This is a genomic window from Methanothermobacter marburgensis str. Marburg, from assembly GCF_000145295.1.
Taxonomy (GTDB): Archaea; Methanobacteriota; Methanobacteria; order Methanobacteriales; family Methanothermobacteraceae; genus Methanothermobacter; species Methanothermobacter marburgensis.
The window spans coordinates 327,501-383,210 of the sequence record NC_014408.1; the positions used below are offsets into that span (position 1 = coordinate 327,501).

The 55,710-nt window shown below is 48.4% G+C and carries 60 protein-coding genes and 3 pseudogenes (2 of these 63 running past the window's edge); 24 read left to right on the forward strand and 39 right to left on the reverse strand.

Annotation, left to right across the window (positions count from 1 at the left end):
* The 8 genes and pseudogenes from MTBMA_RS01650 to MTBMA_RS01685 all read right to left on the reverse strand — a co-directional run.
* Positions 1-487, reverse strand: partial view of a phosphohexomutase domain-containing protein gene (locus MTBMA_RS01650; RefSeq protein ID WP_238523387.1) — the beginning only. It extends 815 nt beyond the left edge of the window; only the first 487 of its 1,302 coding nucleotides appear in the window; it begins with the start codon at positions 485-487; its stop codon lies beyond the left edge, outside the window.
* Positions 488-492: 5 nt separating this feature from the next.
* Positions 493-882: a GlgC family sugar phosphate nucleotidyltransferase gene (locus tag MTBMA_RS09330; RefSeq protein ID WP_394295882.1), complete on the reverse strand. Its 390-nt coding sequence runs from the start codon at positions 880-882 to the stop codon at positions 493-495.
* A gap of 132 nt (positions 883-1,014) precedes the next feature.
* Positions 1,015-1,646: pseudogene (locus MTBMA_RS01660) on the reverse strand (nucleotidyltransferase family protein); the annotation flags it as partial.
* A 92-nt stretch (positions 1,647-1,738) separates the two neighbouring features.
* On the reverse strand, positions 1,739-2,533 hold the full coding sequence (otsB, locus tag MTBMA_RS01665; protein ID WP_013295165.1) for a trehalose-phosphatase: 795 nt from the start codon (positions 2,531-2,533) through the stop codon (positions 1,739-1,741).
* Complete coding sequence (locus tag MTBMA_RS01670) at positions 2,526-3,593, reverse strand: hypothetical protein (protein ID WP_013295166.1); 1,068 nt, start codon at positions 3,591-3,593, stop codon at positions 2,526-2,528. The genes otsB and MTBMA_RS01670 overlap by 8 nt, the downstream gene beginning before the upstream one ends.
* 24 nt (positions 3,594-3,617) lie before the next feature.
* Positions 3,618-5,546 carry an endonuclease MutS2 gene (locus MTBMA_RS01675; protein WP_013295167.1) on the reverse strand — a complete coding sequence of 643 codons (1,929 nt, stop codon included), beginning with the start codon at positions 5,544-5,546 and terminating at the stop codon, positions 3,618-3,620.
* An 84-nt stretch (positions 5,547-5,630) separates the two neighbouring features.
* Entirely contained in the window at positions 5,631-8,027 is a 2,397-nt protein-coding gene (locus MTBMA_RS01680; protein WP_013295168.1) for a U32 family peptidase, read from the reverse strand.
* 29 nt (positions 8,028-8,056) lie between these two features.
* Positions 8,057-9,382, reverse strand: coding sequence for a GAF domain-containing protein (locus MTBMA_RS01685; RefSeq protein ID WP_013295169.1), 1,326 nt, complete (start codon positions 9,380-9,382; stop codon positions 8,057-8,059).
* A gap of 129 nt (positions 9,383-9,511) precedes the next feature.
* On the opposite strand from MTBMA_RS01685, the gene tmk reads away from it, so the two are divergent.
* Entirely contained in the window at positions 9,512-10,096 is a 585-nt protein-coding gene (tmk, locus tag MTBMA_RS01690; protein ID WP_013295170.1) for a dTMP kinase, read from the forward strand.
* 16 nt (positions 10,097-10,112) lie between these two features.
* Here tmk and MTBMA_RS01695 read toward each other — a convergent pair whose 3' ends face one another.
* From MTBMA_RS01695 to mcm, 5 genes are read right to left on the reverse strand one after another with little or no spacing between them, the layout of a single operon-like run.
* Entirely contained in the window at positions 10,113-10,322 is a 210-nt protein-coding gene (locus MTBMA_RS01695) for a hypothetical protein (RefSeq protein WP_013295171.1), read from the reverse strand.
* On the reverse strand, positions 10,323-11,282 hold the full coding sequence (locus MTBMA_RS01700) for a tyrosine--tRNA ligase (RefSeq protein WP_013295172.1): 960 nt from the start codon (positions 11,280-11,282) through the stop codon (positions 10,323-10,325).
* Positions 11,283-11,286: 4 nt separating this feature from the next.
* Positions 11,287-12,342 carry a 60S ribosomal export protein NMD3 gene (locus MTBMA_RS01705; protein WP_013295173.1) on the reverse strand — a complete coding sequence of 352 codons (1,056 nt, stop codon included), beginning with the start codon at positions 12,340-12,342 and terminating at the stop codon, positions 11,287-11,289.
* A gap of 26 nt (positions 12,343-12,368) precedes the next feature.
* The gene (locus tag MTBMA_RS01710) at positions 12,369-12,776 is read right to left on the reverse strand and encodes a translation initiation factor IF-2 subunit beta (protein WP_013295174.1); all 408 of its coding nucleotides are present in this window, start codon (positions 12,774-12,776) and stop codon (positions 12,369-12,371) included.
* A 37-nt stretch (positions 12,777-12,813) separates the two neighbouring features.
* On the reverse strand, positions 12,814-14,811 hold the full coding sequence (gene mcm, locus MTBMA_RS01715) for a minichromosome maintenance protein MCM (RefSeq protein WP_048901264.1): 1,998 nt from the start codon (positions 14,809-14,811) through the stop codon (positions 12,814-12,816).
* Positions 14,812-14,922: 111 nt separating this feature from the next.
* Between mcm and MTBMA_RS01720 the strand changes: the two genes are divergently transcribed.
* Positions 14,923-15,357: a hypothetical protein gene (locus MTBMA_RS01720; RefSeq protein ID WP_013295176.1), complete on the forward strand. Its 435-nt coding sequence runs from the start codon at positions 14,923-14,925 to the stop codon at positions 15,355-15,357.
* Positions 15,358-15,402: 45 nt separating this feature from the next.
* Here the strand turns inward: MTBMA_RS01720 and MTBMA_RS01725 are convergent, their stop codons facing one another.
* The 3 genes from MTBMA_RS01725 to MTBMA_RS01740 form a co-directional block, all read right to left on the reverse strand.
* Entirely contained in the window at positions 15,403-16,038 is a 636-nt protein-coding gene (locus MTBMA_RS01725) for an RlmE family RNA methyltransferase (RefSeq protein WP_013295177.1), read from the reverse strand.
* 4 nt (positions 16,039-16,042) lie between these two features.
* Positions 16,043-16,561, reverse strand: coding sequence for a metallophosphoesterase (locus MTBMA_RS01730; protein ID WP_013295178.1), 519 nt, complete (start codon positions 16,559-16,561; stop codon positions 16,043-16,045).
* A gap of 306 nt (positions 16,562-16,867) precedes the next feature.
* Positions 16,868-17,224 (reverse strand): DUF5518 domain-containing protein, encoded by a 357-nt coding sequence (locus tag MTBMA_RS01740; protein ID WP_013295179.1) that lies wholly within the window; start codon positions 17,222-17,224, stop codon positions 16,868-16,870.
* A gap of 95 nt (positions 17,225-17,319) precedes the next feature.
* Here MTBMA_RS01740 and MTBMA_RS01745 point away from each other — a divergent pair, with 95 nt between their 5' ends.
* Positions 17,320-18,765 (forward strand): cryptochrome/photolyase family protein, encoded by a 1,446-nt coding sequence (locus MTBMA_RS01745; protein ID WP_013295180.1) that lies wholly within the window; start codon positions 17,320-17,322, stop codon positions 18,763-18,765.
* 4 nt (positions 18,766-18,769) lie between these two features.
* Here the strand turns inward: MTBMA_RS01745 and MTBMA_RS01750 are convergent, their stop codons facing one another.
* Together MTBMA_RS01750 and MTBMA_RS01755 are read right to left on the reverse strand one after the other, a co-directional pair.
* Entirely contained in the window at positions 18,770-19,465 is a 696-nt protein-coding gene (locus MTBMA_RS01750) for a hypothetical protein (protein WP_013295181.1), read from the reverse strand.
* Positions 19,466-19,559: 94 nt separating this feature from the next.
* Positions 19,560-20,285, reverse strand: a complete 726-nt coding sequence (locus MTBMA_RS01755; protein ID WP_013295182.1) for an ion transporter — start codon at positions 20,283-20,285, stop codon at positions 19,560-19,562.
* A 432-nt stretch (positions 20,286-20,717) separates the two neighbouring features.
* Here MTBMA_RS01755 and MTBMA_RS01760 point away from each other — a divergent pair, with 432 nt between their 5' ends.
* Complete coding sequence (locus MTBMA_RS01760) at positions 20,718-21,275, forward strand: YIP1 family protein (RefSeq protein WP_013295183.1); 558 nt, start codon at positions 20,718-20,720, stop codon at positions 21,273-21,275.
* Complete coding sequence (locus MTBMA_RS01765; protein WP_013295184.1) at positions 21,275-22,105, forward strand: hypothetical protein; 831 nt, start codon at positions 21,275-21,277, stop codon at positions 22,103-22,105. The genes MTBMA_RS01760 and MTBMA_RS01765 overlap by 1 nt, the downstream gene beginning before the upstream one ends.
* Position 22,106: 1 nt before the next feature.
* Here MTBMA_RS01765 and MTBMA_RS01770 read toward each other — a convergent pair whose 3' ends face one another.
* The 3 genes from MTBMA_RS01770 to MTBMA_RS01780 form a co-directional block, all read right to left on the reverse strand.
* Positions 22,107-23,501 carry a B12-binding domain-containing radical SAM protein gene (locus MTBMA_RS01770; protein ID WP_013295185.1) on the reverse strand — a complete coding sequence of 465 codons (1,395 nt, stop codon included), beginning with the start codon at positions 23,499-23,501 and terminating at the stop codon, positions 22,107-22,109.
* The gene (locus MTBMA_RS01775; protein ID WP_083772480.1) at positions 23,502-24,866 is read right to left on the reverse strand and encodes a radical SAM/SPASM domain-containing protein; all 1,365 of its coding nucleotides are present in this window, start codon (positions 24,864-24,866) and stop codon (positions 23,502-23,504) included. It lies immediately after the preceding gene.
* Positions 24,867-24,948: 82 nt separating this feature from the next.
* Positions 24,949-25,563 carry a TetR/AcrR family transcriptional regulator gene (locus MTBMA_RS01780; protein WP_013295187.1) on the reverse strand — a complete coding sequence of 205 codons (615 nt, stop codon included), beginning with the start codon at positions 25,561-25,563 and terminating at the stop codon, positions 24,949-24,951.
* Between the two features lie 44 nt (positions 25,564-25,607).
* Here MTBMA_RS01780 and MTBMA_RS01785 point away from each other — a divergent pair, with 44 nt between their 5' ends.
* The gene (locus tag MTBMA_RS01785; protein ID WP_013295188.1) at positions 25,608-25,949 is read left to right on the forward strand and encodes a hypothetical protein; all 342 of its coding nucleotides are present in this window, start codon (positions 25,608-25,610) and stop codon (positions 25,947-25,949) included.
* On the opposite strand, the gene rfbB is transcribed toward MTBMA_RS01785, so the two are convergent.
* The 6 genes from rfbB to MTBMA_RS01815 are packed head-to-tail and all read right to left on the reverse strand — an operon-like array spanning position 25,946 to position 30,171.
* Complete coding sequence (gene rfbB / locus MTBMA_RS01790; protein WP_013295189.1) at positions 25,946-26,956, reverse strand: dTDP-glucose 4,6-dehydratase; 1,011 nt, start codon at positions 26,954-26,956, stop codon at positions 25,946-25,948. The two genes, MTBMA_RS01785 and rfbB, sit on opposite strands and share 4 nt — an antisense overlap.
* Before the next feature lie 10 nt (positions 26,957-26,966).
* Positions 26,967-27,524, reverse strand: a complete 558-nt coding sequence (rfbC, locus tag MTBMA_RS01795) for a dTDP-4-dehydrorhamnose 3,5-epimerase (RefSeq protein WP_013295190.1) — start codon at positions 27,522-27,524, stop codon at positions 26,967-26,969.
* A complete protein-coding gene (gene rfbA / locus MTBMA_RS01800; protein ID WP_013295191.1) occupies positions 27,517-28,395 on the reverse strand; it encodes a glucose-1-phosphate thymidylyltransferase RfbA in 879 nt (292 codons plus the stop codon). Before rfbA ends, rfbC begins: the two co-directional genes overlap by 8 nt.
* Positions 28,392-29,246 carry a dTDP-4-dehydrorhamnose reductase gene (gene rfbD / locus MTBMA_RS01805; RefSeq protein WP_013295192.1) on the reverse strand — a complete coding sequence of 285 codons (855 nt, stop codon included), beginning with the start codon at positions 29,244-29,246 and terminating at the stop codon, positions 28,392-28,394. The genes rfbA and rfbD overlap by 4 nt, the downstream gene beginning before the upstream one ends.
* The gene (locus MTBMA_RS01810) at positions 29,247-29,963 is read right to left on the reverse strand and encodes an HAD family hydrolase (protein ID WP_238523388.1); all 717 of its coding nucleotides are present in this window, start codon (positions 29,961-29,963) and stop codon (positions 29,247-29,249) included.
* A complete protein-coding gene (locus MTBMA_RS01815; protein ID WP_013295194.1) occupies positions 29,947-30,171 on the reverse strand; it encodes a hypothetical protein in 225 nt (74 codons plus the stop codon). Before MTBMA_RS01815 ends, MTBMA_RS01810 begins: the two co-directional genes overlap by 17 nt.
* An 81-nt stretch (positions 30,172-30,252) precedes the next feature.
* Here MTBMA_RS01815 and MTBMA_RS01820 point away from each other — a divergent pair, with 81 nt between their 5' ends.
* Genes MTBMA_RS01820 through tsaA form a run of 3 tightly spaced genes read left to right on the forward strand, consistent with a single transcriptional unit; the run spans position 30,253 to position 31,700 of the window.
* Entirely contained in the window at positions 30,253-30,600 is a 348-nt protein-coding gene (locus tag MTBMA_RS01820; protein ID WP_013295195.1) for an ArsR/SmtB family transcription factor, read from the forward strand.
* A gap of 15 nt (positions 30,601-30,615) precedes the next feature.
* Complete coding sequence (locus tag MTBMA_RS01825; RefSeq protein ID WP_013295196.1) at positions 30,616-31,269, forward strand: cyclase family protein; 654 nt, start codon at positions 30,616-30,618, stop codon at positions 31,267-31,269.
* A 26-nt stretch (positions 31,270-31,295) separates the two neighbouring features.
* Complete coding sequence (gene tsaA / locus MTBMA_RS01830) at positions 31,296-31,700, forward strand: tRNA (N6-threonylcarbamoyladenosine(37)-N6)-methyltransferase TrmO (RefSeq protein ID WP_013295197.1); 405 nt, start codon at positions 31,296-31,298, stop codon at positions 31,698-31,700.
* A 65-nt stretch (positions 31,701-31,765) separates the two neighbouring features.
* On the opposite strand, the gene MTBMA_RS01835 is transcribed toward tsaA, so the two are convergent.
* Positions 31,766-32,254 (reverse strand): flavodoxin family protein, encoded by a 489-nt coding sequence (locus MTBMA_RS01835; RefSeq protein WP_052292714.1) that lies wholly within the window; start codon positions 32,252-32,254, stop codon positions 31,766-31,768.
* A 472-nt stretch (positions 32,255-32,726) separates the two neighbouring features.
* On the opposite strand from MTBMA_RS01835, the gene MTBMA_RS01840 reads away from it, so the two are divergent.
* Entirely contained in the window at positions 32,727-33,401 is a 675-nt protein-coding gene (locus MTBMA_RS01840) for a class I SAM-dependent methyltransferase (RefSeq protein WP_013295199.1), read from the forward strand.
* A 200-nt stretch (positions 33,402-33,601) separates the two neighbouring features.
* Here MTBMA_RS01840 and MTBMA_RS01845 read toward each other — a convergent pair.
* From MTBMA_RS01845 to MTBMA_RS01855, 3 genes and pseudogenes are all read right to left on the reverse strand, one after another.
* Positions 33,602-36,188 (reverse strand): annotated as a pseudogene (locus MTBMA_RS01845) (ATP-dependent helicase).
* A 5-nt stretch (positions 36,189-36,193) separates the two neighbouring features.
* A complete protein-coding gene (locus MTBMA_RS01850; protein WP_013295202.1) occupies positions 36,194-36,940 on the reverse strand; it encodes a metallophosphoesterase in 747 nt (248 codons plus the stop codon).
* Entirely contained in the window at positions 36,937-37,881 is a 945-nt protein-coding gene (locus tag MTBMA_RS01855; protein ID WP_013295203.1) for a prenyltransferase, read from the reverse strand. The genes MTBMA_RS01850 and MTBMA_RS01855 overlap by 4 nt, the downstream gene beginning before the upstream one ends.
* Before the next feature lie 121 nt (positions 37,882-38,002).
* On the opposite strand from MTBMA_RS01855, the gene MTBMA_RS01860 reads away from it, so the two are divergent.
* From MTBMA_RS01860 to MTBMA_RS01875, 4 genes are all read left to right on the forward strand, one after another.
* Positions 38,003-38,551: a HEAT repeat domain-containing protein gene (locus tag MTBMA_RS01860; RefSeq protein WP_013295204.1), complete on the forward strand. Its 549-nt coding sequence runs from the start codon at positions 38,003-38,005 to the stop codon at positions 38,549-38,551.
* 134 nt (positions 38,552-38,685) lie between these two features.
* A complete protein-coding gene (locus MTBMA_RS01865) occupies positions 38,686-40,161 on the forward strand; it encodes a phytoene desaturase family protein (protein WP_013295205.1) in 1,476 nt (491 codons plus the stop codon).
* 53 nt (positions 40,162-40,214) lie between these two features.
* Positions 40,215-41,075, forward strand: a complete 861-nt coding sequence (locus MTBMA_RS01870) for a phytoene/squalene synthase family protein (protein ID WP_013295206.1) — start codon at positions 40,215-40,217, stop codon at positions 41,073-41,075.
* A 20-nt stretch (positions 41,076-41,095) separates the two neighbouring features.
* Positions 41,096-41,980 carry a prenyltransferase gene (locus MTBMA_RS01875; protein ID WP_148215526.1) on the forward strand — a complete coding sequence of 295 codons (885 nt, stop codon included), beginning with the start codon at positions 41,096-41,098 and terminating at the stop codon, positions 41,978-41,980.
* 48 nt (positions 41,981-42,028) lie between these two features.
* On the opposite strand, the gene cruF is transcribed toward MTBMA_RS01875, so the two are convergent.
* From cruF to MTBMA_RS01890, 3 genes and pseudogenes are all read right to left on the reverse strand, one after another.
* Positions 42,029-42,763, reverse strand: a complete 735-nt coding sequence (gene cruF, locus MTBMA_RS01880; protein ID WP_013295208.1) for a bisanhydrobacterioruberin hydratase CruF — start codon at positions 42,761-42,763, stop codon at positions 42,029-42,031.
* Positions 42,756-43,597, reverse strand: a pseudogene (locus tag MTBMA_RS01885) (carbon-nitrogen hydrolase family protein). The gene cruF and the pseudogene MTBMA_RS01885 overlap by 8 nt, the downstream one beginning before the upstream one ends.
* Positions 43,598-43,617: 20 nt before the next feature.
* Positions 43,618-44,169, reverse strand: coding sequence for a manganese efflux pump MntP (locus MTBMA_RS01890; protein ID WP_013295210.1), 552 nt, complete (start codon positions 44,167-44,169; stop codon positions 43,618-43,620).
* A gap of 247 nt (positions 44,170-44,416) precedes the next feature.
* Here MTBMA_RS01890 and MTBMA_RS01895 point away from each other — a divergent pair, with 247 nt between their 5' ends.
* The 3 genes from MTBMA_RS01895 to MTBMA_RS01905 are packed head-to-tail and all read left to right on the forward strand — an operon-like array spanning position 44,417 to position 47,383.
* A complete protein-coding gene (locus tag MTBMA_RS01895) occupies positions 44,417-45,334 on the forward strand; it encodes a S1C family serine protease (protein WP_238523390.1) in 918 nt (305 codons plus the stop codon).
* Between the two features lie 53 nt (positions 45,335-45,387).
* Positions 45,388-46,245 carry an AAA family ATPase gene (locus tag MTBMA_RS01900; RefSeq protein WP_013295212.1) on the forward strand — a complete coding sequence of 286 codons (858 nt, stop codon included), beginning with the start codon at positions 45,388-45,390 and terminating at the stop codon, positions 46,243-46,245.
* Positions 46,246-46,273: 28 nt separating this feature from the next.
* Entirely contained in the window at positions 46,274-47,383 is a 1,110-nt protein-coding gene (locus tag MTBMA_RS01905) for a vWA domain-containing protein (protein ID WP_013295213.1), read from the forward strand.
* A 108-nt stretch (positions 47,384-47,491) separates the two neighbouring features.
* Here MTBMA_RS01905 and MTBMA_RS01910 read toward each other — a convergent pair whose 3' ends face one another.
* The gene (locus tag MTBMA_RS01910) at positions 47,492-47,773 is read right to left on the reverse strand and encodes a hypothetical protein (protein WP_148215528.1); all 282 of its coding nucleotides are present in this window, start codon (positions 47,771-47,773) and stop codon (positions 47,492-47,494) included.
* Between the two features lie 223 nt (positions 47,774-47,996).
* Positions 47,997-48,749 carry an endonuclease NucS gene (nucS, locus tag MTBMA_RS01915; RefSeq protein ID WP_013295215.1) on the reverse strand — a complete coding sequence of 251 codons (753 nt, stop codon included), beginning with the start codon at positions 48,747-48,749 and terminating at the stop codon, positions 47,997-47,999.
* A gap of 144 nt (positions 48,750-48,893) precedes the next feature.
* Here nucS and MTBMA_RS01920 point away from each other — a divergent pair, with 144 nt between their 5' ends.
* Positions 48,894-50,288, forward strand: coding sequence for a M48 family metallopeptidase (locus MTBMA_RS01920; RefSeq protein WP_013295216.1), 1,395 nt, complete (start codon positions 48,894-48,896; stop codon positions 50,286-50,288).
* 38 nt (positions 50,289-50,326) lie between these two features.
* On the opposite strand, the gene MTBMA_RS01925 is transcribed toward MTBMA_RS01920, so the two are convergent.
* The gene (locus tag MTBMA_RS01925) at positions 50,327-50,698 is read right to left on the reverse strand and encodes a hypothetical protein (protein ID WP_238523392.1); all 372 of its coding nucleotides are present in this window, start codon (positions 50,696-50,698) and stop codon (positions 50,327-50,329) included.
* Between the two features lie 63 nt (positions 50,699-50,761).
* Between MTBMA_RS01925 and MTBMA_RS01930 the strand changes: the two genes are divergently transcribed.
* The 5 genes from MTBMA_RS01930 (at position 50,762) to MTBMA_RS01950 (ending at position 53,041) form a co-directional block, all read left to right on the forward strand.
* On the forward strand, positions 50,762-50,992 hold the full coding sequence (locus MTBMA_RS01930; RefSeq protein WP_013295218.1) for a ferredoxin: 231 nt from the start codon (positions 50,762-50,764) through the stop codon (positions 50,990-50,992).
* Positions 50,993-51,017: 25 nt separating this feature from the next.
* Positions 51,018-51,980, forward strand: a complete 963-nt coding sequence (locus MTBMA_RS01935) for an alpha/beta fold hydrolase (RefSeq protein ID WP_013295219.1) — start codon at positions 51,018-51,020, stop codon at positions 51,978-51,980.
* A 22-nt stretch (positions 51,981-52,002) separates the two neighbouring features.
* Complete coding sequence (locus tag MTBMA_RS01940) at positions 52,003-52,275, forward strand: DUF5750 family protein (RefSeq protein ID WP_238523411.1); 273 nt, start codon at positions 52,003-52,005, stop codon at positions 52,273-52,275.
* Positions 52,276-52,341: 66 nt separating this feature from the next.
* The gene (locus MTBMA_RS01945; protein WP_148215530.1) at positions 52,342-52,611 is read left to right on the forward strand and encodes a hypothetical protein; all 270 of its coding nucleotides are present in this window, start codon (positions 52,342-52,344) and stop codon (positions 52,609-52,611) included.
* Positions 52,601-53,041 carry an HIT family protein gene (locus MTBMA_RS01950; protein WP_148215531.1) on the forward strand — a complete coding sequence of 147 codons (441 nt, stop codon included), beginning with the start codon at positions 52,601-52,603 and terminating at the stop codon, positions 53,039-53,041. Before MTBMA_RS01945 ends, MTBMA_RS01950 begins: the two co-directional genes overlap by 11 nt.
* Before the next feature lie 131 nt (positions 53,042-53,172).
* Here MTBMA_RS01950 and MTBMA_RS01955 read toward each other — a convergent pair whose 3' ends face one another.
* Entirely contained in the window at positions 53,173-53,580 is a 408-nt protein-coding gene (locus MTBMA_RS01955) for a ferritin-like domain-containing protein (RefSeq protein WP_013295223.1), read from the reverse strand.
* Between the two features lie 106 nt (positions 53,581-53,686).
* Here MTBMA_RS01955 and MTBMA_RS01960 point away from each other — a divergent pair, with 106 nt between their 5' ends.
* Positions 53,687-54,787 (forward strand): DUF362 domain-containing protein, encoded by a 1,101-nt coding sequence (locus tag MTBMA_RS01960; protein WP_013295224.1) that lies wholly within the window; start codon positions 53,687-53,689, stop codon positions 54,785-54,787.
* 44 nt (positions 54,788-54,831) lie between these two features.
* On the opposite strand, the gene nadA is transcribed toward MTBMA_RS01960, so the two are convergent.
* Positions 54,832-55,710 carry the 3' portion of a quinolinate synthase gene (gene nadA, locus MTBMA_RS01965; RefSeq protein WP_013295225.1) on the reverse strand. It continues 39 nt past the right edge of the window, so only the last 879 of its 918 coding nucleotides appear in the window; its start codon lies beyond the right edge, outside the window — the gene reads right to left on this strand; the stop codon is at positions 54,832-54,834.

The window sequence follows — 55,710 nt, forward strand, 5'->3', positions numbered from 1 at the left end:
CGTAACCCAGGACCACCATAAATTCACGGTTTCCTACAGATGGCGATATGGACTCAACTATTGATTTGATATAGGAATCGAGGTAATTATTAACATACTGGAGCTTTCCGAGCTGATTCCAGTCTGCATAAACTGTGGGACGTTGTTCAAGCGGAATTTCATGGTTACTGAGGAGTTTGATGTTTATTTCATCTGTTCTGAGGGGAGAGCGCGAGACATTTATCATCAGATGACCTTCAAACCTTTCCATGTGGTGATGTATAACAGGGACCGTGGCAACACCAAAATCAATAACATCCACTCCAGCAGCCATCAAACCTGTCCCTATGGCCCTCTTTATCATCTGAGATGGTGTATGCGCGTCTCTGCCTATCAGGACACGCTTGCAGCTTACATAGTCGCCTATCAACATTCCAAGGTTGAGGGCAAATGAACAGTCTATGTCTCTGTTAACAGAGCCCCTTATATCCTGGACGTACCTCGCCATTGGAATCACTGTTCAGCCACAAGGGGGTAATCTGAGTCAAGCAGGGAACCTGAAAGTATCCTGAGGTTGTTGCTGACGCTACAGTGGGACCTGATAATGGTTGATGGTTCCAGAAGGGCACCGCGACCGATCATGGCGCACCTTTCAACGATGCAGTTCTCTCTGATATCGCAGAATTCATCAACAATACAGTTTACAAGCTGGGAACCCTTCTCAATTCTGCTGCCATCAAGAATAACGGACCCCCTCACGAAGCTGTCACTTCCCACGTAAACTCCCGATCCAATCACGGTTCCTCTGCCTATGAATGCCCCATCCTCTATCATGGTACCATCACCTATGACCACCGGTCCAGCTATACGAACCCCCTCACCTATAAGCACATCCTGACCCACCCATATATCTCCAAATCGACCAGGAACCTCATTTAGAAGTTCACCTTCAGGCGTGGGGGTTATCTGGCCATTGAGAGCATCATGGTTGGCCTTAAGGAATGTGTCCGGTTTACCCGCATCATTCCAGTAACCAGTGAAAACAAATCCGTATAATTCCTTGTTTTCATTTATCAAAGCAGGAAAGATATCAGATGAAAAGTCAGAGTTTCCTTCAGGTACGTAATCGAAGATCTCAGGTTCCATCACGTATATACCTGCATTTGCGATTTTGCTGAAGACTTCCTCTGGACGGGGTTTCTCATGAAAACGTGTTATCCTTCTATCATCATCGAGAACTGCTATGCCGTAATGTGAAGGGTCATCAACTGGTGTGAGGGCCATGGTAACAATTGCATCCTTCTTTCTGTGAACCGAACCATTTGCTGGAGGTCAAGGTCAAAGAGCACATCTCCGCTGATGACGATGAAGGTATCATCTATATCACTTGCCGCTGCCCTCACACCCCCTGCGGTTCCAAGGGGCTTCTTCTCGGATGAAAATCTGAAATCAAGGTCCGGGTACCTTGAGGAGACATATGAGCTTATCTGACCCTTAAGATATCCCAGTGTCATTATAATCTTACTGTAACCGGAATCAATGACCCTCTGAATTATATAATCCAGCATAGGTCTATTTGCAACAGGTACAAGTGGTTTGGGTCTTGAAAATGTTAGAGGCCTTATCCTTGTACCCTTACCCCCCGCCATGACAACCACAGATGTCATGGATAATATTATGTTGCCCTCATCTAATAAGTATTTTCAGCCAACCGGGCATATCATTAAAAAAATGAACATATAAATTACAAAAGGGTAACCTATTTTAAGAGCCACCTAAAGAATCTGAGGACCTCAGGAACCCCCGACACATAAAAGGAGGCCGAATCCTTTATTTCATCGGGTATCTCCTCTGAAAGTACAATTACAGATGCGGCTTTTATCATCATTTCAGATTCAAGTTTTCTGAGTTCCCTGAAGGCATCGGCATCGGTGACGTCGTCTCCAAGGTACACTGCCGATGATACGTCTGATTCCTCTATGATTTTTCTAACTATAAGGCCCTTGTTGTACTCCACTGGGGGTTTGAGCTCAACGAGCATTCTCCCGTGATCCACACGTATTCTTCTGGATTCCGGCATCTCTCTTAGGGTATCCATTATCCTTTCCTCTGTAAGTTTCGGGTCAGGGCACTGCCTGTAGTGTATGGAATAACAGATACCCTTGTCCTCAAATATGATATTCTCATCGGGGGTTTTCTTCTTAAGTTCAATGGCACATTTCCTGATAATGGGAAGGTAGTCATCAACCTCTCTCAAGCGTTCGTACCTTCCATTTATGATGTACTCAAGCCCATGGTTTCCAACATATATTGCCTCAGGGACCCCAACCATCCTGAGTGCCTCATGCACAGGCCTTCCACTTATAAATGCAAGTACCCTGTAGCGTTCTGAGATTTTCCTGAGAATTTTCCTCATCTCTTCATCCACATGGGCTTCCTGGGGTGTTGGAGCTATTTCACTTATTGTACCATCGATGTCGGTGATTATAGCTGTCCTCTGGGGATCCTTCAGGTATTCAAGCTCATCAAGAAAATCAAATAAATACTCAGGCATCAAGGGCACCTTTAATTCTTTCAAATATGATGTAGGGGTCGCTTCCGATGACTGAACTTCCAAAGAGTTCCATACCACCCATATCAGATGATGCTGATGCAATGTTTCCGCGGTCTACGATTCTTATAATGCCCGGGATCTCCATTTTTGCATTAAATGGGTGCATCGACAGGTTGAAGCTGTAGACACCACATTCATCTATCAGGCACCTTAATATCTTGAAGAGGTGATTCTGGAGATCAGAATCCTTGGAGGCATCTGTCTTAAATGTTATGATGATCTCCTTTTCCTTAAGGGGGGTTATAGTTGCATATACACGCGCTTCTCCTGATTCAGCACCAAGTCCAAGGGCACGGTGGACTGAAAAGACATCATCATGGTATGATGAACCATAACGTTCCCTGTATCTCCTGGAGACATCATCAAGGAATGCAATCCTTGCATAGGGTCTCCTGCCCAGGAGAAGCTGCATGTGACCGTGGATCTGGGATGCCCCCGCCCGTGGAAGGCAGTTCCATACCAGGAATGGAAAATGAAATCCCGAGGATTTCTCTGCCATTTTAAACCATTCTGAGGCTGTCATGATGTAATCTGAGAATTCCTCAAGGGTGAAGTCAAGGGGGTCATGTTTTCTGAATATCAGAAGGCCGCTCCATGCATCGTACTTGGCTATGTTTGATGCTGTAATGGAGTGCCTTCCCACAACACGTCCGAAATTATCTTCAGGGGTGTACAGTTCTGGTTTGCAGAAGTCACACCTCTTTTTATCCTTGATAAGTTCATCAAGAACCTTTCTGGCGGTTTCAGTATCCGTAACGGGCTTTTTAAGGCGCATGGAATTAAAAAGTGATCCTTCACCAGTCCAGCGGTTGTATGTGCTTATTATCCTTTGATTTTCAGCGGATTCAATAAATTTTGTCCCAAACCTCTCTTTGAGGCCTTCACTCACCTTAAAGTGTCCTTCACCACATTCAAAATCGTATATGCGGTTGAATATCTCATGGATGTCCTTCTGCTCTCTTTTAAGATCCAGGAGATAGTCCCTGAGATGGGTTATCATGGTAAATGATATATATTTTCAGATTTATCCGTTTTTCTGAAACTTTTCAAGTATCCTCTGGTAAACCATCCTCTCATCGTCACATGACTTCTCATATATCATCCTTATGATCAGTTCAGGGGTGCTCCTTGCAAGATAGTCTATCCTGGGTGTTCTATCCACAATGAGATTATAGTTCTCATCAAGCCCCCGCGCCTCGATACCATCAACCCGCACATCCACGTACTTGAGTATTTCACGGGCCATGTGGGTCACAATAACTGCGATGGATTCAGATTCCCTTATGAACTCTATGAAGGTTGCTATGATCTTCACTGCGGCATCAAGTTCTGTTATCGCCTCAAGTTCATCGAGGAGTATGAGCTTTGAGCTTCCACTCATTGTTACGGGGGTGAAAGTCCTTATGAATGACTCGAAGGCACCGGCATCCAGGGACCTCTTCTTTGAGATGAAGTGAATCTCCTCAACTGGTCTTACCATGGCCTCAAGGGCACATACCGGAAGCCCCATCTGGGCCATCATGGTCACCTGGGCAAGTGTCTCAAGAAGGGTTGTTTTTCCCCCACTGTTGGCACCGGTGAGGAGCACAACATTATCGGGGTTACCCAGTTTGTAGTCAATTCGCTGCGGGTTTTCTGATCCAACAAGGCTGAGGTGCAGTGCCCCCCTGAGGATGATCTCATCACCGAATTCTGGTTCAACGAGCCCGTAATCATGGGCGAAGAGACCAAGGGCGAAGCGGTAGTCGAATTCCATCAGCTCCCTTATTTCATTTTCAACAGCCTCTCTGAGTTCACTGAGCCTTGATGCCGCATCGACCCTCCTTTCAAACCTCCTTATATTTCTTGATGCCGATTCAAGACGTTTAACCCTTTCAAGTTCCTGCTGATCGATCTTGAGGGGATACGACTTTATGAAGGGATCGAACTCAACACCTGTCTTTCTCTTTATCATCTCACAGGCCTTTTTGAGGACATCATCGAATATCCTCTCCAGTTTACCAGTCATACCCTGGTTGAGGAGGGCCAGGACCTCCTCGCCTTTAAGGTCGATATCCTTTATGAGGTCCCTTAATTCTGAATCAGCCCATGCCTTCACAGAGTTCACGGCCTCATCAATGTCAACTTCTTCCTCTTCGAGACTACCCAGCTCGTCCATTATTGCAAGGACCTCATCAAGACAGGTTTCCATACCCAGAATCCGTTTGATTTCAAGGGCGCCACGCAGGAGGTCAGTGTTCTCCCTGAAATATCCGAGGACATCCTCCGGCACGATCTCATGTCTTTCTGAATCTGCGGTAACCATTACCGTGTTGAATGTGTCCTCAAGGTCAATCATTCCCTCGGAGTAGACATAGATTATCAGTTCGTATTCATCGAGTTCGCCCTGTTCAGGGTTCATTATCACGGGATGGTAACGGTTGAGGCCCATGTCTATCATGTGATCATAGTCCTCTCTTGTCTCCACCAATATGGCCCTTGATGGATTGAAAGGGGGCCGGGCTTTTTCAGGCCTCTTAATTTTTTTCAGGAGATCCCTTAAATCTTCAACCGGAAGTTCAGATACCATTTTCTTTGATTCCATGACCATTTCAATATGGCTCCTCATGGCATCAGTATCTGTTGAGGGGTGGAGGAGCGTTAGCCGGTTACGGGCATAGTCGGTATGGGCATATGAACTGATGGTCTCAACTATTTCCTGGTAAATCTGAAACGCCCTTTCAGTTTTCAGGAAGGAGGGAACAGGATTTCCAAGGAGTTCACTGGTTATTTCAATGGCCTTACGCTGACTTATACCTTCAATCGATGCGATTCTGTCAATTTCAAGGTTTTCAACCGCCTTTAAAAGCTCCTTTTCTCCCCCGAGTTCGTCTATTATCTTCTGCGCCAGTCTTTCCCCTATCCCGCTGACATCTGTGAGGGCTTCCCCGACAGAATTCATGGACTTCATCATGCCCACTATGTGGAGTTACTGGAATATATATGAATTCAGAGTGCACATGGAAAGTATTCAAGGTGGGCATCGGTAAGAATCCCATTATTCCGCAAGACCCCTCCTGAAGTGTGATGCCGTTACCCCTGAGGGACCTTCCATTACAATGCGCTCCTTGATATCCGGGATCCTTTCGGGTGATTCAAGGGCACTCACATATGATTCAACAAGTAACCCGGTCCTCCTGGGGGATTGAATACGGCAGTCAATGGAGAAGTTCCTGAAGCCAGCGTCAAGAAGGGAGGGTAAAAAGTCAATGAGGCAGGTCTCCCTTGAATTCATGATTACCGTTTCACAGCCAAGGAGCTGATTTATGGGAAATACAGCGCCCTTACTGTCCATGATCCCCCACCTGGAATCGGCGGATGTATCGAAGTCCGGCGGTGCGAGTTTCCAGAGGTTGTCCCGGGTCACCATTGCGGTGAGGTTTCCATGGACGATGATTTCAGAGGGGACCTGAATCCTCTGAAGGTCCTGCCAGGATAGTTCAGGTGAGAGGGTCAGTAGGTTGAACTTGCCTGATAGGAGGGCCGCTGAGCTGGTGTTGAAAATGTTGAGGGCTGGTGATCCATACACCTTCACATCACAGTTTATCAGGTCAGGGATACCGTAACCACCCACCATGAGGTCCATGGAGAGGTCCCCTTCAATTTCAAGAAGCCTTTCAAGGAGCCAGTCATGGGTTATGTCAGGCCACTTCCATACAGTTTCAGCACCGTATCTGGATGAAACATCAGAGGCCCTCTCCAGAACACTGATGACGTCGTCACCGTCACAGCTTCTGAAGTCACCATGAACCTGGGGTTCCAGGTAAACCCTACCTGCACCGGCCCTGAGGGCGGATTTCATTGCCTTGAGGTCCTCAACATAGACTGATATACAGGGGTCCTCTGGAAGTCTCATGGCAGGGTGATCAGATGCAGGTTTGGGATTGTGATGGTGGGGTCTTCTCTCTCTGAGTATCCTTCTTTCGACCCTCATCAGAAGTTCCCTTCTGAGGGCGTTGAGGCGGCTGATGGGGTAGAAGAGCCCTCCGGGGTACCTGAATTCGGTTAAGGTAAGTCTGAATGGTTTATTCCCTGCCCTCAGCAGATGGTCCTTTATTGTGTCCTCCTGGAGGGGTCTTTTGAGGGCCCTCTCAAACTGTGTTTCAACAGATTCCCTGAGCCTCAACCCATTCATCATCCATTCTGCGGTTAGATCCACCATTCCATCTTTATCTGCACTGAATTTCAGTTCAATATCCCAGCACCTTCCTGGAGATGATCTTCTGAGTTTTTCAGTGAATTTCTGAAGGCTCTTCCTCCCTGTAAGGTAAACCAGAGTACCCTCTTTTACAGGTCCTGAAGGAACTGAGAGTAATCTGCCATGGTATCTATGGTCATGGACATACATTCCTTTACCTGTTCCCTGGAAGAAGAGTCCATCACCGGGTTCTGGCTTTATACGGGAGGTTATCCTTATATGGGCCCTGCCACCTGCGTACCTTTCAACATAGCCCACCGGGAGGCCCCTGTCACCGGGGTATTCCCGTCCCATGAAGTCCTCCCTGAAGAGGTGCCCTCCTGTGAGTGTCCTGTTGAAGGTAAGTCTTAGCTTCTCAAACTCCTCCTGTGATGGATTCCACACTCCCATCTTTATTTCATCAAGGGCCCTTCTGTAGACGCTTACGGTGGTGGCAACGTATTCAGGGGACCTCATCCGTCCCTCTATCTTCAGGGATCGGACTCCGGCTTCAACCAGTTCCTTGAGGTGCATGTAGGCTGAAATGTCCCTTGTGGATAGGAGGTACTCCTCCCTTAGTGGCACCCTCCTCTTTGAGGGTTTTAACTGAACGAGTTCATACCTTTTTCTACATGGCTGGGCGCACCGGCCCCTGTTACCGCTTCTACCACCTATAAATGAGGATAGAAGGCACTGGCCAGAATAACTGTAGCATAGGGCTCCATGTATGAAAACCTCAAGCTCCACGTCAGATTCAGCCGCCAGGGCCCTGACCTCATCAATGGAGAGCTCCCTTGCAGGTATAACCCTCCTAAGGCCCATCTTCTCAGCCCATCTTATCCCCGCCCTGTTGTGTATGGTCATCTGGGTTGAGGCATGGAATGGGAGGTCAAGGGATAACTCATCCCTCAGAACAAGGAGTGCGGGGTCCTGTATGATCACAGCGTCCACACCTGCACTGGAGAGTTCCTGGAGGTATTCAGCAACATCTGAAAGTTCAGAGTCCCTTATGAGGGTATTTACAGTTACATACACATTTCTGTCATGCAGGTGGGCGTATTCCACTGCCTCCCGAATTTCCTGCAGGCTGAAGTTCTCTGCATAGTGCCGTGCACCGAAGTCCTTCCCTGAGAGGTAGACTGAATCGGCCCCTGCATTGATGGCGACCCTGAAGGAGTCAGGTGAACCTGCAGGCGCAAGGAGTTCCGGGATTTCCAAGTACTGTTACCTCCAAACAGAATAAGGATTTATTTTATCTCCTCAAGGACCTCGGTAACTATCTTGAGGAATTTCTGTACAAGGGCCCTGTTCTTCTCCTCACTGGCCCTGACACGGTCCTCTTCAATTTTTCTGTGAATCGCAATTGCATATATATCTGCAAGGCGCTCCATTACCTCAAGATCCCTTTCATCGTAGTCCCCATCCTTCCCTGAAACTGCGAGTATTCCCACAAGTTCATCGTTGAGTAGCGCGGGGCATGCCAGAAAGTTCTTTATTTCAATGTGGCCCTCAGGGACCCCCGTGGATTCAGGGTGCGAGGAGGGGTCATTTACGAGGACCGGTTCCCTTTTCCTGAGCACAAGGTTCCAGAGACCACCCATTTCAGTGGATTCGGCGTCCGGATGACATTCCTTCCCCACCTCCTCTGAGGGGAAGTAATTCCTCAGGCTGCCGTCTGACTCAAAGAAGCCAGCCATGCAGTATCTGCTGCCTGTCAGTTTTTTCGCCCTTTCAATTATGCTCGCAGATATCTCCTCGAGTGAAGGGGGGGGTAGGAGTTTCTTTGATATCTCTGCAAGGCTTTTGTTTATGGCAGTCTCCCTTTCAAGCGCCCTTCTTGCAAGTTCCTTTTCGGTGACATCCCTGTGGACACCCACAACCCCATTTATATTGCCCTCAAAGTCACGGAGCGGTGATAGGGTTGTTTCAAAATGAAATTTACCCTTGGGCTTCCAGACCCACTCATAGCTAACGGTTTCCCCCCTGAGCGCCCTTTCAATCATTTCGCTGTGAATCCCGTCACCGAAGACCTCGCTAACCTTTTTTCCCTGAACTTCATCTGCATCAAGGCCGTATTCTGCAAGCGGCCCTGGTGATATCATGGTTAGGCTTTCATCACTGTCGGCAGTGAACAGTATATCCCTTATTGATGAGATTATGGCCCTGAAGAGTTCATCGTTCTCTGCAAGCCTCCTCTCCAGCTGGTGTTTGTGGAGTGCGACCTCTATGACGCTGTGGAGTTCCCGGTCCTCAAAGGGTTTTATTATGTATCCAAAGGGCCCTGTTATCTTGGCCCTTTTGAGGGTTTCCTCGTCTGAATAGGCGGTTATATAGATTATTGGAACCTTCATTCTTTTGGTTATCTCCCCGGCAGCCTCTATACCATCCATTTCCCCCTTGAGGACAATATCCATCAGTATGATGTCTGGCCTTGTTTTTTCAGCCATCTCAACGGCTTTTTCACCGGTGGAAACTGTGGCTGTAACCTGGTAACCCAGGGATTCAAGGCGCTGGCTTATATCAATGGCAACTATGCTCTCATCCTCAACCACCATGACCTTGGCTTTTGACATGTTCCACCTCTATAATAAAATTAATAGTATAATTCTGTATCTAAAGCATTATAAACTTATGTTATGATTCCGTGTCATGATTTCGACCCTAGGGGAAGATATTTTACCTTCAGCGATAGATTAATCTCTATGTACATATGCTTTGAGGGAATTGATGGGTCAGGTAAGACTACACATTCCGTCCTCACCGCGGAGTGGCTCAGGGAAAACGGATACAGGGTCTTTACCGTCAGGGAACCAACAGACTCCAGGATAGGGGGCCTTATAAGGGAGATGCTCTCCAGTCCCGATGCCAGGACCCCCGATGGGCAGAGGATACTGGCACTGCTCTTTGCAGCGGACCGCCTGACCCTCAGAAGTAAAATTGAGGGGGAGTGGAGTGGAAGTGTTGTGGTGAGTGACCGGTGCTACTATTCCAGCATGGTTTACCAGGAACCCGCTGAATGGGTTTCTGAGATAAACAGGTTTGCACCACAACCGGATATAGTCATACTCCTTGACCTTGATGTTGAACTGGCAATGGAGAGATGTGGTGGTACCGATGAATTTGAGGACCCCTCATTTCTTTCACGTGTCAGGGAGAGGTACCTTGAACTCGCCGATAAAAATGAATTTTACATTGTTGATGCAGCAAGGGGGCTCAACATCATCCAGAGGGATATAAGGAGGATAATCGCCCCCCATCTTGGAATATGCCCTGATGGGATAAGATAGATTCAGGGGGATGCATTTATTTTTCCTGGGACCCTGGATTCTCGAGTTCCTCTATCCTCTTTCTGATGGACTCAAGGATACGTTCCCTTGCCCTTTCAAGTTCCTCCAGCTCACCCCTCAAGACGGGGCCATCGTCTGTCTGTATCAGTTCAACCTCGTATTCATCAATTATCTCAGCCATTGTTGTGTGTGTTATACCTGGCGGAAGTCTCATGTCATACAGCATCTAAACACCTTCCATGTAATCTCTTACAGGTCTCAGCATGTCAGTAAGGTAATCAGAGACCGCATTCTTCAGGTCCAGCGGGTGAAGGTCGCCGCTGGAGTAGATATTCAGGAGTTCGTCAAGGTCCAGCTCAAGGTCGCCCCCGAATTTCTCAGGGCGCCTTATGGTCATCCTGCCATATTCTGGCATTATGAAGTACTTCACGATTTCGATGATCGGGTTACCCTCCAGCTCCCCCATGGGACAGTAACTTCCCTTCACCTTTTCCCTTATCTCAGCGGGGGAGTCGTCCACTGCAATGAAGTTACCCTTGCTGGAGGACATCTTCTCTGAGCCATCGGTGCCGTGGAGAAGTGGAGTGTGTATGCACACTGGAGCATCGAAGCCGAGTCTGGGGAGGTTCTCACGTGCCAGCATATGTATCTTTCGCTGCTCCATTCCCCCCAGCGCCACATCCACATCAAGGTAGACCATATCGATGACCTGCATGAGGGGGTAAATAACCTCTGCAACCTTGTGGTCCTCTGATTCCCGTGTTATCTGGGCCATACTTCTCCTGGCCCGGAGGAGTGTTGTTATGAGGGCCATTCTGTATACAAGGTCCGTGTACTCTGGCTGCGTCTGGAATGATGAACCCAGTACGAACTCGGTTCTATCGGGTGAGAGTCCAAGTGCCAGGAAGCATTTTCTGTTGTAATCTGCCATCTCCCTTATCCGCTCCATGCTGCCCTTACCATTGAGGTATGCATGGTAGTCTGCAAGGAGTATCTTGACCCTGAAGCCGGCATCCTGCAGTTCCCTGAGCTTTCTTATGGTTATGGCGTGTCCCAGATGAACCTTACCTGAGGGTTCATAGCCTGTGTAGACAACCGGTTCATCCTTCTTCATGACCTCCAGCAGTTCATCGGGTGTTATGACCTCAAGAACATCACGGGTTATGGTGTCGAGCGTATCATCCATCAGATCATTCCTCCGCCTCATCAATGATGTAGAGTCTCTTCTTAATTTCTATAACAGGAACCTGTTCTCCTATCTCAAGTTTTGATGTGTAACTGTCAGCTTCAAGGTCCACGGGTTCGTATGTTTCAGGGTGAAGCACCTGTATCCTGCCGGGGGATCTCGCTGTTACCGTGGTTGTCTTAACATCAGCGGCCCTCGCAACGAGGTCAATGTTTTCATATTCCCCCCAGAGTATGTTCTTCACGTCACGGGTTTCAAGGTCCTTCACACTCACCCCGCGCTTTCTGAGGTCAAGGACCGTGAGCATGCGGTCCCTGTGCAGCAGGAAGTCTCCTCTTCTGAAATCAGGGAGTCTGAGTGAGATCCATGTCCTGTAGAGTCCCTTGCCGCTTGACCTATCCTGCCCCATTAGCCGGGGTGACTCACGGGCAATACCGCCAAGCTCCTCCCTAAGGGCGCTTACAACCTTTCTGGCGGATTTATGGGATCCTATGTAGTAGTCGATCCCCTCGTTCACCTCAATCCTCTGGGGTAGGTATGCCAGCTTATCCCTCCTTGAAAGCTTCAGGAGGGTCCTTTTAACTGTCAGGTCAGCCTTTTCTATTTCTGATTTGTCCAGTTCTCTTCCATCGGCCCTTAACTGTATCACAGCCTCGTAGTAACCTGAAGCCTGTTTGCTGCAGGCAGGACAGACAGTGTTTGTGAGGCGGACCTCTACCCCGTACTCCTGGCTCACCATCCTTCCAAGGACCTCAGCATCAACCTCCACCAGGCACTGGTAGATGGTCCCCCTCTGCTGTATTATTTCCAGTTCGATTTCAGGGTTTTCAACAGGGGGTTCCCAGCTAATATTCTCCTCAAGGGCCCTGTATACTATTTCCTCCTCAGGGAGGCCCTCGTCCACCCACTGGCCACTTATCAGCTTCGCATGGCAGTGGCTGCACACATAAACCTCTATTCCGGAGGGAATGCTGAGGATGGTGTAGTCCTCAAGGAAACAGTCCCTGCATAGTCCATCATATAATTCAGAATCAGAACTACCGCATCTGACACAGAACATTTTCTATAGCTGCTCCTCTATCTTCTCTAGACGTTCTTGAGGGGCGCCTTGGCACCGCATGCCTCGCACTTGAGAAGGGATATCCGCCCCTCCCTGATTATCCTTGTATCAGGTCTGTTGCATTCGTGGCATATGACAAATTTGTTGACGTAGTCCTCTATCCTCTCGTTTATGAGAAAGTGGGTGAATTTACCCTGGAGTATGGCCCTTCCACCCTCAAGGTTACCTGCGGTACCCAGTTCTCTCAGAAGGAATTTCAGAAGGTGCTGGGGGTCCCTGTTGAGTGCATCTGCAACCTCCCTGAAGTTCTGTATGAATGTCCTGTTTCCCTGTATAACTGAGTACGCCTTTGGAACCTCGAAACGTTTTGTTTCAAATACCTCTGGGGGCAGCTGCTCTATGGCCCTTTCAAGTAATTTTTCGTAATCATCCATAATCTATACCTCCGGTAAAAAGTGTGTAATGGAAAATTCAGACCACCTTAAGGTATCCCCTGGCGGGCTCAAATATTGCGCCCTTGTCCTTGAGGATCCTTATCAGTTCCTCAACCTTTTCCTCACTCACGTTATATCTATCCATCATCTCAGTTATAAGAATATTGGTGGGTGCCCTGCCACCGTAGTCCTCCTCGTATTCCCTTATGAGTTCAAGTAGCAGGCGGAACTTGTCCCTCTCAGATTTGGGTGTTCTCCCCTCAACCTTGTCGATGTCTATCTTACCGGTCTCAGGGTCGTACCCCACCTGCTTAAGGCATGCCTGGGACAGCTTTATGGCCTTCCTGGCGTCCTCTGCCTCCACGTGTTCCTTGAGTTTTATCTTTGCACTGGCCTCTGAGAGTCGCACGAGGGCCTCCAGCTGCCTTGCTGTTATGGGGACCGGTGAGTCCTCATCGGCTGCACTGGCCCTCATTGATACGTAGAAGTCCTCGAGGACCTGCATCGCCTCATCTGTCAGCACGGGTCTCACATTCTTCCTTGCATAGGCTATGTACTTCCTCAGCAGTTCTGGATCTATTTCAAAGGGTGTGTGGTCCTCCTTATGTGTTTTCAGGATGTGTCTTGCAAGTTCTCTGTCCTTATCCTCATCGGGTTTGTCCTCCACAACGAATATCAGGTCAAAACGTGACAGTATGGTTGATGGAAGATCTATTTGCTCTGCGATTGATTTATAACTGTCAAATCTCCCGAATTTTGGGTTTGCGGCTGCCAGGACAGAGCACCTTGAGTTGAGGGTTGCCATTATACCTGCCTTGGCTATGCTTATGGTCTGCTGCTCCAGTGCCTCGTGGATGGCTGAACGGTCCTCATCACGCATCTTATCCAGTTCATCCACACAGACGTTACCCTTATCCCCCAGGACAAGGGCACCGGCCTCAAGGGACCATCCACCGAATTCATCCCTCACAGCGGCGGCGGTGAGCCCAACCCCTGAGGTACCCTTACCGCTTGTGTATATCCCCCTGGGGGCCAGCTTTGACACGTACTTGAGCATCTGGGACTTACCTATACCAGGGTCCCCGACTATGAGGATGTGTATGTCCCCACGGAGGCGGGTCTTATCATCGAGCTCCTTCCCGGTCCCCCCAAAGAGCTGAAGGGCTATGGCCTCCTTTACCTCACGGTAACCGTGTATTGATGGTGCGGTGGACCTTATGATCTTCTCGTATATGTTGGGGTCGGCTGCAAGCTCCTTTATCTTTTCCTCGTCCTCCTCACTTATCTGGAGCTCCTCGAACTCCTGTTCAAGGAACTCGGTGTAATTTCCGTATATGAAGTTCTTGAACCGCCTGGTTCTCTCATCTCGGACTGTCCTCAGTGTACCTGTGACCCTCACGATGTCCCCCGGGGTGAGGGTGTCAACCAGGTCATCCTCAAGGACGACGGTTATCTGGCGGGGCTGCTCACCACCTGAGAGGTTCTCAAGTGGCTCCTGGAGTTTCAGTGTCTGGGTGTCCAGGAACTCTGATTCGTCCTGCAGGAGCCTGAATGACCTGCCACCACACTCTGAGCAGAGTGATGGCTCTGTGATCATGTTGGTGGACTGGCTGACCTCATGGAGCCTCATACAGCCCCGGCACTCAAAGACGGCCTTAACTATCCTGGGCCTTATCTCATCTGTCTTCCTCACAATACCGTCAACTGCAACGAATTTACCTATGAATTTACTCCGGAGTTCCCTGAGGGGTATGACGTTGCTGACCCCACTGAACCTTATGTTGAGGTCAACGTTCTTCCTCAGAGGATCTATGTTCCTTATGGCCTTCTGGGCGGCCCTTATCACATCGTCTGGTTTTTCAATTAGAAGGTCTGCAAGATCTGGATCGAACATTTCAAGGTCAAGGTAGTCAACTTCAATGGATCTGACATTGGGATACTTCTCTATGGACTCAAATACCCTGTCCTTGTACTTCTTGAGTGAAAAGAATTCCTCGAATTTTGTGAGTGTCTTGCTCTTATCCACGGTTTTCATCATGAAAGTATATTATAACGACATTATAAAACATTATTGAGTGGGATAAACTTGGTTCTAATCGTATGAACATGAACATTTTTTCACAGTAGCTGGATTTAAGGTGATATCATGAAGAGATCAAGGATAAACCTCTTTAAGGTAACATCAATGACCATATCAATTCTGGGAGTGCTTCTCATAGCAGGGACCATACTGATATTTGCATATATAGGTGTAGACGCAATATCTGATGCCATATCAGGGAGTGTGGAGAAGGGTGCTGAGTACGATGAACTCGCAAAGCTTCAGAGCGATTACTCGGCACTCAAGGTCCAGTATGACTCGGTTAAAAAGGAGGTCTACCAGAGGAACAACGATAACCTGACAAAGACGTACCTGAATGCTGAGATAGAGCTTGTGAAGGCCAAATCAGCGATTGACGATGTTAAAAGTGCTCTGGAGACAAACAAACCAAAATCTGAGGTTGATGGTCGCATAAAAACAGCCAGGTATCAGCTTCAGGTTGCCTCACAGGCCCTGAATGATCTGAGGGCACTCATGTGAGACTGATGATGATTCTTTCTCATTTTTCCCTAAGTCCCGCCCGACCTAGTGGATGATTCTCTTCCATTTCCTTTTACCCTTGAAGTCCCGCCCCACAATGTACATCTCTGCGCTCGCCTTTCTTGATGAGGCGGGTTTTGTTGTTTTGAGTTTCCAGAAATCCTTCTTCATCTCCTTTATGACCTTATCGAGTTCAGGGCCCTGGAATGCCTTGATCAGGATGTTCCCCTTCCTTTCAAGGACCCTGTATGCTATATCAAGGACATTCTCAACGAGATCCACCGAGCGGAGGTGGTCGATGTCCCTTATACCGGAAAGGGATGGTGCAGCGTCTGATATAACCACATCTGCCCTTCCACCAAGCTCCTCAATTATCCTCTCCTTTATCGCAGGGTCTGTGAAGTCCCCCATTATGGCCCTGAAGTTCTCTACGGGGAAACCCTTTATCCTCTGGAGGTCAACTGCAACCACAAGTCCCTCCTCACCGACCTTCTCAAGGGCGACCTGTGACCATCCCCCGGGGGCGGCCCCGAGGTCAAGGACCCTGTAACCCTTCCTTATCAGTCTGTAGCGGTTGTTGAGCTGCAGTAACTTGTAGGATGCCCTTGAACGGTAGTTCTCCCTCTTGGCACTCTTGTAGTAGTGGTCCCTTTTCCTTTCAGCCTGCCATCGTTTTCCCATGGGGTCACCTCCTGAAGTTCAGTGATCTGCAGACAGGTGCCCCTGTCCTGATGATCCTGGCATCAAGTTTTTCACCGTCGATTTCAAGGATCATGACGCTTGGATCTGTGAGTCTGGGCACTGTGGGGCTTCCAGGGTTGAGGAGGAGCATATCCTCAAGTTCGGTTATGAATGGCTGATGTGTATGTCCGCTTATGAGGACATCAGCACCAAGCTCAAGCCCCAGGTACCTAAGCTGCTGGGTATCACCACGGGGGTAGACCTCCCCATGTATGAGACCCACCCTGTATGATCCGATCTCAAGTACCCTGGACCTTGGGTTATCTACACCATATCGGCGGTCCATGTTTCCCTGAACGCACTCAACAGGTGCAATGGTTTCAAGGTCGTTCATAACCTCCATGGAGGTCAGGTCACCGGCGTGGAGTATAAGTTCAACGTCCCTGAAGACCTCAAATACCGCCTCGGGGAGTTCAACTGCCCTGTCAGGGATGTGCGTATCGGATATAACACCTACCAGCATTCTCACTCTCCTTATTGTATGTTTACCTTTGCATGCTCTCTGTGTCAGTTCTTGGGATTCTCTTATTTATCATGGTGGAATAAGCAATGAAACCACTGATCATATATCTTTTTTATCTTTAAAATAAGTTTTCTGGGCGGTATTCGTATATGGGTTGGGTCGGGAATAACTGTACCTTGTTGGGCTGCCCTCTGGTCAGGCGGTGTCTGTATTTCTGGGTTGAACCACGACCCGAAGACATTTGACATAAAAAATATCATAATATTTAAACTTTTATTATTACAAAATGGGGTAAAAAAATAATAATCAGTCACCTGCAAGGAAACCCCCTATGGCACCACCGATGCCCATGAAGATCATTGAAACAAGAATGAGCACCACTACAAGCAGCGTTCCGGCTAATGCACCAAGGAACAAACCGCCAAATCCGCCAATGACCGCACCAAAGACTGTAAAGAGAACTGCAAGCACTATGCCACCAAAAGCGCCGGCTACGGTGGCATTCCAGAACCCCCCAACAGCCCCCTCCTTAACCATGAGGCCAACAACAAATCCGGCAAGGAATAAACCCAGCAATGAGGCCTGGTCAATGAAAGGACTCAGAATGATCGGAAAAACGACTGCAAGTATGAAACCAGTAATTACAGCTCCCCACTTAACCATATAAACACCATGACAATTTATGTCACGCTATCCTTAAAAAACTTTTAGATTTATAGACACCTCCCGATATAATATTATACATGCCAGGGGAATCTATGGCAGTTGTCTTCCCACATCATCTCATGGAGAATCATCCAGCTGCAGAGAAGACATCAGATTTCATTGTGGTGGAGGACCAGCTCTTCTTTGGAGATCCTGTATTCAACCTGAGGTTCCATAAGAATAAACTCCTACTGCACAGGGCCTCCATGCGCTACTATTATGACCACCTGAAATCAAGGGGCCTGAATGTCAGCTACATAGATTACACGCCGGACCCTGACATGGGGTACCTTAGGGACCACCTTGAGGGATATGAGAGGGTCTACACACTGGAACTCCTTGACCATGAACTTGAGAGGAGATTGGGGCGGCTCTGCAGTGAAACCGGCACAGAACTCGTTGAAATTGAGGGACCATTCATCTTCAGAAGGAGGCTCATGGACAGTTACTTCAGGGATGGCAGGTTCTTCCTCACATCATTTTACATAAGGGAGAGGAGGAGGCTCTCCATTCTCATGGAAAACTCAAGACCTAAGGGCGGTAAATGGACATTTGATAGGGAAAACAGGAGGAGGCTGCCGCGGGGAATTAATATTCCAGAACCCATAGAACTGCCTGAAAACAGTTATGTGCGTGAGGCCAGGAGTTACGTGGCTGAGCGCTTCCATGATAACCCGGGCTCCATGGAACACTTCAACTACCCCACAACCCACAGGGAGGCCTGGATATTTTTGAGGGACTTCACAGGAAGAAGGCTCAGGAACTTTGGAAGCTATCAGGACTTCATATCCCGTGATGAGACGTTCCTCTTCCACTCTGTACTCTCTTCCTCACTCAACATCTGCCTCTTAACCCCCATGGAGGTTCTGAAAGCAGCGCTATCTGCAGATGCCCCCCTCAATTCTGTTGAGGGATTTGTGAGGCAGGTCATGGGCTGGAGGGAGTTCATAAGGGCAGTTTACATCCTTAGGGGGTCCTATCAGAGGACCAGGAACTTCTTTAACCACAGGGGAAAACTCAATCATAAAATGTACCTTGGCAACACCGGTCTGGAACCATACGACACTGCCGTGAGGAGGGTTTTAAGGCACGGTTACACCCACCACATCGAGCGCCTCATGGTCATAGGTAACCTCATGCTCCTCCTTGGCACTGATCCTGATGAGGTTTATCGCTGGTTCATGGAGATGTTCATAGACTCCTACGACTGGGTGATGGTCCCCAACGTCTATGGCATGAGCCAGTACGCGGATGGGGGCCTCATGGCAACCAAGCCCTACATATCATCGTCGAACTACATCCTGAGGATGAGTGACCATGCACGGGGTGACTGGTGCAGGGTATGGGACTCCCTCTTCTGGACATTCTTAAGTGATAAGAGAAATTACATAGGTGAAAATCCCCGTATGAGGCTCCTCTACAGGTACCTCACAGATGAAAAACTTGAGGACCTCCAGACGGTTAAAAAAAGATTTTTAGATGAACTCAGAGGGCCCTGATCGGTTACTCATAGCCTGTGTAGTCCAGGGCACCTGAATTGTAGAGCCTCTGAAGGTCAGATGCATGGGTGAGCTCATATGCAGTGTAGGGGTTGTTGAGGTAGGGGTGTATGAGACCCTTTATGATGTAGTAGTAGGCTCCGAGTCTACCGTACTGCCTCCAGACTATCTGCACATAGAGGGGGAAGCCACAGCCAGGGTTTATGAATACGTTGCCCTCCCTAACGGTCCCATGGAAGACCATGGGCATGGGGCCCTGCTGACCCTTCTCTGCTGCCAGCCTCTCAACGTAGTCCATGGCCTCGTAGAGGGTGTCGAATTCATATCCATCGGCCCGGTAACGGTATTTGCCGTCGGGCACACCGAATATGAAGGATTCAAGAACCTCGGTCCAGTCTATGTCTGTCCTGTACTCTGAACTGATATATGCGAGTTCTATTATGGTGACGTTGCCCTCCCTGTAGTGGCTGTAGTTTGAGCTACCTGCATAGTGGACCACAAGGGCACACTTTGACCCCCTCTGGGCCGCGTACTCTGCAAGCACCTTTGACTGGGGGTGGCCGGGGTACATGTCAGGGTTTGCAAGTTTGACAAAGGCCAGACGCCCAACAGGCTCCACAGGGCTAACGGCTGTTACACCGTAGAGGTAGACCCCGAATATGAGAATGGCTGCAATGATGATATAGGATGATCTTGCCATGTTATCCTCATTGATTTATCTATTTATTTATGCTAAGGGCCCATTCTGTATAAAAGTAACGGTTCGTTGATCATATTCAGCAATGTAAAGCGCATCATTTCTCCCTTATTAAGTCCTTGATTTCCCTGATCTCCCTTTTAAGATCTCCTATACTTTTTTCGATGTTTTCGATCCTGTCATGGATCTCCTTTTCTTCTTCAGGGTTTTTAACGAACCAGGAGGCAAGGGATGCTGTGAGGAAACCCACGAAGGTGACACCCACAAGCATGAGTATTCCTGTGATGACCTTACCGTAGAGGGTTGTTGGGGGTATAACCACCTCCCCCACCATTGTGGTTGTTATGCTGTACCAGAGGGAGTCCACGGGGTCATGGAGGGACTTGTTAACACCGGATTCTATCATGTAAAACAGAAGGGTACCCCCCACAATTGCGAAGAGGAGTATTCCCACTGCCTGGTCGAGGTGAGTGTCCACAAGGAATGTGAAGAACTTCTTGAGATACTTTCTGAAGAGTGCAAGTACCTTCACAACCCTTATTATTCTTATGAATCTGAAGGCCCTGAAGAAATCCACAGGCATGAAGGCCACTATATCCATCCAGTTTTCCCTTAAGAATCTTTTCCTGTCATCGGACCGTTTGAGGTTGATGGAGAATTCGATAAAGAGGATGATACAGAGGAAAAGGTCAAACTGGTTGATGGCATTCACGGTCCCTGGATTTGAGGGGTAGAATGATATGTAGCTTAAGAGCACTATGTCAAGGATTATGAGTATGAGAAGAGTGAGTTCCTTGAGCCTGATGATTTCTCCGTACTCCATGGGGACCACATTATAGAGTTGGGCTTGTGGCATCATAAATACTTTGCAGTGTGATGGGTTTCACCTGACCGGAGAGCGGTGTTCATGCAATCCATTAATCCTACACAGCACTGACTTCGTTATAGGATACTATTGCGAACATAGGGTCCGCATTAAAGTCATTTCATGAAATTCCTGGGGCTTCTGGACAGGTCTGTAGAATCAAGCAAGAAATAAATCTGATATCACACCAGAAAGACGATGGATACGGTTCCCAGATGAAACCCGCAATTTTTTATAGAATGGATGGAAATATAGTAATTGTTATTATCTAGGGGGTGATTGCAGAATCTGGCACCTTTTTAGTGGTTTAGGGAATTTGGATGCATTCTATCAAATCAGACATGATATCGTTTCTGGATTCTTTTCACAATTAAAGGGGAGGTTAACGGTTTGAACAGGATAATGAACTTTTCCAGGGACCTTGTGGGGGTTCTGGCATCACCTGAGAAGGCCCTAAGCAGGGCGAAAGACAGGGGGGTTGAAAACCAGGGCCTTTACCTCTACGTGTTCCTATCAGCATTTCTTGGCTACATGCTGGGAGGGGTAATCTCGGCTGCAACAGGCGCCGGTATAATGGTTCCCGTGCTATTTGCAGTGGCTGTCCTTATTGTATCCTTCATAAAACTGATAGTATGGGCTCTCATATCCCATATAATTGCTGCTGTGGTATTTGAGGGTAAGGGGACATTCGCAGGCACCCTGAAGATGATGGGGTTCGCAGCGGCACCCTTTGTGGTGGGAATATTCGCCCTCCTAACAATGACACTTCTCGGGACATTCTTCACATCATCAATGCTGTTTGTGGTGATGTACATCTGGACGATAATGATTGCCGCCGCTGCAGTGGCCGCTGAACATGAAATGGGTTATGGGAGGGCATTTCTATCAGTATTTGCACTTCCAGCCATTGTAATAGCACTTCTTGTGATGCTTGTGGGGGTATTGTAATGGACAGAACCGACATTGCAGGGGCTATAATCCTCATAGTGCTGATTGCTGGGTTCATCGTGGCATCAGCAGCCTCGCTTCTACCCGGGACTCAGGATGATGCTGCCATTGTTGAAAATTTCACTCTGAACTCTGCAGATGTCTCGGGCGTTAAGTACGTGAATGTTAACATGGAATCCAATACAAGCGGGACTTATATTGGATTCACAGATAATGCAGATAGCGTTTACATGGTCGAGACAGAGACTGACCCTGGCGATGAAAAACCAGAGGTTAACTATACCGTTGAGGGGGATACCCTGAATCTCAACATTAAGATGGATAAAGGCGGTGCAAGGATACTCCTATCAAACAGGTACCAGTACAATATAACCATGAGGAGCAAGGTTGGAGGGGTTACACTGGTCCTTGCAAATAACTCAAGGATCGACAGCATCAATTCAACCATCCAGTACGCCGGCGGCGGAACCGTTCTCCTGGGAAACACAAGCTTCAGGAACGCATCATTCAATGTGAATACCGGAGGATTCTACATAGCGGACCTCGGTCAGGGTGTGAGGCCCACAGGTAATATGAGCACTCAGGTTACGGTTGGGGGAACATCAATAGCCCTGTTTCCGGCATACGCCGTCAGGGTCACAGGATCAGTGGACTATGGGGCTGTTGGATTCCAACCAGAGGGATTCAGGGTCATAAGAAATTCAACCAGTTACCTTGAAATTGAAAGCCCATCCTATGGGAAATCAGCCGGCGGACTTCAGATGATGAACAGTGTCGGACTCGGCGGAATCAACGTGGGTGTCTTCAGGATGCCGGTAACACCACAATAAATCATCTTAATTTTTTTTTGAAGGGAATTTTAGGCTCGATGTATGTCCTATACAGTGTTTCAAGGAATACGCGTATCATGTAACTATGCCTCAGGAGATAGGAGGGCCTTGAGTAGAACCTGAGGTACGCCTTCACAAGCTTTTTCTGGATGAGTTCACGGCTCAGACCAAGCTTCTCGTATTTGATAACGGGCTTTATGACGGTGTAATTTTCCCAGTCATCTTCGATGAGTCCCTGCCTCCTGAGCTCCGCGTAGAGGGGGGTTCCCGGGAATGGTGTAAGTATGGAGTACTGGCTGTAGTCCGGGTCAAGTTTTATCGAAAAGTCTATGGTCCGGTCCATCTCTGAGGGTTTCTCACCTGGATACCCGAGGATGAAGGAGGTTATTACCTCCACCCCAGCCTTCCTGGCAGCCCTCACAGCATCTTCAGCCTGCTTAACAGTTATGCCCTTCTTCATCATATCAAGGACGCGCTGACACCCGGATTCAACACCATAATATATTGTTTTCATCCCCGCGGCCCTGAGGTCCCTGAGAAGGGATTCCTGGACCATGTCCACCCTTGAGGATGTGACAAAACTCACATCAATGTTTCTCCTCTGGATCTCCTCAGCGATCTCCCTGGCCCGGCGCCGGTGGAGCATGAAGGTGTCGTCGAGGAATGCTATATCATGGAGGCCGTAGACCTCCACGAGCTCCTCAACCTCATCGACAACGTTCTCAGGGCTCCTGAACCTGAACTTCTTACCCATTATGAGGGATGATGAGCAGTACCTGCAGGGGTAGACACAGCCACGGCTGGTTATCATTCCACCGGCATCCTGACTGGAGGTTTCATAATCCCTGAATGGTACAAGGTGCCTCGCAGGGAAGGGTATCTCATCAAGGTCCTCTATGAGGGGCCGGGCCCTGTTTGTCCGTATCCTGTCACCCTCACGGTAGGTGATGCCTGCAACATCATCAAGGGACCCGGGGCCTCCCTTTTCATAGGTCTCTGCAAGATCAATGATGGTGGCCTCTCCCTCACCCATGACAACAACATCAAGGTCCCTGCATTCCTGGAGTGTATCCACAGGGAGAAATGTGGGGTGTGGGCCCCCTATAACCGTCAGGACGTCAGGTAATCGATTTTTTATCGCCCTTATGTACTCAAGGGATGTTCTTATTGTTGCAGTGGTTGCTGTTATCCCCACAATGAGGGGGTTAATTCCTTCAACTATTCTGGCAACCCCTTCAGCTCCCATTCTCCGGAGATCATCATCGATTATCTGAACAGTGAAGGATGCCCTTTCAAGGGCAGCTCCAAGGTACATCAGATTGAGGGGTGGCAGAACAAAGCCCAGTTTATTCTTAACCGCTGTCCTGTCCTCGGGGTTTATGAGTACAACGTCCAATTAAACACCACCGGTTTGTTTTTCTCCAGAAATTCTTCGCCATTCTCCAATGTTGTTCACACAGCCAGGGTCCGGCGAATGGATGTCCCCCAGATAGGAGAGGGCACGTGCCCTGCAGCCGCCACAGATGTATCTGGATTTGCATGATCCGCAGTGGTCTGAGAGTTTATCCCTATCCCTGAGGTTCCTTAGTACCCTGCTGGTCTTCCATAACTCTTCAAAGTCATCTTCTAGGATGTTGCCCACACAGAGGTCATCCAGGTGCGGGAAGAATACGCAGGGATAGATGTCGCCGTCCGGTTCGATGCTCAGGTAGAATCTTCCAGCGCCACATCCACCTATAAATTCGGCAAGATGGAGGGTCTCATCTGTGTATTCGGGGTTATAGAAGTGGGTGGGTATCATCCTCTTATCCTTGCTGAGGCCTGCTGCGATGGGTGCGAACTGTGGTGCTGTTGAGAGGACCTGGATTTTACCATGGAGGTTGCTGTGGTAGGCTTCACAGAGGACCCTGTACCTTTCCGGGGGGCCTATGTCCAGTTCAGGGTTCTCTTTTCCCCGACCCGCGGGGATGAAATTGTAGAGCATGAACCAGTCTGCGCCCAGCTCATGGAAGAATTCAGCCATTTCAGAAAGGTGCATGAAGTTCTCTGAGGTCACGGTGGTTGCAACCTCCACAAAGATGTCATACTCTGAGAAGTTTTTAACGGCCTCACATGCCCTCTCCCATGAGCCATCAACACCCCGGAATCTGTCATGGACCTCTGGCTTCATGGAATCGATACTTATCTGTACAAACTGCAGGCCCGCATCGACGAATTTCCTGCAGACGTCCCTGTCCCTGAAGATGTACCCATTGGTTGCCATGGCGGTGTACATGCCGTTCTCATGGGACCTGGATATGTAGTCCATTATGGCGGGGTGCATGCTTGGCTCTCCACCTGAAAGGGCAAGGGATGTTACGCCTGCATCTGTAAGTATGTCTATGACCCTGAGGCCCTCCTGGGCTTCCAGTTCATGTGGCCTCTGACTGTTGTATTCGTAGCAGTGTTTGCATTTGAGGTTGCAACGCCCTGTAATGTTCCATACCACCTGGAAGGGGGCTCCGGGTATGAATGGTCTGTTAACACCGAATAACCCGATCCCCTTGAGGACGCTGATGAGGCCCCTCATCCAGTGCGGATCATGCATCTGTTCCCTCAAATCCTCTTCATTCACGCCAAAGGCATCTGCTCCACTGCTCAATATGAGGCCAATGATGCTGGATAGTAGCCTGCACTCGAAGCAGCATTCTTCGTCATGGAGGTAGTGTCTAAGGGCGTTCTCTATCCTTGGAGATCCATCCCTCCGGCACTCCCCCATCATATGTTTCAGAAGAACCCTTGAAGCGGGGTTTTCAGAGACCCTTCTGAATGTGCCTATAAGGTCCCTGAGGTCTCGTCTGGAACTATTCCTTAATCATACCACCTCCTTCTATACCCCTCCATAATATGTCTATGAAACTCTCCGCTGCTGGTGTTTCATGTCCGCGGAAGTGTGAACTGAGGCTTGCATGGGAGATGTAACTGATTATCATCTCTGCAGCGGTCCCCGGATCCACGACCCTTATGGAGCCCTCACTGATCTTATCCCTGAGATAATGCTCAATTGAATCGTATATCAATCTGGCAGTTGAATCATGGATTTCCCACCCATCAAAACCGTGTTCTTCAAGTTCCCTTTCAACCATCATCAAAAAGAGAAGGTCGATCTTCTCCTGGACCATGACCATGATCAGTTTCTGGATGACTTCCTTCAGCACATCACGCGGGTCACCATCTCTCCTGAGGACTTCAAGGACCCCCGATATCCTTTCGCTGCTCTCATCCATTATCCTTTTGAGAAGGTTTTTCTTGGATCCAAATTTTCTGAAGACCGTTACTTCACTTACACCGGCCCGGGATGCAATTTCACGGGTTGTTGTACCCCTGTATCCCCTTTTTATGAAAAGTTCCCTTGCGGCTTCGGTTATCCTCTTCTCTGTGGAGACCATGATACCACTTATGTAAGTACTTACTAACATTATGGGGTTAGTGTTATATAAACATTATCGCCACAGATAGTACCATGAGAATAACCGAGAAGGATGTTATTGAATCACTGGAACTCTTCACAAGGGTACCATCATTCCTACTAAGACGCTGGGTTCGGAAAGAGATAAACCTGGCATCAAAATTCAGATCACAGATAATAGATGGCTATTCACAGCTTTCAGAATATGACAGGGAGAGGTTGAGGGCCATACTTGAAATGGATGTCTCTGATATCCAGGATATACTTGGGGAAGCCCACAGGAAAACAGGAAAAGAGCAGCTAAAAATACTTTCAGATCCATCAAGCAGGAAATTCATAGAGATTAACCTGGAAGAGACCAGGAATCTCATCTCTAATGAAAAAAGGGACAGTTAATCCCGCAGCCTCTCGTCGTACATTCGCTCATAGTATCTCAGGTACTCTCCGCTTTTTATATTCTCCCACCATTCTCTGTTATCAATGTACCATTTTATGGTCTCCCTGATACCCTCCTCAAAGGAGTAACAGGGCTTCCAGCCAAGTTCACTCCTTATCTTACTTGCATCGATTGCATATCTCCTGTCATGGCCAGGGCGGTCCTCAACGAACCTTATGAGGGATTCATCCTTGCCAAGCTCCCTGAGTATGAGCTCAACGATCTCTATATTCCTCCTCTCACTGTTACTCCCTATATTGTAGACCTCACCTGCACGTCCACCGTGCAGAACGAGGTCAATTGCCCTGCAGTGGTCCCGGACATGTATCCAGTCCCTCACATTCATGCCGTCACCGTAGACAGGGAGGGGTTTATCCTCAAGGGCATTCGTTATCATGAGGGGTATTAGCTTCTCAGGGAACTGGTAGGGTCCATAGTTGTTGGAGCAGCGTGTTATGTTAACCGGCAAACCATAGGTACGGTTGTATGCCCTGGCTATGAGGTCTGCAGAGGCCTTGCTGGCAGAGTAGGGGCTGTTTGGTGCCAGCGGGGTCTCTTCGGTGAAATAGCCCTCCTCCGTGGAGCCGTAAACCTCATCCGTTGAGATCTGTATGAACCTCTCAACACCCTGCCTCCTAGAGGCCTCCAGGAGCGTCTGAGTGCCCATGACATTTGTCCTTATGAATATGCCCGGGTCCTCAATACTCCGGTCGACATGGGATTCTGCCGCGAAGTTCACAACAACATCAGATTCTGCTATGAGGTCGTTAACAAGTTCCTTATCAGTTATGCTGCCCTTAACAAATATGTACCGTGGGTCATCCTCCACTCCGGCGAGGTTTTCAAGGTTTCCACAGTATGTGAGAGCGTCAAGGTTGATTATCTCATAGCTGTGGTTCTCAAGCATGTACCTTATGAAGTTGCTACCTATGAAGCCGGCTCCACCGGTTACTAGAATTCTTTCCATCTAAATCTCCTCAGAGGTAAACTGGTCTTTCACGGAGGGGCTTCCAGTTCATGTCCTTATCTGAAATTATGAGTTCATCCACCAGCTCCAGGGGCCACTCTATACCGATGTCAGGGTCGTCCCATGGAATGCCAGAGTCGTATTCAGGGAGGTAGAGTTCTGTGCACTTGTAGTTAACTATGCACTCATCTGCGAGGGCCAGAAATCCGTGTGCAAATCCCTCGGGAATGAAGAATTCCCTCCTGTTCTCCTCTGAAAGGTGAACACCCACCCATTCACCGTAAGTCTCTGAGTCTCTGCGAAGGTCCACTGCAACATCAAAGATTTCACCCTTCACAGCCCTGATGAGTTTTCCCTGGGGCCTCTTCAGCTGGAAGTGAAGGCCCCTGAGGACGCCCCTGCGGGACATGGATTCGTTGTCCTGGACAAATGTGATATCAAGGCCATGGTCCCTGAATAGTGCCTGGTTGAAGGTCTCCATGAAGTATCCACGTTCATCTCCGTAGACCTCCGGTTCTATGATGATTGCACCATCAAGCCTGGTTCTCTGGAATCTGAAGTTACCCATGGAAGTTTCCCTCCGCAAGGTCTCTGAGGTATCTGCCGTATTCTGTCTTCTCAAGTTTTTCTGCCATTTCAAGGAGATCATCCCTTGTGATCCATCCATTGTTGTATGCTATCTCCTCAAGGCATGCGATGTAGAATCCCTGCCTCTTCTGTATGGTCTCTATGAAACTGCTTGCCTCCAGAAGGCCGTCATGGGTACCGGTGTCAAGCCAGGCCATCCCACGGCCCATGAGCTCCACACGGAGCTTCTTCATCTTCAGGTACTCCTCGTTGACGGATGTTATCTCAAGCTCCCCCCTCTCTGATGGCTCTATCCTGCTGGCAATTTCAACCACCTGGTTGTCATAGAAGTATAGGCCCGGGACAACGTAGTTGGATCTGGGTCTTTCAGGTTTTTCTTCTATTGATATAACCCTTCCTTCCCCGTCGAACTCAACAACACCGAAGGGTCGCGGGTCCTTTACATAGTAACCGAATATGACAGCACCCTCCCTGATGGACGCAGCCCTCTGGAGTATTTCACTGAACCTGTGCCCGTAGAATACGTTATCACCCAGCACCAGGGCAACCCTGGAATCTCCAATGAACTCCCTTCCCACAAGGAATGCATCGGCAATACCGCGGGGTTCCTCCTGCACCTCATAGGCGAACCTGACACCGAACTGTGACCCGTCCCCCAGGAGGTCCCTGTAGAGTGGAAGATCCCTTGGGGTTGATATCACGAGGATATCCCTTATACCCGCGAGCATCAGCACAGATAGGGGATAATATATCATTGGCTTATCATATATCGGGAGAAGCTGCTTTGAAACAGCCCTTGTTATGGGGTAGAGGCGGGTTCCTGAACCCCCTGCAAGCACTATGCCCTTCATGGTCCACCTCCATTAATTGATTTCATTTCCTCAAGGTAATCCTTAAGGGCTTCCCTGTAGCTTCTGAGGGGCTTAAAGCCCTCCATGATCCAGTTATAATTTTTGAGGACAGAGAATGATGGTCTGCGGGCGGGTCTCGGGAATTCATGGCTCCTTACAGGTTTCAACTTAACACCCATCTGCAGCGCATGGAATATCTCCCTGGCAAAATCATACCATGAGCAGTGGCCAGAGTTTGTTATATGATAAACACCATATGCGGGCCTTTCAATAAGCTTCCCGATTGCACCTGCAAGGTCACGGGTGTATGTTGGGGATCCATACTGGTCATCAACAACACTTATCTCATGACCCCTCTCTGCGAGTTCCACCATGGTACTTACAAAGTTTCTCCCGTTCCTCCCAAATAGCCAGGAGGTCCTTACTATGTAGAATTTATCTGTCAGATCACGCACAGCAAGTTCACCCAGGTACTTGGTTTTCCCGTAAAAGTTCAGAGGATCCGGTTCATCAAATTCAAAGTATTCTTCACCCTTCTTACCATTAAAAACATAATCGGTGGATATGTAAACCAGACTGGCGCCTGTCTGTGATGCAGCGGCAGCAACGTTCCGGGTCCCGAGAACGTTCACCTGATAGGCTGTTTCACGCTCCGATTCGGCACAGTCAACGTCTGTGAATGCAGCTGCATGTATGATGGTATCCGGACGCTTTTTGGCTGCAAGTTCCATGACACCCTCAAGGTCCCGGATGTCAAGGTCTCCTGACGTTAAAACCTCATGTCTTTCTTTCAGGACATCAATGAGGTCACTTCCAAGCATACCCGAGGCCCCGGTTACAAGAACCTTCATTCAATCACCCATAACGCTCACTGCAGTACCATAACCTGTTATCTCAAGGAAGGCATCAACGTCACCGAGACACTCAAGGACGTGGTCGGCACCGGCTGCCTCCAGTTCATCAACCGTGAAGTCCCCTGTGGCAACCCCCACGGTCCTCAAGCCAAGTTCCCTCCCGGCTTCAATATCCCGTGGAGTGTCACCTACGGTTATAACATTTTCCCGCCGTAGCCGCCCGTAAATTGAGGAGGCCCTTTCAAGGGCAAGCCTCAGTATCGAGGCCCTGCTGCACCCCTCGTTGCCAAAGCCCCCGAAGTTGAAGTATCCATCAAATGAGGCCTCTCTGAGCTTCAACCATGCAACAGGCTCAATGTTTCCGGTCACAACTCCGAGGGGTGTTCCGGCTTCACTGAGCCTTTTAAGGATAATTTCTGCACCATGCAGGGCTCTTATGTTATCCCTCTCAAGGTTCAGGCGGTAGTTATAGGAAATCCTATCCACTATCCTCACAAAGTCCCCATCGCTGATTTCAAGACCGTACTTCCATGCGGTCTGGAATATTATCTCCTTATCGGTCATCCCCTGGATTCTTTCGATGTCTATTTCAACATCAGCATTGAAAAGTTCCCTGAACGCCTGCCTGAAGGAGTAGAAGTGACAGTGGGATCCCACAAGCAGCGTTTTATCAATATCGAATATGATGGTGTTCATCTTAGACCTGCCTCTCATACTTTTTCCTGAGGTGTTCGGAGCTGTACTCATAGTAAACTATGTTTGATTTCAGAAAGACCCTCTGGGCAGGGTTGCCATTCCTGAGGTAGGTGACGGTTATCTTCCTCTCACTGACCCGTATGTCAATTGCATTTCCACGGGGACCTGTGGCGTAGGTGTGTTCAGCCCCCAGAATGTCCATTATTCTTATCCAGTCCACTGCCATGGCTCTTTACCCGTTCTTTAATCCTGCTTCACCATCATGGTGACGTTATTATTATCTGCAGTTTCATCTATAAATTATTCTATGAAGAGTGATGTCTGTGAAATCGATGATGCCAATGAGGCCCGGGTGCTCATGGTGAGGGAGTCGATGCCTGACGACGATGAAATAAAAGGACTCTGTGACCTCTTCAAAATATTATCCGAGCCCACAAGGCTCAGGATAATCGAGGCACTCACCGTGGATTCACTGTGTGTCTGTGAACTCGCATCCCTCCTTGAGATGACCCAGTCAGCGGTTTCTCACCAGCTCAGAATTCTGAGAAGTGCGGGAATCGTTGACTATGAAAGGGATGGTAAGATGGCACGCTACCACCTCACCGATAGGGGCGTGGCGGATATTATAGAAAACTGCAGGAGCAAATGTCCTTAGTACAGGGGATATACCATGTATGAACTTCTTTCGCATCCACTGGAGGATGGTTCACCGGTTCACCCGGCACTTGACGATGTGAGGATATCAATCAGGAACATGATACCTGTGGATGGGTATGAGACCCACACCATCATCACATCCAACCATGCCGGGACCCATGTAGATGCCCCGGCCCATTTCATTGAGGGCGGAAAGAGGATAAGTGAATACAGTATTGAAGAACTTGTATTCAATGACGTCTGCACTGTGGACGTTGATGTGGGGCCAGGGGACCCCATAGGGAGCGGTGACATTGAGATTCCCGACTGCGACCTCCTCCTCATAAGGACGGGCTTCGAGTCAGTGAGGGGTGGGGACACCTACCTGCAGGATAACCCCTGGATAACCCCTGAACTTATTGATAACATAAGGAGGAACTTCAGGGGTATCAGGGCCATAGGGGTGGACTGCATATCAATATCAAATCCAGAACACCCATCTGAGGGCGAGATGGCCCACATAATGGCCTTCACTGAGGACCCTGATTATGGGGAGCCAGTTCTCATCCTGGAGGATATGAAACTGATGAGTGCTCCGGAGGTTATTGAGAGGGTTTTTGTGGTTCCGTGGACCATTGAGGGGGTTGACAGTGCACCATGTACCGTTATAGCGGAATTTAAGGTTTAATTTTCAGGGATCTGTGGAGGGTATCTGTGGAGATAAAGATAAGGCCTGTTGGATTTGTGAGATCCCCATTCATGGGGAGGGGGGAGGCACCTCACCAGGGGAGGCTCTCAATGGAGGAGAGCGAGATTCACATCTTCCCGGAGTACCGTGACGCCCTGGAGGGAATTGAACTTTTCAGGTACCTCTTTGTTCTCTACTGGCAGCACCTGGCTGAAAGGGATGTTCTTAAGGTTGTTCCGCGGGGTAAAAAGAAGAAGAGGGGTGTTTTTTCAACAAGGGCCCCTGCAAGGCCCAACCCGATAGGGCTGTGCCTGGTGGAGCTGCTGGAGTCAGGTGATTTCCTCAGGGTGAGGGGCCTTGATGCACTGGATGGCTCACCTGTTATCGATATAAAGCCATACCATGAGGATATCGATTCACCCGGGGACTGAAAGGTCAGAACGCCTTTTCACTGCAATTAGCAGGCAGTTATTGAGGAAGATGCTTAAGATCCGGACTATTCCTCAGTTCTGAATGCTGCTTCAACGTCCCTTACAAAGGGTTCTATCTTGCAGTCACAGGTATTCTCCTTTATCTCCCTCTCGGTTATGGCGACTGTCTGGATGGGTTCCTTTCCTATGGTCTCGCTCATACGCCTGAATGTTCCCTCTGCACCGCTTCCACCATATGTACAGAAGAAGGCAGCATTCTTTATCTTTGATGCGTTTTCCCTGAGGTAGGTGCCCACCGGTACCGATGGATTACCTGCCCAGACAGGTGTACCAACTATCACAAGATCATAGTCTGAGGGGTCCCTTTCATAGGGTTCAAGTACGGTGTCCTTGCCCCTCGCAGCCTGGTAACCTGATTTTAAAAACCCTATGATACCGGTTCGATTCTGGGTGTCCCTTATCTCCTCGATGTCACATTTGAGTTCCCTGGCGATCTGAGATGCCACATCCCTGGTACGCCCGGTTCTTGAATAATATACCACAAGTGCCCTCATGGTTACTGATATGTTGATGGACGCATAAATACTGTTCTCTTTGTGATACTCAGAGGTTATAAGAACCTGGTGATAATGGAGTCATGAATATCATGGAGGAACTCTCAAAATCAGAATCATCTGCTTGCCTTAGTATGGGGGGTAGCTTCCAGAGATTTAAAGGGGGGTTGTTAGGAGTGAAAAAACGGGGAGGTGCTTTTTCGTTTTTTATCTCTGGAAGCTGATTTTTTGGTGCTTTCAACAGAACAAAATATCCCGGAAGTTGAAAGCAATAATTTAAGGGGGTGATGTGTGTATGAGACACACAAACCTATATGTTAGAATTCTAGTATATAAATATTTCGGTTGTGTGGGATGGTTTGCAAGCTAAGGCATCACATAAAGATTAGTGATGGAGGTCTACACACAGGTCCTCTTCACCATGGTGCATGCTAAAGTATCACATACAACACAACTATAGACAGGTGACATTATGCAGGTTATAGAGGGACCCCTCTTCACCGCCCGCACATGCCAGGAATACATGAAGATGTTTGATCTCAGGATAAACGAACTTAAGGGGTTGCGAATACTTGACTGTCCAGCGGGTGCCAGCTCATTCACACCAATCATGGCGAAGAGGGGCCTTGATGTGAGGGCCTGTGACATCATGTATGGTGAGGAGGCAGATACTCTTGGGAATATGTGCAGGGAGCACCTCATGGCACTCACAGATGCCCTTAAGAGGATCAGGAACCATTTCGTGTGGAGGTTCTACTCTTCACCTGAGGAGATGCTTGAAAAACGCCTGAATGCCTGCGGGTGTTTTGAGGAAAGCTACAGAGAACACCCTGAACTTTACGTGAGGGGGGACCTCAGGGATTTACCCTTTGATGATGATGAGTTTGATCTCCTTCTCTCATCCCATCTCCTCTTCATATATGACCACAGGCTTGACAGGGAATTTCATGAAAGGGCCATTTCTGAGATGATACGCGTCAGCTCAGAGGTGAGGATATACCCGATTGTCAAGGAGAACGGAAAACTCTCAGATTATGCAGAAGGCATACTGGAGGATAAAAGAGATGAATTTGATGCATTCACGGTCTCGGTGGACTATGAGTTCAGGAGGGGAGGTAACATGATGCTTGTTCTTAAGGGAATATGACACCAGTTTCTGGTTCTTTTTCATGACTTTGCTTGTTCTTAAGGGAATATGACACCAGTTTCTGGTTCTTTTTCATGACTTTGCTTGTTCTTAAGGGAATATGACACCAGTTTCTGGTTCTTTTTCATAACTTATGATTACCTGATTTCATCCTTGAAGAAAAGATGATATCAGTTTTCTGTTCTTTCTGCGTTGGAAGATCATCTGATCTCATCTAATATAGCCTGATGCATCCTCCTGATGAATTCTATCCGGTCCTCATACTTGAGCACGTCCAGGTAACCCTGGGCAACCAGGTTAAAGGCAAATGGTGAGGGTATCCTCGTGTCAAACTGCTTGATCTCCATTTCACCATCACGGATCCATTCAAGGACCCTGATGGCATTCTCGATGTCCATGTAGTCCTCCATAACCTCCCTGCGGGCCTCCTCGAGTATGGGGAACCTGTCATCCAGTTCACTCACAAATTTAAGTAGTATCTTACCCCTCACCTGCTGCCTGCCAACAGACTTCTCCTCCCCCCTGTACCTGCGGAGTATCATGAGTGCACGGCCAGCGCAGTGCCTGAACCTGCTTGCAAGGGTTTCTGTCCGGTCAAGGGCCTTCTTAAGTATCTCCCTGAGGTTCTCAGGTTCAAGTTCCATGAATGACTCGAGACCACCCATCTTTCCCTCTGAACTCAGATAGAATCCATTGTCAGATACAGATATCATGACGTCCCGCCGGTAACGCCTTGCAATGACATAGGCAACGGCCCTTGATAGGGCGTCGTTAACCCTCCTTCCAAAGAGGCTGTGGAAGACGATGAATTTTCTACCCCCGAAGCCAGTGTAGTACTCAACAAGCATCCTCCTGATGCTGGGTATTGCCGCGTAGAGGTACTGTTCACGGAAATACTCGTAGATTGAACCTGCGGCCCTCTCATCCACGTGGAGGTAGTCCATTATGAACTCTGTTATCTCTTCCTTTGAACGCCCGTACTGGAACTTACCATCCATAATGTCCCTGAATCGCTGTATGTCAACTGCAAGGTCAAAGGAGAGGGGCAGCTGCTCCGAGAACCATGATGGAATGTTGGGGGGTCCTGAGGCGGGGCTGACATTGACGGTCATGCCCCTTGCATAGTTGAATCTGTAGATCTTCCCGCCGAGAACAAAGGTGTCGCCCTTCCTGAGTTTCTCCATGAAATCCTCCTCTATCCTCCCCACAACCTTTCCGTTGCACTTAACAACCGCAGCGCTCCTATCAGGTATGGTCCCTATGTTGGTGGAGTAGAGCATCCTGGCAAGTTTACCCCTCCTCCCGAACATGTTCTTGTCGTGGTCAACCCAGATCTTGGCATAGACGTACCTCTCCTCGAGCTCCGCATACTCTCCTGCAAGGTAGCTGAGCACAGAGAGGTAATCCTCCCTCCTGAGGTTCCTGTAGCAGTAGCTGTTCCTTATAACCTCAAGGGCATGATCAATGTCCCAGGGGGTTCTCAATGGCCATCCCGTATATGTGCTGGGCCAGGACATCCAGGCAGTTCTCGGGTACCCTTATGGAATCTATTTTACCCTCAACGGCGTTCTTGAGTATGAGTGAACACTCAACAAGGTCGTCCCTGTCCACGACAACTATCCGTCCCTTTGATTTCTCATGAAGCTGATGCCCGCTTCTCCCGATACGCTGCAGTGCCCTTGAAACAGATTTTGGTGAACTCAGAAGAACCACCAGGTCAATGTACCCGATGTCTATCCCGAGTTCAAGGGAAGTTGATGATACAACCGCCTTCAGCTCACCCCTCTTGAGTTTCTCCTCTGTTTCAAGCCTTATCTCCCTTGAAAGTGATGAGTGATGTGCCATTATGTTTTCATCGGTGTAACTCTCAGGGAAACGACTTTTCAGGTTGTAAACCACACTCTCGGTCCCGCTCCGAGTGTTGGTGAAGATTAGGGTTGTCCGGTGTTCCATTATGAGATCGTGGAGGATGTCGTAGAGGGCATTACCAATTTCCTCAGGGTCAGCGGCCACGATGTCATCAACCGGGCAGATGAGTTCAATGTCAAGTTCCTTCAGGTAGCTGACGTCCACTATGATGCAGTCCCTTTCATTACCATAACTGTAACCCACCAGGAATTTTGCAACACGCTCAAGTGGATGGACCGTCGCAGATAAACCGATCCTTGTGAAGTTACCGACAAGGTGCTGCAGCCTCTCAAGGCTCAGTGAAAGATGAACACCCCTCTTATTATCTGCAAGGGAGTGTATTTCATCCACGATAACATAGCGCACAGTTGAAAGCTTTTCACGGAACTTCGGGGCCACAAGGAGTATTGAAAGCGTCTCAGGGGTCGTTATAAGGATGTGTGGGGGATTTTTGAGCATCCTGGAGCGCTCATAGCTGCTGGTGTCACCGGTCCGCACAGCTTTCCTTATCTCAAGATCCCTGCCCTCCTCCTCTGCAATCTCCCTTATACCCTGGAGGGGTTCCTCAAGGTTCCTTTCTATGTCATTATCAAGGGCCTTAAGGGGTGAAATGTATATGCAGTAGACACTGTCCTCCAGTTCACCCCTATCTGCAAGTGTGGTGAGTTCACTGATTATGGAAAGAAACGCGGTGAGTGTCTTACCTGAACCTGTTGGTGACGATACAAGGACGTTCCTCCCCATGTGTATATCCATTATTGCATACTTCTGGGCCTCTGTGAAGTCATCAAAGGTTCTCTTGAACCATTCACTGACCCAGGGGTGAAGAACAGAATGTATCCTGCTGCTTGAGTATTTCTTCTTCTGTCTGACTATCATGGGCCTCACCACCCACCATTGAATCCTGTTGATGAGGTGAACTCCATGAGGGCACCCACCGTCCCGAAATCGAAAACCTCAAAGTCCTCAACACCATAGACATGGAACTCCTCAAGTTCAGCCTCCCTGAGGAAGGGTGATAGTACAGCCTCATGGAGGATGTCGGAGCCCTCGGTTATGAAATTGAAGGATGGCATGACAACGAGGTTCATATCCCTGAAGGGCCCTAGGAGGAAGCATTTGATCTTTTCAACCCTTTCACCGCTTCTGAGACCCACGCATGGGTGTTCGTGGCCTATGATGATGTTTTCAGCGTCAAGTCTTTCAGGTATCACATGGCCATGTGTCAGGAGGAAATCGTCCACCTTCATGGTTTCATGGATCGCAATACCTGATATCCCAGACATGTGGGGTACTATGGGGTCATGATTCCCCTTGATCAGTGTTATCTCCCTGAAGTTTTCCTGGAGGTAGTCCATCATCCGCATGATTTCCCGGTTCTCCTGACGGCTCACCCTCCCGAATTCATGCTTGAGGTCACCATTTATGATGATACCCGAGGCACCCGATGCGTCCCTTATGGATTCTATCCGCTCAACTATCTTTCTGAACTGGAATCCAGGGACCATCACCCCCTCACTGGTGAGGTACTGTTCATACCCCAGGTGGAGGTCGGCTATTATCATTGAATCCTCAATGAGAAGTGACAGGTCACATATTTCCAGCCCATCCATCAGTTTAAACGTGTTCATTGCATCACCAGGACACTGATGAGGTAGAGGAGGTCAAGGACCCCGAAGGCTATGAGTGAGTTCATTACAACCTCAGATCCCCTCACATTGACTTCATCTGGGTTATGGATGTAATAATAGATGCAGGGAACTGTGAGTGTGAGTGAAAGTAGAGCAATCAGCGGGAAACTGATCCTGGGATCGAAATGGGGGGAGAATTCAAGAAGTCCCAGTGCAACCGTTGCAGCAGCCGCACTTAAGGCCATAACCCTTCTGGATGCTCTGACACCCATCCTGACAGGAAACGTTATCTTGCCCCCCAGCAGGTCCTCCCTGAGGTCAGGTATCTCAACGTTTATGATGAAAACAAGCTGCAAAAGCATTATGGGGATGGAGAATAGGATTAAGGGAGTATCAATCACACCCCTGATTACAGAGTAACCCATGGCAGGGAATATGAAGCCTGTCAGGGCTGTTGCAACCTCCCCAAAACCCCTGTATGATAGTCTGGCTGGAGGGGCACTGTAAAACCATCCAAGCAGATTACCGGCAACTGCAAGGAGAAGAACTGCAGGGTTACGGTAGATGAGAGTGTAGATAACTGCAAGTGTCAGGGATACTGATATGAGAAGGACAGCAAATTTCCAGGCAAAGCCTCTGAGTTCAGGGTGTCTCTGGAGAACCCCGCTTCCCCCGGTATATGCTGTTACAGCCTCAGGGTTGTCCAGTTCAAAGTCATAGTAGTCGTTGCTGTAGGATACAGAAAGATGGGCTGGCATCAAGATCGCATATCCCATGATGAACTGGTCAGGGGGAAGGTAACCCCTACCTATAGCTGCAAGAACGGCCCCTGTGGCATAGAGGATCAGGCCAGCCCCAAGAAATGGAAGTCTACCCAGTTTGATGACCTCAGACAGGAAATACCACCTGGAGTTTTTTTTCTTGACATCCAGTTTATGCATTCACATCCTCCTACCAGCGGGAATTGGGGTCCATTAACATTTATATCGGCTGCGGAATAAAAGATTATCATCACAGTTTATTATCACAGAATCAATCAGGTGAATTTATCAGGTGATTCTCATGGCTGATAGTACCTTGAAGGATAGGATTGGCCTCATGGATTCAGAGGAAAAGATGAAGGCCGTTGATGAACTTGAACCCTCAGAGGAATCCGTTGAAATACTTGCAGGACTTCTGGAGGATGAAAGTCATCCTGTTAGATTTAAGGCTGCAGATAAACTTGCAGAATTCGGAAAAATGTCCCTTGAAAGGCTCATTGAAATAATGGACACTGCAGAGGGGGAGGTCAGGAGATACGCCACATTCGCCCTCAAGAAGATAGGGGATCCAGGAGTTGTGGATCACTTCATTGGGGCCCTTGAGGATGAGGACTGGGGGGTGAGGAAATTTGCTGCAAGGTCCCTTGGGGAACTGGGGGATAAGAGGGCCGTGGAACCACTCATAGGTGCCCTTGAGGATGAGGACTGGGGTGTTAAACTTGTCGCTGTAAGGTCCCTTGGCGACCTCAGGGATCCGAGGGCCATAGAACCAATCAAGAAGGCCAGAAGAAAGGGGGATAAGGACTTCAAGAAGGCTGCCAATAAGTCACTCAAAAAGATCCAGTCATAGTCCTCCTGCTTTTTTGTGTGAAGTGTTCATCAATTACTCAATTCAGTAATATTGTTTATTGCAGTCCCCATGAAACTTTTATATTTTTTAAGTGTCGTTATATAACTATATATAATATTTTAGCCGGTGGTTTCATGAGGATAGTGATAGTGGGGGCTGGATTTGGAGGTCTATCTGCAGCAGCGCTTCTTGCAAGGGGTGGGATGGATGTAACTGTTATTGAGAAAAATGAGGGTCCAGGTGGACGTGCAAGCGTCTACGGTGAGGGGGGGTTCACATTTGATATGGGCCCATCATGGTACCTCATGCCTGACATATTTGAGAACTTCTTTGCAGAGTTCAGGAGAAAACCTGAGGATTTCTACTCCCTGAAACAACTTGACCCTGCATACAGGGTATTCTTTGATGATGATAAGGTTGTAAATGTCTCATCCGATATTGAAAGGAATTATGAACTCTTTGACAGCTTCGAGGAAAACGGGGGCGAGAAGCTCAGGGAATACCTCCATTCAGCAGGTGAACTCTATGATTCTGTTGTAAAGGAGATGCTCTACAGGGACTACCGTTCCATCCTTGACTTCCTCAATGGCAAACTCCTGCTTCAGGGGATAAGACTCAACATACTCGAATCCCTTGAGCACTTTGTTAACAAACGCTTTGAGAGTGATGAGGCAAGAAAGATACTCCAGTATTCCATAGGCTTCCTTGGAAGCGCACCGCAGGATACACCCTCCATGTACCATATCATGTCCCACATTGACATGACACTGGGGGTTTTCTACCCTGAGGGTGGCATAAGGAGGGTTGCAGAGTCCATATATGAACTTGCACTTGATAACGGGGCCGAATTCCACTTCAATGAAGAGGTTAAGAGGATAGAGGTTACAGATAAGATGGCCACCTCTGTTGTAACCGACAGGAACATCCACGATGCCGATGCAGTTCTTGTGAATGCAGATTACCCCCACAGTGAACTTGAACTCCTTGATGCCGACCACAGGACCTATGATGAGAACTACTGGAATTCAAGGGTACTGGCACCATCAGCCTTTGTGGCCTACGTGGGTGTTGACCGCACAGTAGACGCCCTTGACCACCATAACCTCTTCCTTGAGAGGGACTGGGCAGACAAATTCCAGCAGGTCTTTGACCCTGAAAAGGCGTCCTGGCCTGATAGGCCGTCATACTATGTTAATGTTCCCTCAAGGACGGATACAACAGCTGCTCCCGAGGGATCAGACACCCTATTCATACTGGTTCCCCTGGCACCTGGCATGGAGGATAACCAGGAGCTGAGGGAGGGCCTCTACAGCAGGGTCATGGATGACCTTGAGGGGAGGACAGGTATGAAGATAAGGGACCATGTGGTGGTGAAGCGTATATTCGCCATAAATGACTTCAGGGAACGATACAATGCATACAGGGGGACAGCACTTGGCCTATCCCATACCCTCAGGCAGACCGCCCTCTGGAGACCGGCACATAAAAGCAAGAAGGTTAAAAACCTTTACTACACTGGACAGTACACCCATCCAGGTATAGGGGTGCCAATGACACTAATATCCTCCCAGATTGTCTGCAGAGAGATACTGGAAGAAATGGGTGAATAGTCCAGAATCCTTCAGGCAAAGCAACTTTAAAAGGTTATATGGGTGATAGGCTCTTGATTGATGAAAAAATCTATTCAATATTCAAAAGGGGAAGCAAAACATACTTCTACAGCACCCTCTTCTTCCCACCAAAGGTTAGGAGGGACGTTTTCATACTCTACAGTTTCCTGAGAAAGGCGGATGACTATGTTGATAGAATACCCCAAGATACCGGGGGGTTCTACGACTTTGTTGAACGCTACCGGGCGGCATCATCAGGCGAAAAAACAGGGGATGTGGTTGTTGATTCGTTCGCGGAACTTTCAGCCAGAAAGGCTTTCAATAAAGAGTGGACAGAGGCCTTTCTAAGATCAATGGAGATGGATATAACTGTATCATCCTACAGGACAATGGCTGACCTTGAGGAGTACCTACTTGGTTCATCTGAGGTTGTGGGCCTCTTCATGGCATCCATCATGGGCCTTGACACGGATTCATATCCCCACGCCCGCTACATGGGGAGGGCCATGCAGTACGTCAACTTCATAAGGGACATAGCAGAGGATGTTGAACTTGGAAGGCTCTACTTCCCGCTGACTGAACTTGAAAGATTTGATCTGGAGTCACTGGATTTAAGTGAAATAAGGGGAAGGGAGGATAATTTCAGGTCCTTCCTCAGGGCTCAGATTGATATTTACAGGGACTGGCAGAGGAGGGCAGAGGAGGGTTACAGTTACATCCCCTACCGCTACCTGGTACCCATAAAGACCGCCGCCGACATGTACCTCTGGACGTCCAGGATAATCGAAAGGGACCCCCTCATAGTCTACCGGAGGAAGGTGAAGCCCTCAAGGGGCAGGGTGGTCTCAGGGGCCCTCCTGAACATGCTGAGGCTCATCAGACCCAGGGCACCCGTTAATGAGGGGAGTATTTAGGGGACCTTCAAATGTCTCAGATGACCCCAGGATCCCTTTTTAATTCCATAAAAGATTACACGGGCTTTCTGGTCGGCATATCTCGATTCAGGTTCTGGATATACACCGGGGGAACATATGTAATTGGGTACACCCTTGCAGCGAAGGGGTTCACTGATTTTCTCTCACCAGCCTATTACATATACCTCCTCTACTTCTTTTTCCCGGCGAATGTGTTCATCTACGGTGTCAACGACTACTGGGATGAGGATACAGACAGACTAAACCCCAAAAAGGGTTCAAGGGAGCACATGCTGATGCAGAGTGAGCGGAGGAAACTCAGAAATTCACTGCTTGCAGTTACAGGTATCAGCGTCGCGCTCATGTTTTCACAGAAACCACAGGAGGCCATTCTTTTCCTCGGATTTTTATTCCTATCATATTTCTACAGTGCACCCCCACTCAGATTCAAGGAGAGGCCCTTCCTGGATTTTTCATCAAATTACCTCTACATAATGCCCGGTGTATTTGCCTACAGCCTTGCATCAGGAAGCCTTCCTGAACCCATAATCCTCCTTGCAGGCTACTGTCACATCGCTGCCATGCACATATTCTCTGCCGTACCTGACACAGAGTATGATAGGAGGGCAGGAATCAACACAACGCCTGTCTTCATGGGTGAAAAGGCGGCACTTGCACTTTCAGCAGCCTTCTGGCTGATATTATCTTTCATCACCGTCTATCTTACGGATCTACATCCCCTCAGCTTTCTGGTATTTGCGTATCCTGCATTTTCCCTTTCTGTACTTCTTTTCGAAAGAATAAGGATAGAGAGGGTTTACTGGTACCTGCCCTACGTCAACACAGCCTTTGGAGGTCTGCTCTTCCTTGCGCTCATAAACCACAAGATCTTTCACTGGATTTGATCTTGAAGTTTTTTTGCTGTAGTTTTCTGGATTTAACTATTCAGGATCCTACCACAGGTTTGCCTTTGTTTTAATGAGTATGAGTGCCAAGAGGATTAAACCGGTTATGAAGGGGATCTCAAGTCCAAGGAAGAGGCAGGCCGCTGTCCAGAAGCACATTATCAGGTAGAGGCTGGAGATGGCCCCTGATTTCATTTCCTTCATAGAATCACCCAGAACCACAAGCAGAATAAGGGATGCAATGAAACCTGAGAGCACCCATCCAGCGAAGTTCTGCAGGGGCACACCATAGAATATTCCTGGATTACTCCAGATCCAGAACTTGAGGGTCACGGCTGCAGGGTCAATCACAACATCTGTGAGGACCACAAGGAGGGTTGAAAGGCCCAGAAATTTCAGTTTCCCACCAACAGATTCCTTTGCAAGATAGGCCGACCCAAGGAAGAGGGGCAGCCATGCGAATGGGACCGTGAAGGGGGTGTGTCCAAGTATCTTCAGTCCAATGAGTCCGGTGTAGTGGAACTCCGAGTAGGGAAAACCCGTTACTATGGCCAAAGTTTCGATCAGAATTGCATAGGCCCCCAGAACAAGTATCAGAATAACACCACGACTCCTGAGGTCCCTTATCACCGAAATAAATGATGGGAGGGCCATGGATATGATGAAAACAACCGATACCGCGGAATAACCCCCTATATCCACGTTGGCTACAAAATATGATGAGAATGCAAGGATGATGCCCACGAGGAGTATGATGATGGATTTCCCGGAGGGTCTATTCATGGTCAGCTCCCTCCATCCACCTGTAAACATCTGGTCTCCGATTCCTTAGAAGTGGAAGCTCCCTTCTCACTTTCTCCACCATTTCCATATCCAGGTCGGCTGTTAGAACACATTCTGAGCTACCTGCATCAACCATAACCGAACCCCATGGGTCGGCGACAAGTGAGTGACCGTATGCAACATAGGATGCCCGGGGGTTTCTTGCAGGGGACACTGCGACACAGTAGCACTGGTTGTCAAGGGCCCTCGACCGCACAAGGAGCCTCCAGTGGGCTGGACCGGTTGTCATGTTGAATGCACCGGGAAATATGAGAACCTCCGCACCCCCCAGGGCCATCATCCTTGAGAGTTCAGGGAAGCGCATGTCATAGCATATACCAACCCCGATCACAGCAGAACCTGTTTCAGTAACGGTCACAGAGCTACCTGCAATAAGAGTGTCGGATTCCCTGAAGGTTATCTCACCCTCCACGTCTATATCAAAGAGGTGAACCTTCCTGTGCCTCGCCACGACTTCACCACCATCATCAATGATGAATGATGTGTTGTATATCCCCTCAGGGGTTCGTTCGGGAATTGAACCTGCAACCAGATGGACCCCCAGTTCTGCTGCAACGGAGCTCATTGCGGTTATGGTCTCTCCATTCTCATCCTCCGCATATTCAGGGAAGAGTTCAGAGTCGTAGGGGCATGTGAACATCTCAGGAAGAACCATAAGTTCAGCACCTGGCTGCACGCTTCCCTTATCATCTCAGAGGCCTTTTTGATGTTTTCTTCCTTTCTCTCATTTACCTGCATCTGACAGATTCCAACCCTCAGACCTGGCACCCCCATAATATCAGTGAGCATGGTCCTCAGAGGACGTTGTTCTCCAGGAGTATCCTTAAACCAATGAGTATGAGGATGACACCACCCAGTGCCTCTATACGGTTTTCAAATATGTGACCTATCTTCTCTCCAAGGTAGCTCCCCCCAAGGGAGAGGAAGAACGTGATGACTCCTATGATTATTATGGGCAGCCATATTGATATGTTAAGGAGTGCAAAGCTGACACCCACAGCAAAGGCGTCTATGCTGGTTGCAACTGATAACAGAAGGAGTTCACGGTAACTGAATTTGAATTCCTCCTCCTCAAGCATGGTGCTCTCGTATATCATTTTCAGCCCGATCAGAAGGAGGAGTGTAAATGCAACCCATGGCGCAAAGGCTGACACGAGGCTCTGAATTTCGAGGCCAGATATCCATCCGAGGATGGGCATGAATGCCTGGAATGCCCCGAATGAGAATGCAGTTATGAGGGCGTAGTTGATTCCTGATTCATGGCCCACAAGACCGCGGCTCACTGATATGCTGAATGTGTCCATCCCCAGGCCAATTCCAATGAAAACCATCGATAGAAGATCCATAGGTATCACCATTGAGTAACCATATAATTCTCTCACCAGCTACTTATAAAATCATCTGCAGATGCAAAAACTTTATATACCACAATTTTAATAACTTAAGTTAACTAAATTTCTCGGGTTCTGAAAAACACCTAAAAAGATTTGAATATGGGTTTAAAAAATTTCAGGAAATTTAAAAATGTTTAAAGCCAGAAATAAAAGCATAAGTCATGAATTTGAGGAAAAGGAGTTAGAAGAATCAGAAATAATGGATGCATATTCCAGGGCCGTCATTGATGCCTCCGCGGCGGTGAGCCCCTCGGTTGTCAGGGTAACAACACAGTCAAAATCAGGAAGCAGAGCAGCAGGCGGGGGTTCAGGGGTCATCTATACAGAGAGCGGCCATATAATAACCAACAGCCACGTCATCCACGGGGCAGAGAGGATAGACGTGAACCTCCACACAGGGGAGCACCACACAGCAGAGGTTGTGGGTGATGACCCCCACACTGACATTGCAGTCATAAAAATTGAACCTGAAACAGAACTCCAGGTACCTGAATTCGCAGACTCCAGCAGGGTGAGGGTTGGTCAGCTCGCCCTTGCAATAGGCAACCCCTTTGGCTTCCAGTTCACTGTCACAGCAGGGGTGGTGAGTGCCACAGGAAGATCCCTCAGGACAATGACAGGAAGACTCGTTGATGGGGTCATACAGACCGACGCGGCACTCAACCCTGGAAACTCTGGCGGCCCACTGGTGGACTTCCGGGGGAGGGTACTTGGAATAAACACAGCACTCATAAGGCCAGCCCAGGGGCTCTGCTTCGCCATACCCTCAAACACAGTCCGGGAGGTTGCAGATAAACTCATAAAGGACGGCAAAATAAGGAGGGCCCACTTAGGGGTTTCATGCCAGAACATAGTCATCAGGGATGAACTCAGGGAAAAACTCGGCTTAAACTCAGAGAGGGGCGTGATGATAGCATCACTCCAGGATGGCCCGGCAAGGGACGCTGGAATGATGAGGGGCGATGTGATAGTGGCAATCGATGATGAGCCGGTGGAGACAGTTGACGACATCCACAGGATACTCTGTGAGGAAAAAATCGACGTGGAATGTCACGTGGATGTGATAAGGGGATCAGAAGCCTTTAAAGTCCAGGTAAGGCCCTCAGAGCTCCAGTGACTCCCCACCAAAATTTTTATGGGTGCACAGAACCATAGGTTATCCGTGGTAAGATGAAACCGTCAGAAAAACTGGATGAAATTGACTCATCACTGAGGGGGGTGGGCTACGTACCAGACAGGGAGATCCTGATAACACTCTTCCTGGCGCTGGAACTTGGAAAGCCCATCCTTGTGGAGGGCCCCCCAGGCACAGGAAAGACAATGCTGGCCAGAAAGGCAGCCGAGGCCCTGGGAAGGGAATTCTTCAGGATACAGTGCTATGAGGGCATAACATTCGAACAGATAGTCGGGGAATGGAACTACCAGAAGCAGCTTCTGAGCCTTGAAAGGTCCCGGATCAGTGGATCCCCAGAGGACGTCTTCAGCGAGGAGTACTTCATAAAGAGACCCCTCCTGTCAGCATTCATCAATGAGAAACCCTCACTCCTCCTCATAGATGAAATAGATAAGGCCGACGAGGAGGTTGAGAGTTTCCTGCTTCAGGCACTTGGAGAAAAACAGATAACAGTCAATGACCTTGGAACCTTTGACCTTAGAAATGATATACTGGTCTTCCTCACATCCAACTCCCAGCGAAACCTACTGGATGAGACAAGAGACAGGTGCCTCTACATACACATCGACTACCCTGACCCTGAACGTGAAATGGAGATTGTGAGGGCACATGTCCCCTCTGCACCTGCCGCTCTTGTTCAGGAGACCGTCATGTTCATAAACAGGATAAGGGAACTGGGTGTCATAAAGAAGCCCTCAATAAGGGCAACGGTGGACTGGCTCCGAACCCTCATGGCCCTTGGAAAGGAACACATTGACCGGGAAACGGCTGAAGAGACCCTGGGTGTCGTTATAAAAAACAGGGCAGACGAGGGCAAGGTCCGGGGACTTGTGGAATCCCTTGATGAGAGTTAACCACCAGTGAAACTGGAGCACAGGTTTCATGGAGAAAATAATTCTTCTTTCGAATATTTTAAGGGATAAGGGACTTCCTGTAAGTATAAGGAGCACCAAAGACGCATTTTCAGCCTATAAAATATTCAAAAACAGACCTGAGCTCAGGGAGGCCCTCTTTTCAGTTTATGTTAAGGACATGAGGCACTCTGAAGCTTTCATGGACGCCTATAATGAAGTTTTCGGGGTTCTGGATGAAGAAAATGATGAATCATCCGGTTCAGGGAAGGGTGAGAGGATTAAGTCTTCAGAGGAACAGACCCCCGGTGAGGTCACTGAGGGCATCAATATTGAGGATTTAGCGGAAATTCAACCTGAAATCCAGGATATCTTTGACTCCAGAACCGATGAGAGCCAGATCCTTGACAGGGATATGTCCACCCTCAACACATTCGACCCTGAGATATTTGAGCTCTGCCGCAGACTGGGAATGAAAATTGCCAATAGAAGATCCAGGAGGCTCCGCCGTTCAAAGAAGATGCGACCCGATATAAGGAGGAGCATAAGGAGGAACATGAAGCACGGGGGCACGATAATTGAGCTCATGAGGGCAGAGCCCAGGGAGAGAAAGAGCCAGCACATATTCCTGAGTGATGTGAGCGGTTCCTGTGACTGGATAAGCAACTGGTTCTTCTGCATAGTCTACGCGGCCCAGAAGACGTTCTACCGGTCACGTTTCTTTGACTTCGACAGCAGGGTCATTGAAACGACCCACCTACTTGATGAGGATGACCTCTACGATGCCTTCAGGAACCTCAGGGAGTCCAGGATAAGGAACCTCATGCTCCATGGGACATCAAACATGTACACAGCCTTCAGCGACTTTCTTGAAAATGTTAATTTCACAGGAAAGTCCTGTATAGTGATCCTCTCAGACTGCAGGGACTGGGCAGGGCCAAGGAAGGATGGGATCCCTGAAAGCGCTGAACTGGTGGCTGAAATGTCTGAGAAGGCAAGGAAGGTCCTCATACTGAACCCCGAACCAAAAAAGAAGTGGGACGTTGTTGACAGCTGTGTTTCAATTTACAGGGATGCCGGTGCAGCTGTGAAGGAGGTCAGGACCTTAAGGCAGCTGGCAGAGGTTATAGAGGGTCTTTGATGGACATAACTGTTTTTAAGAGGATATAAAAATGCTCTTAAACCTTTATCCTTTTACCTTACTTCAGGATAAGGGTGACCTGCTGTTTACGTATCAGCTGTCCAGTTTTTAAAATGCGCCAGTTGCTCTGTTAACTGCATCCACAAGTTCCTGGAGATTTTCACCGCCACTTTCAAAAGGGAAAAAGCCAACAGGAGCTAAAAAATTCATGGTGTAATTTAAAGTCCTGGATTTTCCTTCATCTTTTATTTCGAGTTTTTTGATCCACTTTATGGGATATTTTTCGTGTTTGAATTTCATGCCAGACCTGAAAAAGAGTTCAAGAAATTTACCATCAAAGGTTATCATTACTGGACTGTCTTCGCTCATCATCCCTTCCACTTCGATCATTTCAACCCCCCTAGAGTCATAGTATTTAATATGGGGATTCAGAATATTTAATATTGCCGAGCCTTTGAGCATGGTATTCAAATCCAGTTTCATTTTAAAACCAGACTTCCATGATCTTCATTGCATCAAAATTGGTGTTGAGGCAATGAATATTTTAAACATTTAATAATGAAACCTGAACTTTAAGCAGCTGATAGGGTTAGTTTAATGGATGCAGAGATTTTCAGAGGAAGTTATCCAGTGTAACCCCTCTGTTTGATTTGAGTTCCCTGGGGGGCTCGATCTCCCTGAACTCCAGCCCCTCATCCTCCAGCATCTCCAGGGCATCATGGGTTATTGATGGGGCCACCAGAATACCCCTCACACCCACCTGGTCATCCCTGAATTCATCCACATATCTTCTGAGCTGTTTAACAGCACTCACACCGGCCTTCCTGCTTTTAAGTTCAATTATCATGAGTGAACCATTCTCATCCTTACCCAGAATATCAATGAAACCGGAACTGGTGGCATATTCCCGGGCAACGGGTCTGAAGCCAGGCTCGATGAGGTGGGGGTGCATTATTATCATGTCCCCCATGTCGCTTTCATGGCCAGATACGGTGAGCTCATGCATATCCCTTGGAAGGTAGAAGGAGATGAGGTGTACCTCATGGAGCTCAACCTCAAGGCGCTCCTCAGGGGACCTCCTGATACTTTCAAGAAAGAGGCTTTTCTGCTTCATGTAGACCCTGCACCTTGATCTGGGGGGCTGCCAGTTAACAGGGTCCACCTTCCGGTCCTGGTGGACCATGAATGTTCCATCTGGTTTTATAACGATGAGCCTCTCACCGGCACCAAGACTGCTCCTGGCACGCCCCTCATAGGATGCACTGCAGCAGGCAAGTATCACTATAAGAGAGCGCTTCCTTATACCCTCCTCTAGCAGCCGGTACGCTTCACTTCTGGATGGATTTTCAGATACCCTGCACTTCATGTTTATCAGCAGCCCAATTTTTCACGGTTCTGACTTTACAGAGGTGTAATTGTCTGTTCATCTGGATGTAAGATTTAATATCAATGCTGAAGTTATATATACTCTGCGAGGCAGTGCCACAAGAGAAATGAAAGTTGGTTGTCCATGATAAAGGAATTTGTTATAGGAACCGAGCTTGCACCGGCATATTATGGGGATCTCCTTGAATTCATCCGGCGCTACTATCTCATGCCCGGCGACTTCGATGAAATAAGAAGAGATGGTCTGAGACTTGTTTTCAGGGCATGGAGGGATGAGGGGATAATATATGGTGAGATAATCGCCGGCGAAAACCTCAAACTGATCCTCGAATACCCTGCGAAACTCGGGGAATGGGCAGAGGCAATATATGAGGACATATTCACATCCATCCAGGCGTTTGAGGATATGATGAGGCAGCACACCGTGTACTTTGCCTGGGTGGAGGGGGAGGATATAATCCCTGAAAGACCCCCTACGGGGAGGGGAATGGCATCAAAGGGCATATTCGGAAGCAGCATGCTCCTTGTCTATGTGCTCTTCTTTGGTGTCAACATAATCCTATTCATCATCCTGGGATTCTATGCAGTTATAGCGATCCTCCTCATGCAGCTCGGTATAATACTCCTCTCAGACCGCATATACGCCAGGATGGGTGAATGGGTTATAACCCCAGAAAACCCCAGCGTGCACATAATCCAGTTCCAGCTCCCTGAAGACGAATTCAAATTCTTCATAGACAGGATGGGTAATGAAGCGATCCTGAAAATCAAACGTGAAATTTACAGGCTTTCCCTTGCAGAGAAGAGGCCCCCCACATGTGAGGATGCAAGGGGAGTCCTTGAAAGGTATGGCTTCAGGTGCAATCCACTCTATGAGAGGTCAAGGACCGTTAACCTTTACTCAATAATTGAGGACGCTGCCGGGGCATTCGGGATACCGGTACCCAGGATTGTTCTCTCCAACACCATGATAGCAAACGCCGCTGCAACGGGTCCAAGCCCCAGCAGGGGACTGGTACTTGTAACAACGGGGCTCCTGGTCCAGTTAACCGACGAGGAGGTGCTTGCGGTTATAGGCCATGAGATGGGGCACCTTGTCGGGCGGGACCCCATAATACTCTTCAGCATAGTGTCTGCCGAGTTCGTAATGAGACTCACGGTATTACTGCCGGTTGTGCTGGTTTCCCCGCTTCTCTACATAATCATTGCAATGGGTATAATATTCTTTGTGGCCAAGTTCTTTGAGGCAAGGGCTGACCTCCTATCTGCAATGATTATAGGAAAACCGGAGGTCCTTGCGAGGGCCCTCAGGAAAATAGGTTACCAGAAACTGGCACTTGAGAAGTCAGGCTCCCAGAGGATATCCGGGTGGACGGCCTGGGACCCCCACCCCCCCATATACTTCAGGATAAAGCGGCTTGAAACTCTGAGGGATTATGAGAACGTGAAAAGTCCCCTCATCAGATCAGCGGTTGATGTGGTAAGGGGATTCAGGGACTCTATAAGGCAGTTTTTTTAGGTTATGCTGGTTATCTCAGAAAACTCCAGCATCTGATTTCATTCAAACCTTGAGAGGACCTCTGCAACATCATCAAGTTTTATCTCATCGGGGCCCCGGATACCATACCTCATGCATATGGATTCAACGGGTTCACGGTTTACAAGGTAATCAAAGAGGTCCCTGTACTCATCTTCACTGTAATCATGGTCCTCACGTGTGGCCTCCGCAAGTTCAACTATGGCCTCCCTTAAGAGGTCATCTATCCCCCTTTTACTGGCGAGGCTGTCAAGGAAATCATTTCTTTTAAGGTCCTCCCCAAAGAATTTTTTAAATGACCTCCTCTGCTGGAGGCCCTTGTAGATGATTATGAGTTTATCCTGCATTTCCCTTGCATCACCCTTTCTGATAATCTGAAACCCTCCATTCAATCACTAACTATTTTTATCAATTTCGCCATACAATAAAACAGTTCTGATTCTCAGGGTGACAACATGTACAGGATTGAACTCGATAGGACCATGTGTATATCATGCGGAAACTGTATTGAAAACTGCCCGGAACTCTTTGAATTCGCGGATGATGGTGTTTCATCCCTGGTGTGTGTTGAAATATCTGACATTCAGGTTAAGGAATTTGATGACCCATCATGCAGCGAAAAGGCGGCAGCCAACTGTCCTGTCATGTGCATAAAGCTTTACAGGGATGGTGAGGAGATCACATAGTATTGGTTGATTAAGGAGCATTAAAATGGAGGAAGGCAAACCATCATACTTCAATCTTGCTGAATTCAGATTTGAATCAGGGAAAAAACTCAGAGATGTAAGGGTTGAATACAAAACCATAGGGAGACCCTCCCTGAATGATGAGGGTGGGATAGATAATGCTGTAGTCTATATACATGGGTGGAGTGGGGACTTTTCTTCAGTTAAAAGGATAGCTGACCTCACAGCACCTGGAAGAGCCCTTGAAGGGTTCTTTATAATATCAATGAGCTCACTGGGGTCTCCGGGTTCGGCTTCCCCATCCACGACATCACTTGGAGATGAATTTCCCGCCTACACAGTACTCGACATGGTGAACTTCCAGAGACAGTTTCTCAATGAGAAATTTGGCATAAAAAAGGTCAGAGGAGTCATAGGGACATCAATGGGGGGATTTCAGGCGCTACAGTGGGCTGCAGAGTACCCTGATGAAATGGAGTTCCTCATGCCCCTTGTAACCTCCTGGAGAACAAGGGGAGTTAACTATGCACTCTTCAGTTACATGAACCACCTCATTGAGTCAGACCCTGACTTTGCCGCTGGCAGAAAACCCAGAAGGGCACTGTTACTTTCATCCATGCTCATGTACCTCTATGGACTCTCAAGGGAATACTACAGTGGCCTTGAAAACCCCGAGCTGGAGTCGGCGATGAGGGATATGGGGTCAGAGGGGGAACTCATGGACCCCCATGATGTGCTTTGGAGGAACCGGGCCGCCATGAACCATGACCTGGAGGGTAAGCTCAGCAGGATAAGGGCAAGGACCCTCATATTCGGGGTGAACCAGGACCAGTACTTCCCACCGGAACTTGACACTATCCCAATGGCTGAACTCATACCTGGCTCCGAGTTGATTCTATTTGATTCTGAATGCGGACATCTGGGAGTGAATGAGATAGGTAAATATGGTGAACTCATAGCTTCATTCATTAAAGGTGACAGTGAATAAGAAGGAAGGTGTTTATTTGCAGGTGAAGGTTGAGGATTTTGGCTTCAGTGAGGATAAATGCATGAACTATGTACTCTACAGGGTATCAGACATTGATGATGATGTCAGAAGGAAACTCATGGAGAGACTTGAGGAGGACACAGAGGAGGATAACGGAGACCTTCTTATAACAGTTTTCTATGCGCCGGAGTACTTCCCCTTTGGCTCAGAGGAGGCAAAGGTGCGCATGGACGACTTCATTGCAAGGGAGGAAATTGAGATGACTGTATTCCTCTCCAGTGTCCTTGAGGACTGAAATCATTCAGACCCTGAGTCGCTGGTTCAGATGGGAGATAGGGGGGACATGCATTCGGAGCCTTCTGTGGAAGTTAAAAAAATTGAAAAATCCGGTGATAAATGGAGGGTTGTCCTGGAACTGCGTATTCCAGGACACAGACTATTAGAAATTCTGGATGAATTTGAAAGGAGATTCAGAGATTACTCCTTTCGTGCAGATGGCAGGAATATAACCGTTGAGGCGTCATTTCGGATCCTTGAACCATGGGAGGATGAACCAGTGGAGGATGTGGCTGAGTCCATAGCACTGGAACTTCTCTCCTTTATAAGTGGGGGGCCTCGGGGTGAAATTTGATGGCTACGGGTTCGGCAAATACCTCTATGAGAGAAAGAGGTGGGTTGTGTTTCTCGCACCAAATCAGAGCAACCTTGGAACATGTGTAGTGGTCCTCAAAAGGAGGGAGGAGTTTCTTGGAAACCTAAAGAAGGATGAATGGGATGAAATGCTCCTTATAATATCTGAACTTGAAAATGCAGTGAGAGAGGCATTTGGGGCTGCCATGTTCAACTGGGGCGTCCTTCTTAACTCTTTCTACCGTGAAAACACCTCTCCACCACAACTGCACTGGCACTTCATCCCCCGCTACAGAAATGAGGTGGTAGTGAATGGGGAGGTATTCGATGACCCCTTCTTCGGTTACATGAGGCCAAGGCCCCCAAGGAATATCTCAGAGGAGACTCTCCAGGAAATAAGGAATAAAATGCTGGCCTGGATAAAAAGGTAGAATCATTGCGTGAATGGATACAGAAAGCCTGGGTAGAGAAGCTGGATCATGACTTGAAATAATGCCTTGGATAAATGTTTAAGATTAAAAGAATTTATTTTTTGATCTGCGTGGAGTAAACATACCGACTTTTATCGAAGACGCTCCAGCCGCTCCCTGAACTCCTTACGGTGCCTCTTTTCCTCATCAATTATATGCCTTAAAACCCCGGTGACTTCATCATCGTCAATTATCTCTATCTGCCTCTCGTACTCTTCAATACCCTCTGTTTCCTTCTGGATCTGCCTTTCAAGGCCCTCAATTATATCTTCACCAAGGTACTCCACTGTGCCGATCTCCATTGAGGGTCTGCCGCCTCTCTTTGTTATGAGGTCAGCGAGCCACCACATGTGCCTCATCTCATCTGCCGCGATTCCTTCAGTTAGCCTGCTGAGGTCACAGTCCTCTATAACAAATGCGTTGTAGGTGTACATCATGGTCGCCTCAAGTTCATGGCGGAAGTCGATATTCAGGAGTTCTATTATCTTTTCAGTGTCCATAAAAATCCACCTCAACGTAATATCTGTCCCTCTGGATATATAAGTGGTTCTCACCGTGAGAAAAAGCCCATATACCCTCTGGAATAAATAGAGTATTGGTGATTGGATGCCAGCGGAGGTTTATTTTTCAGATTTCAGGGCAAGGTCCAGGAACGAGAACAGGGGCATGAAGATACAGAGGATATTTGACGCGGCCTTTGGCGAACCCTTCTCCGGGGAGGACATTGTGGCTGTTAAGGTGCATTTTGGTGAACGGGGCAACGACTCCTATGTGAGCCCTGTTCTGGTGCGCCACGTAGTTGAAAGGATAAGAGAGAGCGGGGCATCCCCTTTCCTCACAGATACCAACACCCTCTACTATGGTTCAAGGCACAATTCGGTTGATCACATTGAAACAGCCATACTCAATGGCTTTGACTATTCTGTTGCCGGGGCACCCCTTATAATTGCAGATGGGCTTCATGGAAACAATGAGGTAACTGTGCCTGTGAAGGGAAGGCACTTCAGTGAGGTTAAAATCGCGGGTGACATTGCCGCGGCATCAGCAATGGTTGTCATATCACACTTCAAGGGTCACGGGATGAGCGGCTTTGGAGGGGCCCTCAAGAACCTTGCCATGGGATGCGCCACCATCCAGGGAAAGATTGAACAGCACGAATGCGCAAAACCTGTGGTGAGGGGTGAATGCACTGAATGCGGGGAGTGCGTCTCTGAATGTCCCGTGGATGCCATGACCCTCCATGATGGCGTCATGATAGAATACGATAGGTGCATTGCCTGCATGAACTGCCTTGACACCTGCCCCCGGGGCGTATTTGACCTTGACTGGGAGAGGGACATACCAGAGTTCATTGAACGGATGATGGAATACGCCCTCGGGGTAACATCCACCATTGACAGGATATTCTACCTGAACTTCCTCATGGATATAACCCCTGACTGTGACTGTGTACCCTGGAGTGACAGAAACATAGTTCCCGACATAGGGGTGCTGGCATCAGAGGATCCAGTTGCAGTGGACACAGCAAGTTACCACCTTGTGAATCAGGAGGAGGGAATCAGAGGGTCAATGCTCGAGGAAAACCATGAGACCGGTGGGGATAAGTTCAGGGGTGTGTGGGGTGACGTTGATGGAACCCACCAGCTGGTATATGCAGAGAAACTCGGTATAGGGGTGCGTGATTACAGGCTGATTGAAATACCATAATAAGTGCACAGGGAGGGGACTGAATAAGGAGTGAAGTTTGGGTGTTACTGACGGGACACCTCTATCATCCTCTCAACAGCCCTCCTGGCCCTTTCAGCCACATCATCAGGAACCGTTACAGTGAATTCCTCATTGATCAGTGAATTTTTAACCTTCTCAAGGGTGTGCAGCTTCATGTTTTCACATATGGCCTCTGCGAGGAGGGGAATTGTTTCCTTATCTGATTCAAGGTCAAGACGGGCTGTCATGTCAACCTCTGTACCTATTATGAAGCGCTTTCTATCTGACTCCAGGACCCTCCGCAGCATTCCCCCGGTGCTCAGGATGTGGTCCGCCAGTTCCTGAACTTCAGGGTTACATTCAGGGTGTATGAGTAGTTCAGCGTCGGGGTACTCATCCCTCTTTGCAGCAACATCGGCGACAGTGAACATCTTATGGACGTAGCAGTAGCCGTTCTCTGGGATAGGGATTATCCTCTTGTCGGTGTGCTGCTGAACATACCATGCAAGGTTTCTGTCTGGACCAAAGAGTATGAGGTCCTCCTCCAGACTTTCAACAATCTTAACGGCATTTGCAGATGTGCAGAGAATATCTGCCTCTGCCTTTGCCTCTGCAAGGGTGTTAACGTATAAAACAACTGCAGCGTCAGGGTATCTTTTCCTGGCCTTCCTGACGTCCTCTGCACTTAGCATGTGTGCCATGGGACACTCCGCACCCCTGTCGGGTATCAGGATCTTCTTATCAGGGTTGAGGATGTAGGCTGTCTCGGCCATGAAGTCCACGCCACAGAAAACAACAATATCCCTATCATGTATTTCACTTGCCTTCATGCAGAGTTCAAGTGAGTCCCCTTTAAAGTCTGCAATTTCCTGTATCTCCTTTTTCTGGTAGTTATGGGCAAGTATGATAGCATTTTTCTCCTT

Excerpts from the sequence above, each read along its gene's own strand:
- MTBMA_RS01725 (WP_013295177.1), bottom strand. The coding sequence starts at position 16,038 with ATGGGAAAACGATGGCAGGCTGAAAGGAAAAGGGACCACTACTACAAG.
- MTBMA_RS01920 (WP_013295216.1), top strand. The coding sequence starts at position 48,894 with ATGATAAAGGAATTTGTTATAGGAACCGAGCTTGCACCGGCATATTAT.
- otsB (WP_013295165.1), bottom strand. The coding sequence starts at position 2,533 with ATGCCTGAGTATTTATTTGATTTTCTTGATGAGCTTGAATACCTGAAG.
- MTBMA_RS01850 (WP_013295202.1), bottom strand. The coding sequence starts at position 36,940 with ATGAACACGTTTAAACTGATGGATGGGCTGGAAATATGTGACCTGTCA.
- MTBMA_RS01890 (WP_013295210.1), bottom strand. The coding sequence starts at position 44,169 with ATGGATCTTCTATCGATGGTTTTCATTGGAATTGGCCTGGGGATGGAC.
- MTBMA_RS01700 (WP_013295172.1), bottom strand. The coding sequence starts at position 11,282 with ATGGATGATACGCTCGACACCATAACCCGTGATGTTCTTGAGGTCATA.
- MTBMA_RS01750 (WP_013295181.1), bottom strand. The coding sequence starts at position 19,465 with ATGGCAAGATCATCCTATATCATCATTGCAGCCATTCTCATATTCGGG.
- cruF (WP_013295208.1), bottom strand. The coding sequence starts at position 42,763 with ATGAATAGACCCTCCGGGAAATCCATCATCATACTCCTCGTGGGCATC.
- MTBMA_RS01685 (WP_013295169.1), bottom strand. The coding sequence starts at position 9,382 with ATGTCAAAAGCCAAGGTCATGGTGGTTGAGGATGAGAGCATAGTTGCC.
- MTBMA_RS01825 (WP_013295196.1), top strand. The coding sequence starts at position 30,616 with ATGTATGAACTTCTTTCGCATCCACTGGAGGATGGTTCACCGGTTCAC.
- MTBMA_RS01710 (WP_013295174.1), bottom strand. The coding sequence starts at position 12,776 with ATGGATGATTACGAAAAATTACTTGAAAGGGCCATAGAGCAGCTGCCC.
- MTBMA_RS01785 (WP_013295188.1), top strand. The coding sequence starts at position 25,608 with ATGAGAATAACCGAGAAGGATGTTATTGAATCACTGGAACTCTTCACA.
- MTBMA_RS01895 (WP_238523390.1), top strand. The coding sequence starts at position 44,417 with ATGGATGCATATTCCAGGGCCGTCATTGATGCCTCCGCGGCGGTGAGC.
- MTBMA_RS01960 (WP_013295224.1), top strand. The coding sequence starts at position 53,687 with ATGCCAGCGGAGGTTTATTTTTCAGATTTCAGGGCAAGGTCCAGGAAC.
- mcm (WP_048901264.1), bottom strand. The coding sequence starts at position 14,811 with ATGAAAACCGTGGATAAGAGCAAGACACTCACAAAATTCGAGGAATTC.
- MTBMA_RS01875 (WP_148215526.1), top strand. The coding sequence starts at position 41,096 with ATGACCCCAGGATCCCTTTTTAATTCCATAAAAGATTACACGGGCTTT.
- tmk (WP_013295170.1), top strand. The coding sequence starts at position 9,512 with ATGTACATATGCTTTGAGGGAATTGATGGGTCAGGTAAGACTACACAT.
- rfbA (WP_013295191.1), bottom strand. The coding sequence starts at position 28,395 with ATGAAGGGCATAGTGCTTGCAGGGGGTTCAGGAACCCGCCTCTACCCC.
- MTBMA_RS01900 (WP_013295212.1), top strand. The coding sequence starts at position 45,388 with ATGAAACCGTCAGAAAAACTGGATGAAATTGACTCATCACTGAGGGGG.
- MTBMA_RS01675 (WP_013295167.1), bottom strand. The coding sequence starts at position 5,546 with ATGATGAAGTCCATGAATTCTGTCGGGGAAGCCCTCACAGATGTCAGC.
- MTBMA_RS01740 (WP_013295179.1), bottom strand. The coding sequence starts at position 17,224 with ATGGTTAAGTGGGGAGCTGTAATTACTGGTTTCATACTTGCAGTCGTT.
- MTBMA_RS01930 (WP_013295218.1), top strand. The coding sequence starts at position 50,762 with ATGTACAGGATTGAACTCGATAGGACCATGTGTATATCATGCGGAAAC.
- MTBMA_RS01820 (WP_013295195.1), top strand. The coding sequence starts at position 30,253 with ATGAAGAGTGATGTCTGTGAAATCGATGATGCCAATGAGGCCCGGGTG.
- MTBMA_RS01775 (WP_083772480.1), bottom strand. The coding sequence starts at position 24,866 with ATGATGGGGGAGTGCCGGAGGGATGGATCTCCAAGGATAGAGAACGCC.
- MTBMA_RS01730 (WP_013295178.1), bottom strand. The coding sequence starts at position 16,561 with ATGCTGGTAGGTGTTATATCCGATACGCACATCCCTGACAGGGCAGTT.
- rfbC (WP_013295190.1), bottom strand. The coding sequence starts at position 27,524 with ATGGGTAACTTCAGATTCCAGAGAACCAGGCTTGATGGTGCAATCATC.
- MTBMA_RS01695 (WP_013295171.1), bottom strand. The coding sequence starts at position 10,322 with ATGCTGTATGACATGAGACTTCCGCCAGGTATAACACACACAACAATG.
- MTBMA_RS01935 (WP_013295219.1), top strand. The coding sequence starts at position 51,018 with ATGGAGGAAGGCAAACCATCATACTTCAATCTTGCTGAATTCAGATTT.
- rfbB (WP_013295189.1), bottom strand. The coding sequence starts at position 26,956 with ATGGAAAGAATTCTAGTAACCGGTGGAGCCGGCTTCATAGGTAGCAAC.
- MTBMA_RS01865 (WP_013295205.1), top strand. The coding sequence starts at position 38,686 with ATGAGGATAGTGATAGTGGGGGCTGGATTTGGAGGTCTATCTGCAGCA.
- MTBMA_RS01855 (WP_013295203.1), bottom strand. The coding sequence starts at position 37,881 with ATGCATAAACTGGATGTCAAGAAAAAAAACTCCAGGTGGTATTTCCTG.
- MTBMA_RS01765 (WP_013295184.1), top strand. The coding sequence starts at position 21,275 with ATGGACAGAACCGACATTGCAGGGGCTATAATCCTCATAGTGCTGATT.
- MTBMA_RS01835 (WP_052292714.1), bottom strand. The coding sequence starts at position 32,254 with ATGAGGGCACTTGTGGTATATTATTCAAGAACCGGGCGTACCAGGGAT.
- MTBMA_RS01755 (WP_013295182.1), bottom strand. The coding sequence starts at position 20,285 with ATGGAGTACGGAGAAATCATCAGGCTCAAGGAACTCACTCTTCTCATA.
- MTBMA_RS01910 (WP_148215528.1), bottom strand. The coding sequence starts at position 47,773 with ATGATCGAAGTGGAAGGGATGATGAGCGAAGACAGTCCAGTAATGATA.
- MTBMA_RS01780 (WP_013295187.1), bottom strand. The coding sequence starts at position 25,563 with ATGTTAGTAAGTACTTACATAAGTGGTATCATGGTCTCCACAGAGAAG.
- MTBMA_RS01745 (WP_013295180.1), top strand. The coding sequence starts at position 17,320 with ATGGCAGTTGTCTTCCCACATCATCTCATGGAGAATCATCCAGCTGCA.
- MTBMA_RS01810 (WP_238523388.1), bottom strand. The coding sequence starts at position 29,963 with ATGAGAGGCAGGTCTAAGATGAACACCATCATATTCGATATTGATAAA.
- MTBMA_RS01720 (WP_013295176.1), top strand. The coding sequence starts at position 14,923 with ATGAAGAGATCAAGGATAAACCTCTTTAAGGTAACATCAATGACCATA.
- rfbD (WP_013295192.1), bottom strand. The coding sequence starts at position 29,246 with ATGAAGGTTCTTGTAACCGGGGCCTCGGGTATGCTTGGAAGTGACCTC.
- nucS (WP_013295215.1), bottom strand. The coding sequence starts at position 48,749 with ATGAAGTGCAGGGTATCTGAAAATCCATCCAGAAGTGAAGCGTACCGG.
- MTBMA_RS01815 (WP_013295194.1), bottom strand. The coding sequence starts at position 30,171 with ATGGCAGTGGACTGGATAAGAATAATGGACATTCTGGGGGCTGAACAC.
- MTBMA_RS01860 (WP_013295204.1), top strand. The coding sequence starts at position 38,003 with ATGGCTGATAGTACCTTGAAGGATAGGATTGGCCTCATGGATTCAGAG.
- MTBMA_RS01905 (WP_013295213.1), top strand. The coding sequence starts at position 46,274 with ATGGAGAAAATAATTCTTCTTTCGAATATTTTAAGGGATAAGGGACTT.
- MTBMA_RS01840 (WP_013295199.1), top strand. The coding sequence starts at position 32,727 with ATGCAGGTTATAGAGGGACCCCTCTTCACCGCCCGCACATGCCAGGAA.
- MTBMA_RS01705 (WP_013295173.1), bottom strand. The coding sequence starts at position 12,342 with ATGTTCTGTGTCAGATGCGGTAGTTCTGATTCTGAATTATATGATGGA.
- MTBMA_RS01955 (WP_013295223.1), bottom strand. The coding sequence starts at position 53,580 with ATGGACACTGAAAAGATAATAGAACTCCTGAATATCGACTTCCGCCAT.
- MTBMA_RS01670 (WP_013295166.1), bottom strand. The coding sequence starts at position 3,593 with ATGATAACCCATCTCAGGGACTATCTCCTGGATCTTAAAAGAGAGCAG.